Genomic DNA, 57,671 nt, shown 5'->3' on the forward strand with positions numbered 1-57,671 from the left:
ATTTATTAATTTGTTATCGTTTTTTACGTCGTTTACGCACCGTTTTGCGGATTTCTTTTTCCCTATGAGATATGGACGGTTGCATTGACTCATAAGTTGGTCTATTCACAGACATAAATGGAGGATTCCCATATTGATTCGGTTCTGGCTGACCAGGCAATACCCAAAAGAGGAAGCCTATGAGCCATACGAAAAGTTCAAGCAAGTAATTGAATGGCGATACAGCAGAATAGGTATTGATGAAAATGATGATTACCGACCATAGAATCCCTGCCCAAGCATTAAAGCCGATATCATGAATACGACGGCCAAATAAGATGCAGGATAATGGGAATAAGGATGCTAATAAAATCCATATAACAACCCTTGTAAACCAATAGGCAGGTAAAGAAACAACAAAGTCCAAGAATAGATCATCAATGTAGTGAACGATGTGGAATAAAATCATTAAAACAATGAAGCATATGATAAATTGTAGTCGATTTAACCGTCCCGTTAGATTAAAAATCGATAATCCCATACGTCGACCTTGGAATGCAATGAGCAAACCGACAGTACATATGAGTAGTGTTCGTAATACAACATAGAGTAAATCCATAAGTTCCCCTTTATTTATATCTTATAGTTGAGTTAATTCTGGCAAGACTAGCTCAAAGGCTACACCTTGCTTCATTGATTTTACAGTATCCACTGTGGCTTGAATCGCCTTGGTAGTAAAATTCATTGCTAACTCTGCCGCATCATAAGGTGAATATCCCCTCATTACTGCACCGGATAATACAGCAGTAAAGATATCCCCAGTTCCTGTAGCTTTCACAGGGATAAGAGGAATATCATAAGTTTTTAAATAATCAGTTGGCCCATCATAGACCGCGATAACCGCATGCGTTTCAGATGGTACGCTGGTCATGATAACCATGTCAGGCCCCATTTGGTACAATCTTTTGCAACGATCGCGCAATTCATCATCGCTAATAGGATCTGTAGAAAATGGAATATCTAATAAGAAACAAGCCTCCGTGTAATTAGGCTTTACAATATGAGCCTTGGAAACAAGTTGGCGCATAGCTACTACCATATCTGGTGTATAAATAGAGTAGAGGCGACCATCATCGGCCATAGCAGGATCGACGATAATCATTTGGCCATTGTTACCGAAGCGATCGATGGCTTCTTCCACGAGATGAATTTGTTCTGGCGATGCTAAAAAACCACTTACAATAGCGTGAAAGTCGATTTCGTTTTTATCCCAGCAGTCCATAAAATCTCTCATATGTGCCGATAAATCTACAAACTCGTAGTGTGGATATTCTAAGTGATTACTCAATACAGCTGTTGCCAATGGAACCGCTTGGCAACGCATAGCGCTGATGATTGGAATCATAACGGTTAGGGCACAACGGCCGATGGAGCTCATGTCTTGAATTGTTAAGACTCTAGGTACTTCTGTCATAGACACCTCCAAAATATTATATATTTTATTGTACGTTATGTAGGGCTTTCTGTAAATGTAATGATGTAATTCATGAAATTAACTTCATAATGTAGTATAATAAAACAGATAGACTTTTTATGGAGGATAGTGACAATGACAAGGTATGTATTTCGACGTCTAGGTGGCGCAATCATAATCTTATGGGTCATCATTACCGTAACGTTTGCATTAATGCATGCAATACCGGGGGGACCTTTTACGACTGAAAAGAAATTACCACCTCAGGTGAAAGCAAGTATTGAAGCAAAGTATCATCTTGATGCTCCTGTATGGAAACAGTATGGTGATTATTTAGGTGGTGTTATTACCGGCGATTTGGGACCATCATATAAGTATGAAGGTCGTAGTGTGAACGATATTATCAGTGATGCATTCCCAATTTCTGCGCAGCTCGGTTTATTATCATTAATGGTGGCTGTAGTAGGTGGTATTGCAGCGGGTGCTATTAGTGCTATGCGCCCTAATGGTATCGTTGATTATGCGGTTACCGTATTATCTACCATTGGTATTTCTGTGCCTACATTTATTATAGGTGCCGTTCTTGTATATGTGGTGGGCTTTGAACTGGGATGGTTCCCAGTGGCCTTATGGCGTGGTCCATCTTATATGGTTCTACCCGTGTTGACGTTAGCAGCACAACCTATGGCATTCATTGCACGCTTAACGCGCAGTGGCTTGCTAGATGTGTACCAACAAGAATATATCCGTACAGCTCGCGCCAAAGGTTTGGGTTCTTGGACTATTTTGACTCGTCATGCATTAGGCAATGCTATTTTGCCAGTTATTACGTACTTGGGACCATTGGCTGCTAGCCTTTTGACAGGTAGCTTTATCGTAGAAACAATCTTTGCTATTCCGGGCCTTGGACAGTATTTTGTAACGTCCATTTACAACCGCGACTATACGGTTATCCTTGGCATTACGATTTTCTATAGTGCTCTTGTAGTATTTCTTAATATTTTGGTGGATATGATTTATCCGTTAATTGATCCACGTGTTACGACAGAGGAGGGGACAGATGAATAAGGAAGATTTTTTACCTATTGAACGAACTCCTCAAGAAGAAATTACAAGCTTTATAAAACGTCCTAGTAAATGGGCGAGATTTAAGGTGAATCGCTTAGCTGTAGTAGGTGCAACCATCATTTTGGTTATGATTGTGTTGGCTATTTTAGGCCCCCTTATTTCTCCGTATACTTATGCGGATCAATCCCTAATCGATGCGAACCAAAGTCCGAGCTTTAGTCATTGGTTTGGCACAGATACATTGGGCCGCGATATTTATACGCGCGTTATGTACGGCGCTCGCATTTCCTTAACTATCGGTTTTGTAGCGGCTTTCATCAATCTTGTTATTGGTGTTACCTATGGCGGTATTGCAGGTTACCTTGGTGGCAAGGTTGACCGCATCATGATGGGCATCGTGGATGTTTTGTACGGTATTCCACTTTTACTTTACGTAATTTTGTTGATGGTTGTACTTGGCCCTGGTTTAACGTCTATTTTCGTAGCATTGGGCATTGCGTACTGGCTCAATATGGCCCGTATCGTACGTAGCCAAATTTTGAAAGTTAAAAATGAAGAATACATCATTGCTGCTGAAGCGATGGGTATTCCCAAATATCGCATTTTATTGCGTCATATTTTGCCAAACTGCGTGGGACCAATCATCATTACATTGACATTGGCCATTCCAGAGGCTATTTTTACAGAAGCATTCCTTAGCTTCATCGGTTTAGGTGTTAATGCACCTATGGCGAGCTGGGGTGTACTCGCTTCTGAAGGGATTAGCAGCATGCGCTCTTATCCATTCCAATTGATTTTCCCTGCTGTTGCCATTAGTGTTACCATGCTTGGTTTCGCATTCCTTGGCGATGGCTTACGTAATGTGTTAGACCCTAAGGAAGGAGATAGATAATGAATAACGCAATTGTTGATGTGCGCAATGTGTCCATTACCATCGATACCTTCCAAGGCCCTTTGCGGGTTATTCGCAATCAAGATATCTCCTTACAACCAGGTGAGATTTTAGGTATTGTTGGTGAATCAGGCTGTGGTAAATCTGTACTAGTTAATTCCTTAATGGGATTGCTACCATATGGCAAAACAAAAATCAAAGCCGATACATTTATGATTGATGGCAATGATTGCCTTGAATTTACTGAAGATGACTGGAATGAACTCCGCGGTACTACTGTTGCCATGGTATTCCAAGACCCTATGACATCTTTGAATCCAATCATGACGATTGGGGAACAAATGTATGAGGTTATCCATCGTACCAATGCATATGGTGAGGATTATGACGAACGAGCTATCGCCATCGACTTATTAAAGAAGATGGGCCTTTCAACACCGGAAAGACGATTATCTCAATATCCTCATGAGTTGAGTGGTGGTATGCGCCAACGCGTTTGTATCGCCATGGCTGTCGCAGGTCGTCCAAAAATTTTGATTTGTGATGAACCGACAACGGCTCTAGATATTACAACAGAGGCTCAAATCTTGCGCCTTATGCAAACATTAGCTGTAGAAGCTGGTATTGGCATTATCTTTATTTCTCATAACCTCCGCGTTATTGCTCAAATTTGCGACCGCGTTATGGTTATGTACGCTGGTAAATGTGTTGAATCTGCTACGGTAGAAGGTATCTTTAATGAACCTCGTCATCCGTACACATTGGGCTTGTTACTCGCTTTACCACAAGGTAAATGGCATGGTGAGTTAAAAGCCGTTGAAGGTCAACCACCAGATCTGTTTGATCTACCACGAGGTTGTGCGTTTAATCCACGGTGTAAGTGGGCTATGCGTATCTGTGGTAATCGTATTCCTATGGTTACAAATGTTGGTGAAGGTCACCAATTTACATGTTGGTTAGCTAAGTTGGAGGGACTTTAATGAGTTACGTATGGGAAACTGACAATCTCGTTAAAGAGTTCACTCTGTCAGGGGGCTTATTTAAGCCAAAACACACGGTACACGCTGTACAAGGCGTGAGCCTATATCAATCGCCAGGGGAAACCCTCGGTATCGTAGGTGAGTCAGGTTGTGGTAAATCCACATTTGGCTACACGTTGATGGGCTTGCATCAAGCTACATCAGGTTCTATTTATATGAATGGTCGTCAGATTGATCCTTATGTGGATCGTAAAGCCGTTCATCCTGTGATGCAAATGGTATTCCAAAATCCTTATGCATCACTTAATCCACGTCTTACGGTTAATGCGATTATAGAAGAACCTTTGGAGCTGGATCCAAAGTATACACCTCGTGATCGCGTTATTCGTGTAAAAGAAGTGCTTGATCAAGTTGGTTTGAACATGTCTTTTGGTGAGCGTTATGCTCATGAATTATCTGGTGGTCAACGTCAACGTATCGGTATTGCACGGGCTCTTATTATGCAGCCGCAGTGCATCATCTGTGATGAACCGATTTCAGCACTAGATGTATCGATTCAAGTGCAAATTATGACATTGCTTGAACGATTACAAGAACAACATGGTATTTCGTACCTCTTTATTTCTCATGATTTAAACATGGTGCGCTACATCAGTCATCGCATGGTGGTTATGTACTTAGGTGCTGTTATGGAAGAAGGTCCAGCACTGGATTTATATGAATTTCCACAACATCCTTACACTCGTGCTTTGACGGCCTTAAATGGTCCTGTTATACCACATGCTCCAATTGGAGCACCTCTTAAAGGGGACCCACCAAATCCACTAGACCCACCGAAAGGTTGTTTGTTTAGTGGTCGATGTCCAGAGGCAGAAGGTCGTTGCTTTACTGAACGTCCGCCTCTTCGTGATTGGGCAGATCGCCGCATCGCATGCTGGCACATATAATGGGAGAATAGTATGGAAAAGTTACTTGTTGGCAAGTCCTTAGAACATCAACTCGATACAGTGATAAAAGAATTAGCACCAAAGGGGAATATATCCTATGTAGTACTTCAATTTGACGATGAAGAGGAGCCGACTATTATTGCTTCTAAAGGGGAAGATACGGTACACTCTAGTGCAAGTTTGATTAAGGTACTCGTTATGGAGTATGTATTCCATTTAGCTCGTACAGAGCAGTTGGATCTTAATGATACAGTTCCTCTATCTAGAACACCACGTGTTGAAGGCGGTGGTGCATTACAAGAACTGGTAGCAAAGCATAGCTTTACGTATCTTGAGTTATGTCGTCTTATGATGGTTCTTAGCGATAATATGGCGACAAATTTACTCATTACTGTTCTAGGCATGGAGAATATCAATGCTCGTGCAGAACAGCTTGGTGTAGATGAAATAGAACTCAATCGTATGATGATGGACTTTGACGCTCTAGCAGAAGGCCGTGATAACCATTTGACTGCATTGTCATTGGCTCGTCTGTATAAACACATTTTTGAATGTCGTGATAGAGATGCTTATGGCCGAGAAATGTGGAATATTTTAGGTCGCCAACAATTCCGTGATATCTTGCCATTTTATTGGGGCGAAGATACACGCTTTCACCATAAAACAGGATCCCTTGATCGCGTAGAGCACGATGGAGGCGTATTAGAAACATTTAGAGGTCATTTCTGCTTTATCCTCTTGATGAGCGATATCGATAATGACCGAGGTAAAGAGTTAGGCGCTCAAGTAGGGCGTATCATGAAAGAATTTGTAGAGGAAGCATTGCCATGATGGATAAACGAAATTTGTTAAAACTCATGGTCCTTGCTCTTGGGGTGAGTGTGCTCTTATTTGTATTTGGTTATCCTCGCGGGGAACAACCAATTGATGAGCATACCATTCGATATGTTATTGAGCAGGAACCATCCACATTGGATCCAGCAAAGTCTACTACCTCTCCGGAGGCTACAGTTCAACTTCAATTATTTGACGGTTTAGTTCGTTTAAATGATGAAAGTGAACCAGAGGCAGCACTAGCTAAAAGCTGGGATATTTCTGATGATGGTCGCGAGTATACCTTCCATTTACGACCTGATTTGAAATGGTCTAATGGAGAGCCTTTGACGGCTCATGACTTTGAATACGCGTGGAAACGCGTATTAGACCCTGAAGTCCATGCGGACAATGCATATATGTTATATGTATTAAAAAATGGCGAAGCCTTTAATAATGGTGACGCTTCAGCTGATGATGTTGGCGTTAAGGCCACTGATGATAATACATTAGTAGTTACCTTAGAGAATCCAACAGCGTATTTCTTAAAATTACTAGCTTCTCATAGCTATTATCCAGTGAGCCAAAAAGATGTAGAGGCTCATGAAAACTGGGCTGCCAATGCGGATACATTTGTATCTAATGGTCCATACCGCTTACTATCCTGGAAGCATAATGGAGAAATGGATTTCATTAAGAATCCTAACTATTGGGATGCAGATTCTGTGAAAACAGAGAAAATGAATTGGCCTATTAGTGAATCCCAAAGCACACGCCTTACATTGGTTGAAGGTGGCGAAGCAGATATGACGGTTGAGCCTCCTGTAGCGGACCAAAAACGATTAGAAGAGGCAGGTCTATTACATATTGGACCTATGCTTGGTAACTATTATTACGTATTCAATGTGAAAGCAGAACCTTTCACAGATCCTGAGGTGCGTAAAGCTTTCTCCATGGTTATCAACCGTGCTAATATTGTTAACAATATTGTTCGCGGTGGTAAAGAGGCTGCTTATGCCTTTGTTCCTTACGGTATGCTTGAAAGTAATGGGCGTGAAGATTTCCGTGAAGCGGGTAGCTATCTTGTTTATGAAGATGTAGAACAAGCTAAAGAAATCTTGAAAAACGCTGGCTATGATAAAAATCATCCATTGCCTCCAATTACGATTTTGTATAATACAAGTGAATTACATAAAGCGATTGCCGAAGCTGTACAAGATGCTTGGGTCAATGCATTTGGTGCAGATGTGCGCTTACAAAATCAAGAGACAAAGGTATTCTTAGCCGACCGAGAAGCTGGTAAATATCAAGTTGCTCGTGCTTCTTGGGTTGCGGATTACAGTGATCCACAAAACTTCTTAGAAGTATTTTCTGCTGAAGACAATGATAGTCAGTACCATAGTGATGCTTATAACGAGTTAATCGCTCGTATTCGTACGACACCAAATGGGGCTGAACGGGATGCGTTGATGCATAAAGCAGAACAGATGATTTTTGATGAAGCTCTAGTAATGCCATTGTATTTCACAACACAACCATATGTAACAAATGGAAGTATTCAAAATTATTTCTGGACTACATTAGGCCTTGTTGACTTTAAAAAAGCATACAAATAAGATACACTTAAGACGTACACTATGTGTACGTCTTTTGTTGTATTTTATGAGGACATATGAACTGGATTGAACCAAAGCGCTTAGCACCGGGCATGACCATAGGCATTATGGCTCCTGCTAGTGCAAGCGATGAAGATTTACATAGAATAGAAGAAATTTGTAACGCAAAGGGCTATAATGTTCTTTTGGGTGAAAGTGCACATCGCAAAGGCTTGTATGGTGGTACACCAGAGGAGCAAGCCGAAGAGTTCCAATATATGATGACCAACGCACCTTGTGAGGCGGTACTAGCTTTGCGCGGTGGTTACGGAACGATGCGTTATCTAGATTTATTAGATTATACAGCAATCCGTAAGCATCGAAAGGCTTTTATTGGGTATAGTGATTGTACAGCACTTCACATGGCGATCAATCGATATAGCCGACTCATTACCTATCACGGGCCGATGGGCGTAGATTTTAAGCCTGAACGCAAAGCAGATATTGATGCTTTATTTAATACTTTAGAAGGTAAATTACAAGTCATAGAACCCTTACCTGAACCGCCTCGTGGTGCTATTGGTACTGAGCTAGGAGAAGGTATTTTACGGGGCGGCAATATGACGATGTTATCTATGTTGTCGGGAACACCGTATTTTTTAGAGGATGCATCTTGGGAGGATACATTACTATTCATTGAAGATGTAGGAGAGGCACCTTATAAGCTAGATCGCATGTTGCAACAATTTCGTCTCAGTGGTTTATTGAGTCGTATTAAAGGTTTAGTGATTGGTACATTTACAGATTGTGAAGGCGACGATGATGAGCGTGATTACGATTTAGGCTATGAAGCGTTACGCTACATGGAGGAAAATAGAGACCCTGAATTGTTGGAGCCTTTTGTATGTTATGTCCCAACAGGTCATGGAATGCCGCATCAAACATTACCACTAGGAGCGATGATTAACTTTAGGTATATTTCAAATACCATAATTGTTCATCCCTATACGAAATAGACGCATTCTTCTTAGATAGAATAAATAATAAACAGTATAAATTAGAAATTAAAAAGGGAAGTTATGATATTACAAGAACGAGAGGCTCGTGCCTGTGCCATCATAGATAGTATGACAGAAGAATTGCGCGATATCTCCTTATATTTACACGATAACCCAGAATTGGGCTTAAACGAGCATAAAGCAGTTAAGATAATTCACCAATTCTTAGAAAATCATAATTTTACATCTCAAGTAGGATTAACAGATTATCCTGAGTTACAAACGGCACTACGTGGTGACCATAACCATGATGCGAGATATAAAATAGCATTCTTAGGAGAGTATGATGCGTTACCTGAACTCGGTCATGGTTGCGGACATAATCTCATTGCCATGATGAGTTTAGGTGCTGCTGTTGCCTTCAGCCAAAGTGCACCGGAAGCGTGGGGAACGACCTTCTTTGGTTGTCCTGCGGAGGAAACTATTGGTGGTAAAGTATACATGGCAGAGGCTGGTTTATTTAAGGGTTATGAGGCGGCGCTCATCATTCACCCAGGCGGTGAAAATGAGGTGGGGGGCACATCATTAGCGACGCATCCACTAGAGATTACCTTCCATGGACGGTCTTGTCATATAGCATCATTAACTGACTCTGGTATTAATGCCTTAGACTGTGCTGTAGATTTATATCAAAAAATAAAAGAGTTAAAGAAAACATTCCCTAAAGGGGCTATTGTAGGGACCATTTTTACCGAAGCTGGTACAGCACCAAATGTAGTAACTCCTAAGGCTACGCTTCGTATGACTGTTCGCGGTAGTACGGTGGACGATTTAGAAGGTATTATTTTGCCGGCTATCAAAGAGGCTGCTAAAGAGATCGGAGTATCTTATGGCGCCCGTGTTGAGATGCATCATTATGAGCCTCTCTTTAAGGATATGCGTCAAGATAAACAGCTATTAGATCTCTTTAACGATGTGATGACTGAATTTGGTGAAACGCCCCGTATATTGCCTGATGATGAGGCTGATGGTAGTACAGATGTAGGAAATGTATCTTATGAAGTACCAACAGCACAGCCCACATTACAGATTGGATTAGGCTTAGAAGCTCATACACCAGAGTTCACTTGTGCAGCAGGTTCTGACTATGGATTGGAGCAAGCGATTAAGGGCGCTAAGATTATGGCTGTGGTAGCCTTGCGTTATGCAGTAGGTAAGTGATGTTCAATTTTTGACATATAGAGGTCAAAAAGGTACAATAGATATAATATTTAAGTAAGTATGAAACAAGCCGTCTTCAACAAGACGGCTTTTATTCCGGTGGAGATAGATATGAGTGTTTTAACCGTTTCAAATGTAACCCATGGTTTTGGAGCGCGACAAATTTTAGATGATGCATCATTCCGCCTATTAAAAGGCGAACATGTAGGCCTCATTGGTGCCAATGGCGAAGGCAAGTCTACATTCCTAAATATCATTACAGGTAAAATTCCTCCTGATGAAGGTAAAATTGAATGGTCCAACCAAGTCACTGTTGGGTACTTGGATCAACATGCAGTCCTCGAAAAAGGGATGACCATCCGCGACGTATTGCAACGCGCCTTTGATGATTTGTTCGTCATGGAACAAAAGATTAATGACGCTTATAATCGTATGGGTGATGTATCCGAAGATGAGATGAATAAACTGCTCGAACAAGTTGGGGAATGGCAAGAAATTCTAGAGCAACGTGGGTTCTATGAAATTGATGCGGTTATCGAACGTACCGCTGCAGGGCTTGGTCTTATGGATATTGGGCTTGACCGAGATGTTACGGAGCTCAGTGGTGGTCAACGTACAAAGGTTTTGCTTACAAAACTATTACTGGAAAAACCAACTATTTTGCTATTGGACGAACCGACAAACTATCTTGATGTAGAGCATATTCAATGGTTGCAAAACTATTTACAAAACTACGAAAATGCTTTTATCCTGATTTCTCATGATATGGAGTTCTTAAATTCTGTAGTTAATGTTATTTATCATATCGAGCAAGCGGTCTTAACGCGTTATACTGGCGATTATCATCAGTTCCAAGCTGCTTACGAAGTGAAAAAGGCACAAGCGGCTAAGGCTTATGAGCGTCAACAACAAGAGATTGAGCGTATGGAGGACTTCATCCAACGTAATAAAGCTCGCGTTGCAACGCGTGGCATGGCCAATTCTCGAGCTAAGCGCTTGGAGAAAATGGAAATTTTGGAAAAACCAAAAGAGTATATTAAACCTTCCTTTAGTTTTAAAGAAGGTCGTACGCCAAGTCGTTTTATCGTAGAGGCTTTTGGTCTGGAGTTAGGTTATGATGAACCGTTGACTAGACCTGTAGACTTTCAAATTGAAAGAAATAAAAAAATCGCCATTCGCGGTGTTAATGGTTTAGGTAAAACGACATTGTTGAAAACAATTTTAGGTTTATTAAAACCGGTAAGCGGTGAGTTGGTAAAAGGTGAATTCCTACAAATAGGCTATTTCGCTCAAGAGGATACACCATCCAATTCTGAAACTGCACTAGACTATATTTGGAACGAATATCCGGCAATGACTAATGCAGAGGTGCGTGCAGCGCTTGCTCGTTGTGGCCTTACTAACGAGCATATTACATCACAAATGCGCGTGTTATCTGGTGGTGAAAATGCAAAGGTTCGCTTATGTAAATTGATGCAAAATAAGTACAATGTACTCGTATTAGACGAACCAACGAATCACTTGGACATTTATGCAAAAGAAGAATTGAGTCGTGCTTTGCGTGAGTTCAAAGGAACTATCGTTTTAGTAAGTCATGAACCTGAATTTTATAAAGATTGGGTTACGGATATTTGGAATATTGAGGATTGGACGACGAAAATCGTTTAGGAGGACCGATGAATCAACGTGCAAAGGACGGGATAAAGCAATTTTTAGCGGCTTTATCTGTTGATACAGAGGCGCCAGAGCTAGAGAAAACACCAAGTCGTGTAACAGAATTATATAGTGAATTATTCAGTGGCGTAGGATTAGATACAAAGTCAGCCTGGGGTGAAACATTTAGTACTGATTATAAAGGGCTTGTGGCAGTTACAGGAATTCCTTTTTATTCTATGTGTGAGCACCACTTGTTGCCATTCTTTGGAACCGTAGATATTGTGTACCAACCTAAGGATGGGTGTGTGGCAGGGCTTAGCAAGTTTCAAGATATTGTTAATATCCTTAGCCGGAGGCCGCAACTACAAGAGCGGTTAGCATCAGAATTAGCAGATGCAATTATGAATGATTTATCTGCTCATGGTGTATTCGTACGCATTACATCGACTCAGTTATGTATGCTTATCAAAGGAACCATGCAGCAAGATTCAAAGGTTATTACATTAGAAAGCCGTGGTGTGTTAGCAGAGACTGGTACATTACGTGATGAAGCGTTGGCAATGTTAGGTGGAGGACAGGCAAATGTTTAAACGTAGAAATTATACATGGAATGATGGCAAAAGTTTATCTTTGTGCGATCGTACCCTTATTATGGGTATACTAAATGGTACGCCTGACTCTTTCTCTGATGGTGGTAAATTTAACACCCCAGAAGCAGCAGCAGCCCATGTAACGCAAATGATTAATGATGGTGCTGATATTATCGATTTAGGCGTAGAATCTACGCGTCCAGGCTGTACACCATTGACAGCAGATGAAGAAATTGAACGTTTATCTCTATTGATAGAGCCTGTATTAAATGCATCTACAGTGCCTGTATCTATCGATACCTATCATGCTAAAACTGCTGATTATGCACTTTCAAAGGGCGCTCATATTTTAAATGATATTTGGGGCTTACATTATGATCCTGATATGGCAGCAATAGCCGCAAAATACAAGGTGCCTGTAATCATTATGCATAATAGCAATGATACAAACTACGGTGATATCATTGAAGATATGAAAGCATACTTCTTCTATGCCGTGGATAAAGCATTGAAAGTGGGGATTACACCTCAACAAATTTGGCTTGATCCAGGCATTGGATTTGGTAAAACAGAAGAACAAAATATTGAAGTTATGCAACGTTTAGGGGAATTAACGGCTTATGAATACCCTATTTTACTTGCCCCTAGCCGTAAGCGTTTTATCGGTTCTATGTTGGGCGGTTTGCCTCCAGAAGAGCGCGATGAAGGCACGGTAGCGGCTTGTATTACGGGTGTATTCCAAGGTGTTGATATGGTGCGTGTTCATAATGTGAAAATGCACAAACGCGCCTTGGCCGTAGCAGATGGCCTATTACGAGGTGAATAATGGATAAAATCGTTTTAAAAAACATGGCATTTTATGGATACCATGGCAATTTGACATCTGAACAAGAGCAAGGACAGCGCTTTTTTGTAGATGTTGAAATTACTACGGATCTTACAAAGGCCGGTCAAAGTGACCAGTTAGAGGATTCTATCAATTATGTAGAAGTATATGAGCTTGTAGAATCTGTTATGACTGGAGAAAAACATAATTTATTAGAGCGTTTAGGTGCACTTATTGCCGACTCTTTATACCAACATTATCAAGGTATCGTTGGCTTATCTGTAACGGTGCGCAAACCATCTGTACCTATTGCTGGTATCCTAGATTATGTTGAGGTTGTCACTACAAGAGGTCAAATTTGATGTATACCTATTACATCAGTGTAGGTTCAAATATAGGTGATAAAAGAGGCTATATTAATTCCGCTTTTCACCTATTGCAAGGGCATGAGACCGTTTCAGAGGTTATTAGTTCTTCTTTGATAGAAACGGAACCTTGGGGATATACAGATCAGGCGTCATTTATTAATGGCATGTGGTCTTGTAAAAGTGCTTTGAATCCTCATGAAATGTTAAGTGTACTTCAGTCCTTAGAACAAGAGGCTGGTCGTGAACGACTCATTCACTGGGGACCACGTACATTAGATTTAGATATTATTTTGGCTTTTGATGAGGCCGGTTCTATGATTTCCATTTGTGATGAAACTCTAACTATACCGCATCCTTATTTTTGGGATAGAACCTTTGTCTTAGAACCTTTACATGAGTTGTTACCAACTTTTACCTATAAGGGTATGTCAATTAGCGAGCGATTAGCTACATTAAGTTTGGCATAGAAATCTACAAAGATATTAAAAATAAAATTTACAGTTATACCTAGAATTGGGATTATATTAATAGGGACTTACTGTAATGGCAATATATTATTACGTTTTATGCTTGGGGATTCATAGGGAGTATAAATGAATATAAAACGTATCGGTTTGTGCATACTAGCATTAATTGTAGTGGGGCTGTCCTATTGGCTTGCAGTAGGTGGCAATTACGACAGTAAAACAGTACGCATAGACCCAGAAGAGCATACATTAGTAAATTCTAGTGATGCCATCATTTCAAAACGAATATTAGCGATGAAGTCCATCGACTCACAAGTGTACTTTCTAGGTTATGAAGGGTATGGTATTTATAATTTAGCTGATAATACACTTCGGTTGATGCCTATTACCTTTCGTGGTCAACATATAGAGCCACCGAAGACCGAGAATTACCAACGTGGTTTACGAGAGATTACTATGGTAAAAACTTTCTCTGATTTTAGTGGTCCAGAACAATCCATACTCAAGGATTTGTTGGAATCTACAGATAGAGGAGCTCATTATTATGGGGACTTTTACCATTCAGGTTATGAGTCATCCCTCATTGACATGAAGGACCAGTATTTTATAACGAATACGGTACGAGCTTTAAAGCGTATAAATCATACATTGTATGTATATGATGCGTCAGGGTTTATTATCATTGATTTAGATAGTCGCCGTATTCAAGGGTTCTTTAATAATCGTCTAGGTGGAGAAGGACCCAAAGGAGTACCCGATAGCTTGCGTGGCCATTATGGTTCAGATTTCACGATGATATATGCATTGTCCAAGTTAGATCCAAAGGATTTAGAGATTTTATGGTCAATGCGAAAACAATATTTAGAAAAGTCACCGCAAGTGATGGAGAATAAGGATTTATTCCCGCTTAATCTTGATGAGATGACTTTATAGGAGGTATATTATGCTTTGGTCAATTATTGTAGGCGGATTCATTGGTTTTGTAGCTGGTCGTATTACTAAAAAGGCGCAAAGCATGGGGATTATTCTTCGTGTTATTGCTGGTTTAGTAGGGGCTTCTGTAGGTCAAGCTTTGCTTGGTACTTGGGGCCCAAGTCTTGCAGGCATGGCATTAATTCCGTCCATCGTTGGTGCAGTTATAGTGATTGCTGTAGTAAGCTTCTTTACTGGACGAGACTAACTATATAATAGAAGGACTATTATAGGATTTCCTATAATAGTCTTTTTTTATCGCTATAAATCTATTTTCTTATATACCTATGAGAAAATAGGTATATAATAGTTTATGTATTTTACAAGCAATATGTTTTAATATAACTTAACATTGTCGATTCATATAATGGCAATCGCTGGTTTAAGTGGAATTGTATTAGAAGATGTATATCTTTTAGTGCGAATCGTAGGAGGCCCTTATGAAGTTACGTAAAGTAGGTATTATTGGCACTGGACATGTAGGTTCTCATGTAGCATTTTCTCTTGCTCTACAAGGTGAAGTAGATGAACTATATATGATGGATATTGACGAGAAAAAAGCTAAAGCACAAGCAATGGATATAAATGATGCTGTTAGCTATATTCCTCATAAAGTAACAGCTACTGCAGGTCCTATTGAAGATTGTGGGGATTGTGATATTCTCGTATTTAGCGCTGGTCCTTTACCAAATTTATATCAAGATCGTTTAGAAAGTCTTGGTGATACAGTAGAGGTTTTAAAGGATGTTATTCCTCGAATTAAAAAGTCTGGCTTTGATGGTTTTATTATCTCTATTTCTAATCCTGCTGATGTTGTTGCTACTTATTTATGTAAACATTTAAATTGGAATCCAAAACGTATTATTTCCAGTGGTACAGCTTTAGATTCAGCGCGATTACAAAAAGAATTGGCGCGCATTTTTAATATTAGTAACCGTACAATTACAGCCTATTGTTTAGGTGAACATGGCGGTAGTGCTATGGTGCCATGGTCTCATGTTTATGTACAAGGAAAGCCGTTAGTACAATTACAACAAGAATTGCATCATAGATTCCCTACACTTGATCATACTCAAGTGCTAGATGATGTAAAAATTGGTGGTTACCACGTATTGGCTGGTAAAGGCTCCACAGAGTTCGGCATTGCTAGTGCAACAACAGAATTAATTCGTGCTGTATTCCATGACGAAAAGAAAGTCTTGCCATGTTCTTGTTATCTAGATGGCCAATATGGTGAAGAAGGAATCTTTGCATCGACTCCAGCAGTTATTGGCAAAGATGGTATCGAAGATGTATTTGAATTGAAGCTTACTGAAGATGAATTAGCTTTATTTAAAAAGTCTTGTGCAGTAATTCGTGAATATGCTCATAAAGCAGAGACTTTATAAGGCCATAGTAGCTGTTGCTAATAAGTCTATCTCTGATAAGACCTTTTTAACTATATGATAGTTATAAGGTAAACTATAGATAATTTTATTTAGTCCCTAACGAGGTTCTGTGATATAATTAAAAAATGACAGTATACAGATGATGAATATTTTTGGGGGATATTATGACTCAAGACACTATGGAAGTACAACGTCCAAAAAGGCCGCGCAAACGGGTTAGACCTAATCGCAAAGCGCAGGATCAACGTATTATCCTCATGTGGATCAAGCGAATTGGTATAGGGATTATGGTACTGCTATTATTAGGGCAAGCCTATCGCTTGGTGGCTGTATATCAAGAAAAACAACATATTGAGCAACAATTGCAAGAGTTAAAACAGCGAAATGAAGAACTAGAACAGGAAAAGGCTAAGTTGCAAGATCCAAAGACCATTGAGGGGGTGGCTCGAGAGGAGCTCGGCCTTGTAAAACCTGGTGAAGTACCTTATGTAAAATAGGTTTGACTGTAGTAATTTAGATTCGCATTAGTTTGTAGTTTGAGGTTTCCGCATTAATTAGGAGGTTGCATGGCAATCGAAGTTGGTAACATTATTGATGGTACCGTATCTGGTATTACAAAATTCGGTGTATTTGTTGATTTAGGAGAGAAGCAAACCGGTCTAGTTCATATTTCTGAAGTAGCTCATGGGTATGTCGAAGATATTAATACCGTATTAAAGGTTGAAGATCCAGTAAAGGTTAAGGTTTTATCTATTGAAGGCAATAAAATCGGCCTTTCTATTCGTCAAACACAACCTAAAGAGACACCAAGTGAAGAGCGACGTCCTCGTCGTGTTCAATCTAAACAAAGCACAGAGGCTTTTGAAGCAAAGATGAAATCATTCTTGCGCGATAGCAATGAACGCTTACACGATTTAAAACGCAATACAGAAGGTAAACGCGGAGGCCGAGGCGGTCGTCGAGATTAATAGTGAGAGATGGCATTGAGCCATCTCTTTACTTATGTATAGGCCTTAACAGTATAATAGTGTTAGAGGCATACTAATTATGTAAGGAGCAATTATGAAGTTAGCTATTATTGATATTGGATCAAATTCAGTACGCTTATTATTGGCTACTTATGAAAATAATATATGGCACTATGAGCCGAAACAGTTGTGGACTACTCGTTTAGGCCAACGTAATTCAGATGGTACATTGCGCACTGAATCGATGGAAGCGTCCTATCAAGCTTTTACAGAAATAAAAAAACTAGCAGACCAATATGGGGTGGAATGCTGCTTTGGTTTTGCAACGAGCGCTGTTCGTGAAGCATCTAATGGCCTTGAATTTATGGAGTACATTAGCGAACATTGTCCGATGGAATGGCGTATTCTCACGGGCGATGAAGAGGCTATTTATGGCTTTAATGGTGCCTTAGGAGATCAGTTGAATGATGGTCGTCACTATACAACTATCGATATCGGTGGCGGTAGTACAGAGCTAGCATTAGGCAATAAGGACGGCGTTTACTGGAGCCGATCTTATCCTGTAGGGGCTGTACGCCTTCAATCTATGTCTGATGAAGGTCCTCAACGAGTATGGGAAGAAACTCGATTCCTTTGGGATCCCATGATGATTCAAGGTGAATTTGGTGAATTCATTGGTATCGGTGGTACGCTAACGACGCTAGCGGCCATTGATTTAGGCCTTGAAAACTATGATGGTACGAAGGTACAAGGTCATAAATTAAGTCGTGAAACAGTAGAGGGCATCATTCTAAACTTACGTTACATGAGTCGCGATGAGCGATTACACGTAAAAGGTTTACCTGCAGGACGTGCCGATATCATCGTAGCTGGTGCAGAAATTTTAACGTCCTTTATGGATGCTTATGAGGTTCCTCATGTATTTGTGAGCGACCAAGATGGTATGGAGGCGATGGCTCGTGAATGTGAAAGAACTTATTCGAACCATTAATCACACCTTAAAATCACATAATCTATTTCCTGAAAATAGTCGAATTCTAGTAGCTTGCTCTGGTGGCCCCGATTCAATGGCTCTATTGTATTTATTACAAGATATTGCTACGCATCGTCATACAACGTACAAAATAGGTGTAGCCATTGTAGATCACTGTATTCGCCCTGAAAGTAAAGATGAGGTCTTGTGGCTCCAACATCAAGTGGAAGAGTTAGGTCTGCCATTTTATTCCGCTACCTTTGATGTACCGCGCCTAAGTAAGGAACATAAAAAGTCTGAAGAAACTATGGGCCGCCAAGTACGTTATCAATGGTTAAATGAAATTGCCCAGTCTGAGGGGTATGATTATATTTCAGTAGCTCACCACAAAGACGATCAAGCTGAGTCGATTTTAGCGCATCTCATTAGAGGTACAGGATTAAACGGGCTAACAGGTATGGCTGTAGTCAGCAATGACTATGATATTCCTGTGATTAGACCTTTATTAGATGTTCCAAAAGAGGAATTATTAGCTTATTTAGCCGATAGAAAGCTCACGTATTGTATTGATTCTACAAATGATGATATTCGATATCAGCGAAATAGGATTCGTCATCGCATTATACCTGAATTGGAAGCTGTTAACCCTGCTGTGGTAGATGCTATAGTTCGACTAGGAAGTTCTGTAAATGAAGATGTAATGGTTATCTCTGATTTAACGTCCAGAACCTTTGATAAATTAGTGTCGATTGGTAAGGATGAGGTGAGAATCTCTCGCCGTGCCTTGAGACAGGAGCCACTGGCAATACAGCGGAGATTATGGCAGCGTTTAGTAAGTACCATTGACTCTGATCTAACGCTTACATCAGCTCATCAAGAGCAATTACTGGACATTGTTAACACCGGGGAAAAGAAAACTTTCACTATAAAAAGTATAAAAGTAATCGCTCAATGTGATACAATAAAGGTATATTGCAAACATTAATATGAATCGTGGAGGTCATATAGATGCATCAAGACGCAAAAGAGATTTTATATACAGCAGAACAATTACGGGCTCGTGTAGCCGAGTTAGGTAAAGCAATTAGCGAAGACTATAAAAATGAATCTGTAGTGCTTGTAGGGGTATTAAAGGGAGCCATCGTTTTCTTTACAGACTTAGCTCGCGCTATTGATGATAGTGTAGATGTAAGTTTTGATTTTATTTCTTGCTCTAGCTATGGTAGTGGTACAACTAGTACAGGTGTAGTACGAATTCTAAAAGATTTGGATCGCTCTGTAGAGGGGAAGCATGTGCTCGTTGTGGAAGATATCGTAGATACAGGCACAACATTGCATTACTTATTAGAAAATTTACATGCTCGTGGTGCTAAAAGCGTACGCCTTGCAGCATTGTTGAATAAACCAGATCGCCGTAAGATGGACGTAGACGTTGACTATGTGGGCTTTATTATTCCTGATTATTTTGTTATCGGTTATGGTTTAGACTACGCGGAAAAATATCGTCACTTACCATATATCGGTATTTTAAAGGAAGAAATGTATCAAAATTAAAAATATGATATAATATATGAGTGCATCTCTTAATGAGATGTACTCAATTCGTTTATACAAGTAAATTATTATTGAAAGGGGTAATCTTTTGGGTCGATTTACAAAAAATATCGTCCTTTACTTACTTATCATTGCCGCTTTCGTTATCGCCATTGACGCTTTCTCTGGTCAAAGTGCGAATAAATCTGAACTAAGTTACACAGGATTTATTCAACAAGTACAACAGAAAAAGGTTGAGTCCGTAACGATTACCAATGATCATGGTATTAAAGGTAAACTAAAAAATGGAACAGAGTTCAATTCTTATGCGCCAAGTGATGAAACATTAATTAAAACATTACAAGATAATGGCGTAGAAATTACAGCAGCTCCACCTGAGCAACCAGCTTGGTGGATGAGCCTGTTAGGTTCTGCTATTCCTATCATCATCTTGGTGGTGTTGTTCTTCTTTATTATGCAACAAACTCAAGGTGGCGGTGGCCGAGTGATGAACTTTGGTAAAAGCCGTGCTAAATTGATGGGTGAAGGTAACGTAAAGGTTAGCTTTAAAGATGTAGCAGGTGCTGAAGAAGCAAAACAAGAATTAGAAGAAGTAGTAGAATTCTTGAAGGATCCAGGTAAATTTACAACAATCGGTGCTAAAATTCCGAAAGGTGTATTGCTCGCAGGACCTCCAGGTACAGGTAAAACTTTGCTTGCTAAAGCCGTTGCTGGTGAAGCAGGGGTACCATTCTTTACGATTTCTGGTTCTGACTTCGTAGAAATGTTCGTAGGTGTTGGTGCTTCTCGTGTGCGTGATCTTTTCACACAAGCGAAAAAGAATGCGCCATGTATCATCTTTATCGATGAAATTGATGCGGTTGGTCGCCAACGTGGCGCAGGTCTTGGTGGTGGTCACGATGAACGTGAACAAACATTGAACCAATTGCTCGTTGAAATGGATGGTTTCGGTGCCAACGAAGGTATTATTACCATCGCCGCTACAAACCGACCAGATATTCTTGACCCGGCGCTTTTGCGTCCAGGTCGTTTTGACCGTCAAGTTATCGTAGGTCGTCCAGACTTACGTGGTCGTGAAGCAATCTTAAAAGTACATGCTCGTAACAAGCCATTAGCTGACGATGTAGACTTGAAAACAATTGCTAAGAAAACTCCAGGCTTTACTGGTGCTGACTTGAACAACTTGTTAAATGAAGCGGCTTTATTGGCGGCTCGCCTTAACAAAAAAGTTATCACTATGGCTGAAGTTGAAGAAGCTAGTGAAAAGGTTAGCATGGGTCCTGAACGTCGCAGTCATATTGTGAGCGAGAAAGACCGTAAGTTAACAGCGTACCATGAATCTGGTCATGCCATCGTGGCACATTTGTTGCCTCATGCAGATCCTGTTCATAAGGTAACAATCATTCCTCGTGGCGCAGCAGGTGGTTACACTATGATGCTTCCTACAGAGGAACAAAACTACAAAACAAAATCTCAATTATTAGCGGATATTCGCGTAGCCCTTGGTGGTCGAATTGCAGAGGCTTTGATATTAGATGAAATCAGTACAGGTGCTTCTGGTGACCTTCAAAGCGTAACGAATACAGCACGCGCCATGGTAACGCGTTGGGGCATGAGCGATGAGCTTGGTCCTATCGTATTTGGTGAACAACAAGAACAAGTATTCTTGGGTAAAAACCTTGGCCATGAACGCAACTATAGTGAAGAAATTGCTGCAAAAATCGATGCTGAAATTCATCGTATTGTTGAAGAAGCTTATAAAGATGTAACAAAACTTCTTAGCGATAACGAGAAATTCTTACATGATATGGCAAATGCTCTATTAGAGGAAGAAACCATCGATGCAAAAGCGGTAGATAATCTTTACAAATATGGTACAACGAAAGCCCCTGAAGTTGAGGAGTCTAAAGAAGCTCTAGAAGCGGCAGGTATTGTAGTACCAGAGGTGGTTGAAGCTAAAGAAAACACTGCTACAGTGGATGCTCCTAGTAAAACACCTTCTAATGAAATCAAATAATGAGATATCTAAATAAAAGAGCTGGCCTCGTTGAGGGCCAGCTCTTTTTATATATGCTCTTTTGATTATAATTACCTATTACTAGCTATAGTACTTAGTATTCTATCTATATTGTGAAGCTCGTAATGTAGTTGGTGAGGATTAGCTATTGGCCATCGTTAATATGACGTGTTGCCAAGTACTGTTGAATTCTACGCTCTTTTCGGGCTTTCAAATATTTTTGAGCCAGTACATTTGGAATTGCTACACCAACCGCAATACTTACAATAGTGAGGATGCCTGTTACACCGTTCTGGACCATATGAAGTAAGCCAGACTCTGATAGTGCGTTGATATGAAGTATATCAAAGAGGAATCTGTAATATAAAATGCCAGGCATTAAGGCTATAGCAGATGGGACGATGATAATTGTGCTAGATGTTCTCAGCCACGTAGAAACTTTTACATAGATCACGCTCATTACAGCAGCGCCTACAAAGGTAGCACCTGGAATGGAGAAGCCAAATTCAACAGCTAATAAATTGCGGATAAATACGCATAATACACCGCCAATACCAATGGATACTAGTAACCGTACAGGAGCGTTAAATAGTACTGCAAAGGATGCGGCTGCTGTAAAAGCCCCTATAATTTGCTCAATGGATAATACATGAGGCTTAATATCTACAAAGCTAAAGGCCGGCATAGGGCTAAAGTATAGAGCCATTGCCATGCCTAAGGTCATGCTACCAACGATAAGGATCGTTCTAATAGCTCTTGTAATTCCCGATAAAATATGGTTGTTGATGGTATCGATAACGGAGTTTATAAGCGGTACACCAGGTATCATAAATAAGGTACAACAAACAAGAACGTAAACTAACGAATCTTGTTCAATATGTGAATAGAAACCATAGGCAGAAACCATGGCGGCAAAGCCGCCAATTGCAATGCCTACATATTCATTGCAACCAAAGCGTACCGATAAGGTACGACCAAAATAACCGATTAGAGAACAAATAACAGTTACAATAAAAGCTATCATATCGCCACTATACAAAAAGGCAAGGCCTGCTGATCCGAGGGCACAAGCAATACCCTTTATCCAATCAGGATATACTGGAATAGTGGAATCTAATTTTGAAATTAACTGTTCATAAGTTGTAAGTGAATAATGTCGTTCAAAGGCTCGCCAAGTTAGTTTAGATACGGCATTGATCATGGCCATATTGGGTACATGGACAGGTGTTTTTCTAAATACGGTAATAGATCGTTCTTTATGCAGTAAATTGACCATAATCGTAGTATAGGAAATATGTATATTTAAATAATCATGAGGAATACCCATAAATGTGGCGGCTTTAAGCATTTCTTCAATAATTCGATTTGTATCGGCACCACATTCCATGAGTAGTTTGCCTATGTTTAATAGGACGTCGAGCTTTCTATGAATATGAATAAACGGGTTCTCAAGAACCTCATTTTTTTCTTCTAATGTAAATTGTTGCATATATCTCCCTAGATAATGATAGACCATACTATTGTTATCTTTTGCATAAGGTATAACTTAATACTACATGTATTATACCATTAATTCTTTTAAATAACCCTTGCATTTTACAGGGTACACTTGTACAATCGAATTGTAAACCTAGGTTGACAAAGAAAGGGGCTCTAAACTATGCGTGATGAAGTATTAGAATTCTTGAGACAAAACCAAGGTGGTTTCGTATCGGGACAGGATATGTCGGAAGCGTGTCATGTTTCGCGTACAGCTATTTGGAAGCATATCAAGGCATTACGTCAAAAAGGCTACAAAATAGAATCTTATACCAAGAGGGGGTATCGATTATTGGAGGAACCTGATTTGTTGAGTCCATTAGCAATGAAGCAAATCTTAAAAACAGATGTATTTGGAAAACGGTATGTCTATATGGACACTACCGAATCTACTAACCTAGAAGCTCGTCGCTTAGCACAACAAGGTGCAGAAGAAGGTACTGTTGTTGTAACAGAGGAACAGGCTGCTGGCCGAGGTCGTTTATCGCGGGGCTGGTATTCTCCATTTGGGAAAGGTCTATGGTTTAGTCTCATTTTGCGCCCTGACTTTGCACCTGTAGAAGCACCAAAATGTACATTGATGGCAGCCGTAGCCTTAACAAAAGCGTTCCATAAAATGGGACTCACCGATGCAGGCATTAAATGGCCCAATGATATTCTTGTGAATGGTCGTAAACTAGTTGGCATCTTGACCGAAATGTCTGGCTCTATGGAGGAAATTTCCTATATTGTTATGGGCATAGGTGTCAATGTAAAGACTAAACAAGAAGAGCTCCCGGAAGAATTGAAGTTGATCGCTACATCCTTAACTATGGAAGGCATTGATATTGAACGGACGGAAGCTTTTAAAATTATATTAGAATCTTTAGAACATCAATATTATGAAGTCCTCGATAGTGGTTTTGAGGAAACTCTCAATGAATGGCGTCAATTATCGGTAACACTTGGTGAGGAAATTGAAGTAAGAGCACCAGGAAATACCTATGAAGGGGTAGCTACAGATATTGATGAAGATGGTAACTTATTAGTAAGAATCCCTGATGGGACAGTTAAACGTATTGTGGCAGGGGACGTATCAATTCGTCCGCGCAAATAGGAGGCATTCATGTTATTAGTAATTGATGTGGGGAACACCAATATTGTTCTCGGTGTATACGACAAGACGGAGCTTGTAGGTCACTGGCGTATTTCCACGGATCGGGTTCGGACCACCGATGAATATGGCATGTTGATGATGAACCTATTCTTCCATGACCGTAAGGTTGATGTGAAGGATATTAAAGATATCATCATTTCCTCAGTTGTGCCACCATTGATGCCTACATTAGAGCGCGTATGTTTACGTTATTTCAATGTAAATCCTCTTATTGTTGGGCCTGGCACTAAGACTGGTATCGCCATTAAGTATGATAATCCTCGTGAAGTAGGTGCTGACCGTATCGTAAATGCTGTAGCAGCACATGAGCGTTATAAAGGTGATTTAATCATTATTGACTTTGGTACAGCTACTACCTATTGTGCGGTTAAAGGCAATGGCGATTATATGGGCGGTGTTATCTCACCAGGTGTTACCATTTCTGCAGAGGCTCTATTCCAACGGGCTGCTAAATTACCACGTATTGATGTAAGAGACCCAGGTCAAGTCATTTGCCGTAATACCGTATCTTCTATGCAGGCGGGTATGTTCTATGGTTATGTAGGCCAAGTGGAAGGCCTTGTATCTCGTATGAAAGCTGAAATGGGTGATCATGTAACTGTCGTAGCTACAGGCGGTTTAGCACAACTCATTAGCAGTGCTACGGACTGCATTGATCATGTAGAACCTATGCTTACATTAGAAGGTTTGCGCCTTATTTACGAAAGAAATAAATAATGCTACTATAATATAGTTACGAATATGTAACAAAGTAGTGTACATTCGGGTACAGCTTATGCTGTACCCTTTTTATTAGGGGATATATATGAATAATAAACAATGGCAAATTGGAGCTGTCAAAATTGACGGACAAGCCATATTAGCGCCAATGGCAGGGGTCAGCGATATTGCTTATCGCTTACTTGCTAAAGAGCATGGGGCCGCCTTGGTTTGCACCGAAATGGTCAGCGCCATGGGCATTAAATATAAAAATGAACGCACCCATGAATTGTTGCGTATTGAAGAGGTAGAACGGCCTGTTTCTATGCAAATCTTCGGTTCTAATCCAGAGGCTATTGCCATTGGTGCAAAGGTTGTAGCTGATGCAGGTGCCGATATTGTAGACATCAATATGGGCTGTCCTGTTAAAAAAGTTGTTTCCTCCGGTGATGGCTCTGCACTTATGAAGAATCCTGACTTAGCCGCGCGCGTAGCAGAGGCTGCGGTTAAGGCTGTGGATGTGCCTGTAACCGTGAAAATGCGCATCGGTTGGGATAGTGATTCCATCAATGTTGTGGACTTTGCTAAACGCATCGAATCTACAGGTGTGGCGGCTATTGCAGTACATGGCCGTACTAAGGAGCAAATGTACAGTGGACATGCTGATTGGTCTTATATTAAGGCTGTAAAAGAAGCCGTGGCTGTACCCGTTATGGGCAATGGGGATATAGTGGAACCAGAGGATGCAAAGTGCATGCTCGATGAAACAGGATGTGATGCGGTGATGGTAGGCCGTGGTGCACAGGGAAATCCATGGATCTTTAATCGTATTCATCACTATTTAGCGACTGGTGAAGTATTGGCGGCGCCGAGCGATATTGAACGTCTCGACATGTTGTTAAAGCATTTTGATCTCTTATGTCAATATAAGGGTGAAAGTATGGCCGTTAAGGAAATACGAACTCATGCAGGCTGGTATATGAAGGGCCTCCCTGAATCAGCATACTGGCGCAATCGTGTGAATACAATTCATACTGTAACAAGCTTTCACAATGAGCTAGAATCATACCGTAAAATATTGTCTGAAATGTAGTCAGATTGACAAATGTACAGTATTTTTATATAATGGTTGAGATAATTTAGAAATAAAAGATAAGGTGTCATCTTATTATGGCACTTTTTTCTTATTTAATTTATATGTAGAAAGAGTGGGGTACCCATGGCAGACGTAAAAGAAACATTACTTACCGCCGACGGTTTAAAGAAATTAGAAGAAGAATTAACGTATTATAAATCTGTACGTCGTATTGAAGTGTCTGAACGTATTAAGACTGCTATTGAATATGGCGATATTAGTGAAAACTCTGAATATGATGATGCAAAAAATGAACAAGCTTTCATCGAGGGTCATATTGTAGAGCTTGAAAATAAAATTAACACTGCGAAAATCATCGACGAATCCGTAAAAGGTGATGTTGTATCCGTAGGTAGTAAAGTAACGGTACTAGATACAATGTACAATGATGAATTAGAATATGTTATCGTTGGTTCCTCTGAAGCGGATCCATTCAACAATCGTATCTCTAACGAATCTCCTGTAGGTAAAGCTATTTTGGGCAAACGTAAAGGTGATGAAGTAGAAGTTTCCACACCAGATGGTCCTGTTACATTCAAAGTGTTAGCAATCCAATAATTTACATTTACTGACGAAGAGGCGATAACATGAGTGAAGAAATTAAAAATGTACAAGAAGAGCTGAATGAGCAAATGCAAATTCGCCGCGATAAATTGGCTGAATACGAAGCGGATGGCATCTATCCATTTGGTCAACGTTTTGTTGTAAAAGATAATGCAAAAGAAATTAAAGATGACTTCTTCTTGAAATATGATGGTCAACCTGTAGTTATTGCAGGGCGTTTGATGACAATCCGTTCCCATGGTAAAACAGCATTTGCCAATATTCGTGATAAATCTGGGGATATTCAAGTATATTTCCGTAAAGATGTATTGGGCGAAGATGCTTATAAATACGTAAAAATGCTTGATATCGGTGATATCATCGGTGTAGAAGGTCATGTATTTAAAACTCATACAGGTGAAGTTACAATTAAAGTTAACAAATTAACTTTGTTATCTAAATCTTTACGTCCATTGCCAGAAAAATGGCATGGTTTAAAGGATACAGAACTTCGTTACCGTCAACGTTATGTTGATTTGATTGTAAATCCTGAAGTGCGTGATACATTTGTAAAACGTTCCCAAATCGTTGCTAAAATTCGCGAATACATGATGCGTGATGGTTTCATGGAAGTAGAAACACCAATGATGCATGCTATTCCTGGTGGTGCTGCAGCTCGTCCATTCATCACTCACCACAATGCGCTTGATATCGATATTTACATGCGTATTGCACCAGAATTATACCTTAAACGCTTGATCGTTGGTGGTATGGACCGCGTATTCGAAATGAACCGTTGCTTCCGTAACGAAGGTATCGACAACCGTCATAATCCAGAATTCACTACTATCGAATCTTACCAAGCTTATGGCGATGTTGAGGATGCTATTCGCTTAACAGAAAATCTTGTGTCCTACTGTGCTCAAGAGGTTCTAGGTACACAAGAAATCACATACCAAGGTACAGAAATCAATTTGACTCCACCTTGGAATCGTATCACAATGGCTGAAGGTGTAAAAAAATACACTGGTGAAGACTTTGATGCAGTTACTACTGTAGAAGAAGCTCGTGCTATTGCAGATCGTTTAAATGTAGAATATACAGAAAATGATGGTATTGGTAAAATCTTAAATCTTTGCTTCGAAGATTATGTAGAAGAAAACTTGATTCAACCAACTATCGTATATGGTCATCCAAAAGAAATTTCTCCACTTGCGAAAGCAAGTCGTGAAAATCCATTGGCTACAGAACGTTTTGAAGCGTTCATTTATGGTCGTGAATTGGCAAATGGCTTCTCCGAGTTAAATGACCCAATCGACCAAAAACAACGTTTCTTGGATCAATTGAAAGAACGCGAAGCTGGCGATGATGAAGCTCACCGTATGGATGAAGACTTCGTTACAGCTCTTGAATACGGTTTACCTCCAACAGCAGGTTTAGGTGTTGGTATTGACCGTCTCGTTATGTTCTTAACAGACTCTGCATCCATCCGCGATGTATTGTTGTTCCCATTGATGAAACCAGAAGCTCCTAAGCATATTGAAGCTGAAGAAGAAGCAGCTGAATAATCTAAAACCAAAAGGCTCCCTATTCTTTGAGTAGGGAGCTTTTTTATTCGTCATATGATACGAATATTATGTTTTATGATTATTGTATTCTATGAATATTATATTTATTCTACATGTGGTGTTGAAGTATATGTTGACTATGATATTTAGTTACGAAAGGAGAAGACTGTGAAACATTTAAAGGTTGCTTTATCTGATTCCGTGCAATCCAAAATTAAATCCATAGCAGGACGCACATGTGTTGGCGTTTTTGAAACAGATTTTACAGATGTAGGTGCCGTTGTTATCGATGATGGTGAGCTAGATCTTGTGAATAATAATCAAATTAGCTCCTTTGGTATACCTGTTATTGTCTTAAGAGTTGATGCATCTAAAGATATATCTCTTTATAGAAATCGTATCACGTCCATTATAGAGCTCTTATCTATGAGTATCGACGACTGTACATCAGAGATAGAGAAAGTTGTAGCAAACTATGAAGCATCTATTTTACCACCATTTTTCAGGGCTTTATCTGATTATGTAGGGGATGAAAATTCACAGTTTGACTGTCCAGGTCATCAAGGGGGCCAATTCTTCTATAAACATCCTACGGGTCGTGCCTTTTACAATTTCTTTGGAGAGAATATATTTAGAGCTGATCTTTGCAATGCAGATGTAAAATTAGGGGATCTCTTAATTCATGAAGGCTATGCGTATGATGCTCAAGCACATGCAGCTAAGGTCTACAATGCGGATAAAACCTATTTTGTATTGAATGGTACATCTTCTGCGAATAAGGTAGTGCTTAATGCTCTTTTAACACCGGGGGATATTATTTTATATGATCGTAATAATCATAAATCTATCTGCCATGGTGGCCTCGTTATGTCTGGTGCTACGCCTATATATCTTGAGACAGCACGTAATCCCTTTGGCTCCATTGGCGGTATTTTAGATCATTGCTTTGATGAAAGTTATATACGTCAATTAGTGGCAGAAAAATCACCTGAAAAAGCAAATGCAAAACGGCCCATTCGATTAGCAGTTATTCAACTAGGAACCTATGATGGTACGATTTATAATGCGCGGCAAGTAGTAGATAAAATAGGCCATCTTTGCGACTATATTTTCTTTGACTCTGCTTGGGTTGGGTATGAACAGTTTATTCCTATGATGAAAGACTGTAGTCCATTGTTGTTAGAATTGGGCCCAAATGACCCTGGCATTTTAGTTACTCAATCAGTACATAAGCAACAAGCTGGCTTTTCACAAACATCCCAAATTCATAAAAAAGACAGTCATATAAAGGGACAAGAACGCTATGTGGATCATAAACGTTTTAATAACTCTTTTATGATGCATGCATCTACATCTCCATTTTATCCATTATTTGCATCGCTTGATGTTAATGCGAAAATTCATGAAGGCGAGTTAGGACAAACATTATGGCGTGAATGTGTTGAGGTAGCTATTGATGCGCGTAAAGCCGTATTGAAACAATGTAAATATTTACGCCCCTTAGTACCTCCAATTGTTCATGGTAAACTATGGGAAGAGGGAAATACCCATGAGATGGCTTGTGATGTAAAATATTTTGCTTTTGAGCCAGAAGCCAAGTGGCATTCTTTTAACGGCTATGGTGAAGGACAGTATTTTATTGATCCATGTAAATTTCAACTGATTACACCGGGAATCGATGTGGAAACTGGAGAATATGAAGAGTTTGGCATCCCTGCGAATATTCTCGCTAATTATTTACGAGAAAATCGAATTATTCCTGAAAAATGTGATTTAAATACAATCTTATTCCTCATGACACCAGCAGAATCTAAGCGTAAGATGGATGCGCTAGTAGCGGAACTCGTTCGGTTTGAAGAACTCATAGATCGGGATGTACCGATGGAAGAGGTGTTGCCATCGATTTACTATAGTCATATAGACAAATATAAAGGCTACCACATTCGTCAGTTATGCCAAGAAATGCATGACTTTTATAAGTCTAGAAATATAAGTCTTTTGCAACAGCGATTATTCTTGGGTGAATACTTCCCTGACTATGTAATGAATCCACAAGAAGCTAACTTTGAGTTCCAACGTAACAAAGGCGAACTAGTCCCTTTATGTGAGGCAGAAGGGCGTATTGCCCTCGAAGGGGCTCTTCCGTATCCGCCAGGTGTAATTTGTGTGCAACCAGGGGAGCGTTGGTCTAAGACTGCGTGTGACTATTTCTTAGCCTTAGAAGAGGGCATTAATCAACTGCCTGGTTTTGCACCAGAAATACAAGGTGTATACATTACTGAACAATCAAATGGATATAAACAAGCCTATGGCTATGTATTGAAAAAAGAATATTAAAGAAAATCTAGCGTGTTATTTGGGCATAGTCTTTCAACGCTCTGATCACGCAAGGAGGTTATATGAATTCGACACTTATTTTAAAAGGAAATATATTATATACACCGCGGCCTTCAGAATTTATATCTATTCCACATGGATATATCATTGCCGTTGATGGCGTGGTCGTATATTGTGGGGAAAGTATTCCACCAGCTTATGCAGCGTGTGAGGTCACTGATTATGGTGATAATCTCATCATTCCAGGCTTTGTAGACACACATGCTCACGCTCCGCAGTATTGTAATCGTGGTCTTGGCATGGACAAAGAATTGCTGCCTTGGTTAGAAACCTATACATTTCCTGAAGAGGCGAAGTTTAGTGATCCAGATTATGCACGGTTAGTATATGGCGCCTTTGTACAGGATTTATGGCGCAATGGGACTACTAGAAGTATACTATTTGGTACCATCCATAAAGAAAGCACATTAGTATTGATGGAGCTTTTACAAAAAGCAGGACTATCAGCCTATGTAGGTAAGGTAAATATGGATCGTAACAGTCCAGAATTCTTGATTGAGGAAACACAACAGTCCTTGATTGATACAAAAGAATGGGTGGATGCATCCTCGCAGTTTGGTCCATTGGTTAAACCCATTATTACACCTAGATTTGTACCATCTTGTACAAGTGAATTAATGAGTGGACTAGGGAAATTAGCAGAAGAATATAATGTACCAATTCAATCTCACTTGTCCGAAAATCACGGTGAAATTAATTGGGTTGCATCATTACATCCAGAGTCACCAAATTATACAGATGTGTACTATGAACACCGCTTAATGGGACAGGTACCTACAGTGATGGCTCACTGCATTCATTTAAGCGATGTAGAAATAGATCGTATGGCAGAAACTCAAACTATGGTATCTCACTGTCCATATTCTAATGTAAACCTATCAAGTGGTATTGCACCGATTCGTAAGCTAATGAAACGGAATATACCGATTGGTTTGGGCTCCGATATCTCTGGTGGTCATATTGTATCGATGGCGAAGGTTCTTACGGAAGCTATTGGATTGTCAAAAATGAAATGGGTAGAAGTTGATCAAACATATGCGCCACTTACATTAAGTGAAGCTTTCTATATGGCTACAAAGGGCGGCGGCAAGTTCTTTGGTAAGGTTGGTAGCTTTGAAAAAGGTTGTGACTTAGATGCCCTTATCATTGACGATACATCAATATTTGACCCTAATGAACGCACCTTAGAGGAACGGCTTGAACGTTGGTTATATGTTGGTGATGATCGACATATTGTTGAACGCTATGTAGCGGGACAGGTATTACCGAATCCTCAAGGTTTTCAAGGTTAATAGTTAATCTGTATTAAAGCGGGCAATAAAAAAGAATTTACATAGTATCCATAGCAGGTAGTTTGTATAGCATGCAAGCTACCTGTTTTATTTTGACCTCATATTGCGCATCAATACCCTTGGTGTATAATAAAAAGACATACAAATTAAGAAAGTGGGGGACTTAATGGATATATTAGGGGCAAGACGCTCTATAGAACAGAAGTTACTTATGCAATCCGTTGGCCTGATGGCTCTAGTAGCGGTAAGCGGTACTATAATGGGGATTGTCACAGGTTCTAGTGCGGTATTATTAGATGGTGTATTTTCCTTTGTCGATGTTGTTATTAAAATCATGATGCTCATGACGGCCAAGTTAATAGCCCGTGAAACGAGTAAGCGCTTCCAATTTGGCTATTGGCAGTTTGAACCTTTAGTACTTGCCGTAGAAGGCTTTTTTATATTGCTAATCGTAATTTATGCCTTATCTAGTGGCATTACAGACCTTATATCGGGGGGACGTCATGTAGATTTTGGACCAGCTATTTACTATGCCATCTTCTTTACAGTGGCGGACACTATATATTACTTATATGTGCGTCGTATTAATAAGAGTCTGCAGTCTAACTTAATTAAATTTGATAATGTAAGTTGGTATGTTGATGCTTTGCTAGAAGCAGCTATCTTGATCAGTTTCGTCGTGGCCATCATGTTAGAAGGAACTGAATATGCTGATTGGGCAGCGTATATTGACCCGATTGTGCTCATTGTATTAGCCGTACAGATGATACCGTCAGCGTTCCGTATTATCATCCCATCTGTGAAACAAGTGTTAGGCTGGGCACCGACTTCATTGCATAATGAAGTACAGGAGATTATGGACCGCTTTATGGAAAAGTACAATTTCAAAGATTATGTTTCTAGTGTGCAAGTATATGGCAACACTCGAATTATTGAAATTGATATTTTAGTTCCTAAGAACTTCCCATATCAGACAATTGCTGAAATCGATGCAATTCGCAATGAAATTGACCAAGAAATCGGAGGGAACCCAACGGAGAAATGGGTAACCATTTCTTTCACAGGAACCCGAAAATGGATGGCGAAAGATTATTTACTAGAAGACGATGATGATGAATAGTATAAAAATTAATTAGAAATCTAGTAGGTAGCTTATAATTTAATGATAAATACACCAATATATGGTATACTTAAACGTATTGAATATATTGTTCGTAGCATAGTTGGAAGATGAGGTTCATAGTATGTTAGACTTAAAATTTGTCCGTGAAAATATTGATTTAGTGCAACAAAACTTAGATAATCGTCACACGAAAGGCGATTTGGAAACCTTTGTATCCGCTTATGATGAACGCCGTCAGTTGATTGGTAAAGTTGAGGAGTTAAAAGCTCTTCGTAACTCTGTAACTGAAGAAATTAGCCAATTAAAACGCAATAAAGAAAATGCGGATGATAAAATCGCAGAAATGAAAAAAGTAGGCGATGATATTGCTGAGCTTGATAATCGTATTCGCGATGTAGAAGCAAAATTACGTGATGCGGCATTGATGTTGCCAAACATGTGTGATGCATCTGTTCCTGTTGGTGCTGATGAAGATGAAAATGTAGAACAACGCAAATGGGGCGAGCCACGTCAATTCGACTTTGATATACAAGCTCATTGGGATTTAGGTGAAAATCTCGACATTCTTGATTTCAATCGCGCTGGTAAAATGAGCGGTGCTCGTTTCACTGTATATAAAGGTTTGGGTGCTCGTTTAGAACGTGCTCTCATTAACTTCATGGTTGATCTTCATGTAGATAAACAAGGCTACACTGAAATGATGACTCCATACATGGTAACGCGTGAAACTTTGACAGGTACTGGTCAATTACCTAAATTTGCTGAAGATATGTACCATGTAGAAGATACTGAATATTTCTTGATTCCTACCGCAGAGGTTACATTGACTAACTACCATAGTGGCGAAATCTTGAGCGAAGAGGAATTGCCAAAATATTATACTGCATTTACTGCATGCTTCCGTGCTGAAGCAGGTTCCGCAGGTCGTGATACTCGTGGTCTTATCCGTCAACATCAATTCAACAAAGTTGAAATGGTTAAATTAGCTAAACCTGAAGATTCTTACAAAGAATTAGAAACATTGACTGATAATGCAGAAGAAGTATTGCGCTTATTGGCGTTGCCATTCCGTGTAATTACACTTTGTACAGGTGATATTGGCTTTGGTTCTGCTAAAACATATGATGTAGAGGTATGGATGCCAGCTCAAGGCAAGTATAGAGAGATTTCTTCTTGTTCTAATATGACTGATTTCCAAGCTCGTCGTGCAAATATTAAATTCCGTCGTGGTCCTAAAGGTAAACCAGAATTCGTTCATACATTAAATGGATCTGGTCTTGCTGTAGGTCGTACAGTAGCAGCTATCTTGGAAAACTATCAACAAGCTGATGGCTCTGTTGTGATTCCTAAAGTACTTGTACCTTACATGGGCGGCGTAGAAGTAATTAAGGCTGGAAAATAAGAGGGGGCATTCTATGAAGTTCTTTATTGATACAGCAGAATTTGATGAGATTAAAGAGGCGTATGCTTTTGGTTTTATCGATGGTGTTACTACTAATCCATCCCTTATCGTGAAAGCTAAACGCGATTTAAAACAAGTTATTTCTGAAATCGCTAATTTGGTAGAGGGCCCTGTGAGTGCAGAGGTTATTGCTTCTGATGCAGAAGGTATGATCGGGGAAGCTCATGAGCTTGTAAAATTAGGCTCTAATGTAGTTATTAAAGTGCCTATGACTCCAGAAGGTCTTAAAGCTGTTGCAGTTTTAAGCAAAGAAGGCATTAAAACTAATGTAACCTTAATCTTCTCTGCCAACCAAGCCTTATTAGCAGCTCGTGCAGGTGCTACCTATGTGAGCCCATTTGTGGGTCGCATTGATGATATCAGCATGGATGGCCTTACATTAATTCAAGATATTGCAGACATATTTGCTATTCATGGTATTGAAACTGAAATTATTGCAGCTAGTGTGAGAACACCATTGCATATCATACAATGTGCTAAAGCCGGTGCTCATATTGCAACAGTGCCATTCAAAGTACTTATGCAAGCTATGAAACATCCGTTGACGGATGCAGGGCTTGAAAAATTTATGGCAGATTGGAAACAAGCTAATCAATAAGTTAAGTATTCGGCTCAATGTAAGAGTCATATTACAATACACACAGGACTTATAAGGAGGCCTATTATGGATCGTACATTATCTTTGGAATTTGCTCGTGTCGTTGAAGCGGCTGCTTTACGCAGTGGTCGGTTACTTGGCCGCGGTCAAAAGGATGCAGCGGATGGTCTTGCTGTAGATGCAATGCGTCAAGCATTTGACTCTGTTCGTATTTCTGGTACAGTAGTTATCGGCGAAGGCGAAATTGATGAAGCGCCTATGCTTTACATTGGTGAACATGTAGGTGCTGGTGGTCCAGAAGTAGATATCGCAGTTGACCCAATTGAAGGCACAAACTTGATTGCAAAAGGCCAAAATGGTGCGATTGCAGTTATGGCTATTGCTGAAAAAGGTGGCTTGTTACATGCACCAGATATGTACATGGAAAAACTTTGCGTTGGTCCTCGTGGTGCAGGTGCTATCGATATTACTAAATCTTTAACTGAAAATATCAAAAATGTAGCGGCAAAAATGAATCGCAATGTCGATGAAATTACACTTGTTATGCTTGATCGTGAACGTCATCATGGTTTGATGAAAGAAGCCCGTGATCTTGGTGCACGTATTATGTTAATTTCTGATGGTGATGTTAACCCAGCTATGGAATGTTGTATTGAAGGTTCTGGGGTACACATGGTTGTTGGTACTGGTGGTGCACCAGAAGGCGTATTGGCTGCAGCTGCTTTGAAATGCGTAGGTGGCGATATGCAAGCCCGCTTGAAACCAGAAACAGAAGAAGAAATTCGTCGTTGTCATGAAATGGGTATTACCGATGTAAATCAAGTACTTACATTGGATGATTTAGTTCGTACAGATGATGTTATCTTTGCGGCTACGGCTATTACTCGCGGTAACTTATTGAATGCTATTCAATACTTCCCAGGTGGTGCGCGTACACATACTATCGTAATGCGTTCTAAAACAGGTACTGTTCGTTTCTTAGATACAGTGCATATGGATGAGAAACTAAAATCCTTAAAAGCAAAATAATAATTAGGCCCCTCAAAATGAGGGGCTTTTTTTCTCAGTATTTTCTCACAGTCTCTTGATGAGATATATCGAAAAATAGTATAATAACATTTAGTATATGACGTTATAAATACAACGTCTTGTAGTTCATACAAGATGATCGATATAAAGTGTAGGAGGAATTCTGTTGGAAAAGCTAATCATTCAAGGTGGCAACCGGTTGGAAGGCCGTGTACGTGTTAGTAGTGCTAAAAATGCGGTACTCCCTATTATTGCCGGTACTTTGCTAGCATCAACACCTAGTAAATTACTTGAAATTCCAAATTTGGAAGATGTAGGTACAATTTGCCAAGTTATCGAGTCTTTGGGGGTTAAAATTACTCGTAATAAAGCAGATGATGAAATTATCTTCGATGCGTCTACATTGACTGCTACGGAAGCTCCTTATGAGCTTGTACGCAAAATGCGTGCATCTTTCCTCGTAATGGGGCCACTTTTAGCGCGCAAAGGGGAGGCTAAAATCTCCATGCCAGGTGGTTGTGCGATTGGTGCACGTCCTATCGATCTTCACCTAAAAGCGTTCGAAGCACTAGGTGCTAAAATTGAAATTACTGAAGATTATGTATATGCTCATGCTCCAGAAGGTCTTAAAGGCACTCAAATTTACTTGGATTTCCCAAGTGTAGGGGCTACAGAAAACGTAATTATGGCAGCTTCCATGGCTGAAGGTAAAACTGTTATCGAAAATGCTGCGGAAGAACCTGAAATCGTTGATTTAGCAACATTCTTGAATGCAATGGGTGCTAATATTCGCGGTGCTGGTACAAATGTAATCCGCATTGAAGGTGTGCCTCAATTACATGGTGCAATTCATACGGTTATTCCAGACCGTATCGAAGCTGGTACATATTTGATTGCCGCTGCTATGGCTGGTGGCGACGTATTTGTAGAAAATGCATTGCCAGAACATTTGAAACCAGTAGTAGCTAAGTTAAAAGAAGCTGGCGTTACTGTAGAGGAAGAAATTGATGGTATTCGCGTTATCAGTACTGGCAAAGGCATTAAAGCTGTTGATATTAAAACACTACCATACCCAGGTTTCCCAACAGATATGCAAGCTCAATTTATGGCGCTTACTACAATCGCTGAAGGTACAAGTACTGTAACAGAAACTGTATTTGAAAATCGCTTCATGCACGTTGCGGAACTTCGCAAAATGGGTGCCCATATCGATATCGACAATCGTCAAGCGATTGTCGAAGGTATGCCACGCTTGCATGGTGCTGTAGTTAATGCTACAGACTTGCGTGCAGGTGCGGCTCTTGTTTGTGCTGCGTTGACTGCAGAAGGTAGAACTGAAGTTGGTCGTCTACATCATATCGATCGTGGTTATGATGATTTCGTAGGTAAATTGCAAAGGTTAGGTGCTGATATTGTTCGGGTTGACGAATAAAAGTACAGAGCCAAAACAGAATAAAAAGAAACGAAGCCGGCGCTCAAAAGGGCCGGCTTTATACAACGAGCAACAAAACTTAGGTGCTGCAAAGGTTGAAAATGCTAAAACTAGTTCTAATCGTAAACCATTACGAAGGACGAAACGCAAGTCTACGAAGCTTTCAGAGGGCGTAGCTAAGCAAGCTAGCCATTTGGCTTCCAATATGCGCGAAGCAATGGTTAAAGTCACCAAAATGCGCCGTGTTGAGCGTCGTAATCGTGAAACTGTTGCCATAGCGAAAACTACACCTGCTATGACCTTGAAGCGCCTAGTTCGTCCTGAGCAGGTGGGCGATTTAATGGGACGATTGAATCGTTCATTGAATTTTGACTTAGGTATAGATTTGGGAACTGCCAATATTCTTATCTTTGCTAAAGGGAAAGGGCTAGTCTTAGATGAGCCTGCCTATATTGCGCGTGATGATAAAACCGGAGATATTCTCGCGTTAGGTGAAGCTGCACGTTCTATGGTTGGGCGTACACCTAAAGGTATATCTGTTATTCGTCCTGTTCAAGCGGGTGTTATCGCAGATTACGATATGACCGAATTTATGTTAAAATACTTTATTCGTTCCGTTGTGCCTGCTTCTAGATTGATGAAAACGCGTATTATTGTATGTGTGCCATCTGGAATTACGCCTGTTGAAAAACGTGCTATTTTAGAGGCTTTACTTAGAACAGGCGCTAAAAAGACTGTTCTTATAGAGGAACCATTAGCAGCTGCTATGGGTACAGGTCTCAATGATGCTGACCAAGTTGGAGCTATGGTTGTCGATGTAGGTGGCGGTACTACTGATATTGCCGTTCTTTGTGATACTGGCGTTGTTGTGAGTGAATCCCTTCGCATTGGAGGAGATTCCTTCAATGAATCTATTATTCGCTATATACGTCGTAAAAAGCGACTTGTTATTGGACCTTTAACAGCAGAAAAGATAAAGATTTCTGTTGGTACCGTAGATCGACGTGCTAAAGAACGAACTATAGAGGTTAGAGGGCGTGATGCCAGCTCTGGACTACCTAAGATGGTTGCTGTTAATTCCTTAGAAATTCAACGTGCCTTAGAGGCGCAAGTGATGAATATTTTAGAAGGCATTAAATCGATTTTAGAAAAAACACCTCCAGAACTTGTAGCAGCCATTAATGATCATGGTATCATTTTGACAGGTGGCGGTGCTCTCATCGATGGTTTAGATCGTGTTATTACACGTTCTGTTGGTATTGCATCTTATTTAGTTGAGTCTCCGCGATATGCTGTTATTAAAGGGGTTGCAAAAGCTCTTGATGAAATGTCACAATTGCGCGATACATTGGATGAATTACAATAAAATATTTCATTGAAATAATGTAAAATTTGAGGAAGTTACTATTTATAGATAGGCCATTAAAAATGGAACGACGGTAGATAGTAACTTCTTTTTTAGTGCATCCTTTTTGTAATTTTCATCTATATGATGTATACTATAGTAAAAGTATATTGTATAAAATTGATGTATGAATATAGATCTATTAATATAGGTTATCGCTATAGAGGAATTGTAAATGAAACGATATTTATATATGACTTTTGCTGTGTTAGGCTTTCTAGGCAGCACAATACCTTATGCGGAAGCTGGAAATTTAACCGGCGTACGTGTATCTAATCACGAAGGTACAAGTCGAATCGTATTAGATGTGTCTGAAATGCCTGTATCTTGGACTAAATCTTATAATGAGTCTACACATGCTCTTACCCTTAACCTGGGTGGTACGACAAATGGATTGACTGGACCTGTAGCTCAAAATAACACGAAAACAGGTGTTTTAAAAGGCATTGGCTTACAACCTGTTAATGGTGCTTTACAAGTAACCTTGACGGCTAATAAGGATGTACAACATCATGAGTTTACATTGGAAAAGCCATCGCGTATTGTAGTGGATTTATTTTCTGGCTATGCTCAACAAACAACAAAAGATGTAAATAAATCCGTTACGTATAGCAAGATTAATAACACTGTAGCAGAAGGTAAGATTCAAGCCTTTGCGTTATCTGTTGATAATGATTCACCTATGGTAGTAGCCCATGTTCCAGAAGGAAAAACCTTATCATCTGTGATTCAATCACATACTGCCATCATTGGAGCAAAGGTAAAGGGCGGAAGTTTTGATCGTCCTTATTCAGTAGCTAGTGATGGAACGATTGATTTAGAGCGTATTTCTAATCGTGGCACCTTGCGATATACACCAAATCGTGGATATTTTATTGAAGAAAAAAGACCTTTACTACAGGCTAAAACACAGAAGGATACATTCCTGATTACCTCTGTTAATACAAGTCGTAAAGAAAATGCTTTGACTCTATATACATCAGCGTATGGGGCATCTACAAAGACTAATGACTTTGGATACGAAGTGACTGTAGCTAATGGCAAGGTGGTTAGTGGTCAAAAAGGGAATTCTAAAATTGGAGAAAACCAATACGTATTATCTGGTCATGGAGAATCTAGGGATGCGTTACGTAAATTAAAGGTGGGCACACCGATTACGATTCAAAATAGACCGGAGTTGGCACAAGTGAATACCACTGGTGGAGCAGCTTTACAAGCAGGTACTATGGTTTTGAAAAATGGTAACTATGTTGGTGCTGATGGGACCAATAATAAAGCTCGTAGTTTTATAGGAACTACTAAAGATCATAATTTGGTGGTGCTCACTGTTGATAAAGCTGGGCTTCAATCTGTAGGGGTTACACAACAAGAAGGGGCTCAACTATTATTTAAACTAGGCGTCGTGGATGGTGCTGAATTATCGAATCAAGGTAGTGTTGATTTAGTAGTCAATGATACATACGTTCATAAAGCGACTTCAAATCCTACGACCTATGAGGATATTGTAATTATAAAATGAATTCGTTGCATACAATTTTGTTTGAAATATTAGTAATAATTTAGTATACTATAAATACATAACTAATTTTGTAAAAGGAGGGATCGTTATGAAAAGAGTAGTGTTGGCCTTAGCTGCTTTAGGCATTTTAAGTGTTAGCTCTGTAATGGCGGCCCCTGTATCATACCAAAGTGTATTAACAGGTAAAGTTGCTTCTACAGTTTCTGTTGGCTCTGCTGTAACAGAAGGTCAAACATTGGTAACTGTAGAGACATTGGCTGGCCCTATGGCTGCTGCTAAATCTACTGTAACTGGTACTGTAACGGCGGTTAATGTTACAGTGGGCTCAGACGTTTCTCGTGATCAAATCGTTGTCACAGTAGAAAGTAAATAAAGGAGAGAAGGAATGAAGTTTTCTCATTCTTGGCGTCTGTATAGAAAAGCGATACTGGCGCTTTTCTTCTGTACTTCACTTACAGCTGCACAGGCTGTTGATTTCATGCCTGTCAATGATGTAACTACAGGTATGGAAGGCATTGCAAAAACTGTAATTGTAGGAGATACCATTTCAACCTTTGATGTAAAGGTACTGGGTGTCATGAAGGATAAGGGGCCATCTGGTCATCTTATTTTGGCAAAGTTCTCTGGTCCTGTTATGGAAAAAACTGGAGGCATTGCTCATGGCATGAGTGGTAGTCCTGTATATATAAATGGCAAGCTCGTTGGTGCTGTTGCCTATGGTTGGGGGTTTGCAGACGGTACGATCGGGATGATTACCCCTATTGAAGATATGGTGAAATTATGGAATATTCCATATGAGAAGAACCTATCTAGACCATGGGATGATAAACAATTGATTCCTCTTGGCACACCACTTATGGCATATGGCTTTGATGCAGCGTCCATGGATTACTTTAAATCCAAGCTGCCACAATATAAATATGAAACATATGATACAGCTAGTGCTAGTGGGGATGAAACTGCAAAGCCTTTGGAGGCTGGTGGCTCTGTAGCCGCATTATTAGTTGATGGTGACTTAAAACTTGGTGCTATTGGTACTGTTACCTATGTAGATGGTGAAAAGATTGTTGCCTTTGGTCATCCATTCTTGAAACATGGCTCTTCAAACTACTTTATGCACAATGCAAGTATCTTTACGGTAGTTAAAAGTTATGATGCTGCTTTCAAATTAGGCTCTATGGGCAAGGAAGTAGGCTCAGTAACTGAAGATAGAGGTGCTGGTATTGCTGGCGTATCTGGAGTGATCTCTCCAGGTATTCCTATGCGCTTCCATTTAAAAGACCTTGATATGGGACGCGATAAAACTAGCTCTGTTAAGGTCATTGAAGATAGTGAAATGACACCGACCTTAGCGGCTACATCTCTATATAATATGTTGAATAAAACATTAGATCGTAGTGGCGCTGGTACAGCTACAATTTCTTATACTATTACTCCAAGAGGTAAAGAACATAAACCGTTAACACGAACTAATATGTTCTATAGTTCTGACTCTATCTCAGAGAAGGCTGTTGATGAGTTCTACAATGTTATCGATGTTCTTATGAATAACCGCTTCATTAATTATGAAATCTCTGATATCTCTGTAGAAACTGAAGTAACACAAGATAAGAAAACTGCAAAGCTTATTGATGCGTCTGCATCTTCTACCATTGTTTCTCCTGGGGATACAATCGTTGTAGATGTAACGTTGGAGCCATTCCGCGGGGAGAAAGTTGTTAAACAAATCTTCTTTAAAGTTCCTGAAGATCAAGCTGTTGGTCAGTATACCTTAGAGGTGCGTGGGGGCGGTGAAATCCCATTACCTTATGTATTAGAAAAACAAAAATACAATTTAACTGATGAAATCTTACGTCGATTAAAAGTTCATAAAGATTTTGATGAGCTTTATGATGAAATTCAAAAGACTGATACGAATAATCAAATCGTTGTAGAGTTTTTAGAAGATGGCATTAGCCTTGTTGATGAAGATGGTTCTAAATCTGTTAAAAAAGCGAAACTTAAAGATGTGGAATCAAAACCTATGCCAGGGGATGTAAAGAAAAAAATTGGTCAAGAAGATTTGGGTTCCAATAAGGATGATGATAATCAAATCGAAAAGACTGCTATTGATACAGAGTACATCGTTCAAGGTGATGGTCAATTTACAATTCATGTTATGAAGCCAGCTGATCGTGATAAAGCACTAGCTAAACGCGTAAAAGAAGTTAAAAATCAAATCAAGATGGAACATAAATTAGAGTTGGAAGACCAATCAAAAAAGGATAAATCCAGTAAAAAAGATGTGAAAAAGTCTGATAAACAAGACACAAAAACACCTGATAAAAAGGATGAATCTAAAGTAAATGATACTAATGCAGCTGAATAAGCTGAAAATGTAAGGGGAAAGGGCTAGACTGTTGAATTGGCTTGAATCGATAGGTCGTGTTGTAATACACGGCCTATCACAGATGGGTAGTGCTACATTATTAGTGTGGCAAACAATAAAACAACTGAAAATGATTAATCTGTGGCATGTATTCCAGCAGATGGCTCACCTAGGTGTAGATTCATTGCCGATTATTAGCTTAACGCTACTATTTGCAGGAGCGGTTATGACCTTACAGATTACAGATGTATTAATTACATATGGAGCTCAAAGCACTGTGGGTGGTCTTATGGCTGTTGCTATGGGTCGTGAGTTAGGGCCTATTTTAGTAGGGGTTGTACTGGCCGGCCGTGTTGGCGCCGCTATCACGGCTGAAATTGGTACAATGAAGGTAACTGAACAAATTGATGCGCTACGTGTTATGGCTGTCGATCCTGTTGGTTATCTCGTGGTACCTCGTGTAGTAGCATGTATGATTATGGTGCCTATTTTGGCATTTTATGGTGTAGTCATTGGTATTGCAGGTGGTTACTTTGTAGCTACTGCTATCAAAGGTCTGGCGCCAAGTACTTATTTAGATTCTATTCAAATGTTTTCTACCATTTCAGACTTTACACTAGGTCTTTTGAAATCTAGCGTATTTGGTGCTGTCATCGCATTGGTAGGTGCTTACAAGGGGATGGAAACTAAAATGGGCGCTGAAGCAGTTGGCTTCTCCACAACTAGTTCTGTAGTAACTAGTATCATTTTAGTATTTGTATTAAATTACTTTTTATCTACCTTGTTATATTAGTAGATACATTAGAGGGATTTATGATAGAACTACGCAATGTTGTAGTTGCCTATGAGTCACGTGTGATTTTAGACTCTATTAATCTCACCATCGATGATGGGGAGACGTTAGTCATATTAGGTGGTAGTGGTAGTGGTAAAAGTACACTACTTCGCTTATTGATTGGCTTGCAGCGTCCTACATCGGGACAGATTATAGTAGATGGCACAGATATTACAACATTATCTGAAGATGAATTTAATACAGTACGAAGAAAAATGGGGATGGTATTCCAATACTCTGCATTATTTGACTCTATGTCGGTAGGTGAAAATGTAGCCTTTGGCTTACGTCAGCATACGGACTTAGGAGATGATGAAATAAAACGCATTGTAGCAGAGCGACTCGATTGGGTCGGTTTAAAAGGGTATGAATCCTATATGCCTAACGAATTATCTGGAGGCATGAAGAAGCGTGTTAGCTTAGCTCGTGCCATAGCGTTAGATCCGAGTTTAATTCTCTATGATGAACCTTCATCCGGGTTAGATCCTATTACATCAGGTACGATTAGTATGTTGATTAAGGGAATGCAGCAACGGCTCGGTTGTACTTCTATCGTTGTAACGCATGATATGCAATCTGCATTTTATGTAGCAGACCGCATAGCTTTACTTGATAAGGGGAAATTTGTGGAAATTTCTGATACAATAGACTTTAAGAATTCTACAAATAAAAAGGTACAACAGTTTATTCATGGTGAAGCAGAACCAATTAACGTATCTGTGATGGGAGAGGTATAATGAAGTGGACGACGGAGGCCAAGGTAGGGGCTTTCACGATAATAGGTATAGCATTATTTATTGCGGGCATACTGTTTGTAGGCCGCATTGATATATGGGCTAAACCGCAAATGACGATTACCGGTGATTTTGCTCAAGTTAATGGCCTAAAAAATGGCAATCAAGTTAAATACTCAGGTGTGGCCATCGGTAATGTCTCTGATATAGAGATTACACCACATGGTGTAGTAGTAAAAATGAAGCTTGATGAAAAAACACAAATTCCAAGTGACTCTACGTTCACATTGGGATCAGATGGTTTTTTAGGTGATAAGTTTATTCAAATTTCACCAGGCCAATCTAAGGTATTTTTACAAGATGGTGACACTGTTAAGGGCGAAGGTGCAGACGCTATGGATAAAGCGATGCAAAGCGCTCAAAAACTAATGGATGGCACCGAAAAAATGTTGCAATCCATTAATAATATTATTGGTGATCCAGCAACGCAAAATGCACTTAAGCATTCCTTGCAATCTACGGCTGTAATGGCTGATAATGCTGTAGCGATTACACAAAATATGGCTGATGTAACGGCACAGCTAAATCAAGCTGCTCAACAATTTAATGCAGATGGTAATGCAGGCAATGATATGCGCGCTATTTTGACTAATTTAAAACAAACTACGGATCGTGTAGATAATATGGCTCGTTCTATGGAATCTACAGTAACAGATCCTAAAGCACAAGAAAATATTAAGGAAACATTACATAATACGGCACAAATTTCTGCTCGTATCAATAAATTGATGGGTGGTAAAGCGTACCAAACTGATGTAAATGGTAATGTTGCAGACGGGAATAATGTTGAAAAAAAGTCATCAACTAAAGTTGAGCCATCTGTAGATTTACTATATAACACAACAGATGATGAATTCCGTATCAATGGTCGTGTTCGTGCTTTTAATGATAAAGGTATGGCAGAAATTGGACTATCCAATATTGGGGATGATACAAAATTCGATTTAAATGCAGGAAAATTTGTTAGTCCGAAATGGTTAGTACGTGGTGGTATTTTTGAAAGTGAATTGGGTGTGGGCGTAGATTATAATTTACGTGGTCCTGTATCCTTGTCTGCTGCTATGTATGATCTTAATCATCGTAAATATCGTATTCGTAGTGATATACGTTTACATAAAGATACTTATGGGGTTATTCAAATGACCAGACCGTTTGGTTCCACGAATGGCGGTACCTACTTTGGTATCAAACAAGTATTTTAAAGACTAATACATTCACTTTAGGTGAGTATGGAGGTACATATTATGAATAAAAAGGTTTTATCCTTAGGTGTAATGCTCTCCTTGGCTACTACAGGTGCAATGGCTGCTGATGTAGTTACAACTTCCGTTAATAATGGAGACCAATTAAGCAAATATCAAAAAGAAGCTATTCAATTAACACAAAAGCAACTAGCTGAAAAATCTGTTCAAGATAGCAAAACATATGAGAGCAAATTGGACCTCGATGAGTCTCGTACTATAGATTTGGCATTGGCGAATAACCGTACTGCAAAACAAACTAAATGGGGTTATGAAGCTGCTAAATCTGCAGTTAGCCAAGTAGCAGCAGGTAAAAACCCTAGTGTTAGCTATGGGTGGTCTGCTCAAAAAACCGGTGGTGATACTGGACGCGGTAAATCTGGTAGTCATAACTTCTCCATTAGTGCTCCTGTATTTAATCCTCAACTTGATGCAAGTATTGACTCTGCACGTTATACACGTGAAGGTACTGGCGCTAGCTATGAAGAAGCATTGCAACAAGCAAAATACGATGCAATCAGTGGGTACTATACTTTGATCATGAACCGTAATCTTGTTGATGTGGCTCAACAAGCTGTTAAAGATTACCAAGGTCATGTAACAAATGTGCAAGCTCAATATAATGTTGGCTTGGTAGCTAGTTCTGATGTGTTGGCTGCTAAAACAAATCTTGCTGACTCTGAAACGAGCCTTGTTAAAGCTCAAAATGCTGCAAATTTAGCAGAAGCAAGTTTAAATCAAGTCATTGCATATCCTGTACAAACAGCTATTAATACGGCAGAACATGATTTACAATATAAACCTTATAATATTACATTGGAACAAGCTAAAGCATATGCTTTACTTCATCGTTCTGCTCTTGTAAAATCTGCCCTTGATGTAAAATCTGCAGAAGAAGCTGTAAAATCTGCTAAATCTGGTTATTTACCAACTGTGGCAGTAAAAGCAGGTCGTGGCTATGCTGATCCAGATGGTTACTTTGGAACAAGTACAAAATCTTGGAGTGTAGGTGCTACTGCATCCTGGAGTTTATGGGACGGCGGTGCTACACAAAATGCTATTAAAAAAGCAAATGCACAACTTGAACAAGCTAAAGAAGCTAATTTAGCTACTGTTGATGCTGTATTATTAGCCGTACAAAAAGCATACTTGAACTTGCGTTCTGCAGAGCAAACAATCCAAAGCACTCAAACTGCAGTCGCTCAAGGTCAAGAAAGCTTCCGCATTGCTACACTTCGTTATCGTGCAGGTGTTGGTACAAACCTTGATGTACTCGATGCGGAAACTAAATTAACAGATGCTCGTAATAATTATGTACAAGCACTTTATAATTACAATATTAGTATTGCTGCGCTTGAACAATTGACAGGTGTTCCTTTGAATACTCCAGTTGGACAAGGTGCACAAATTATTGCAAACAGTGGTGCAGCTGAACAGTTAGCACAACTAGGTGGCAATCAATAATTGGATACTAAAAAAGACGACTTCGGTCGTCTTTTTTTTATAGATTTATAGAGCGTAGATTCATTGTATATTTTCATTTTTATGTTATGGTAATGTTTAAATAATTTTATCTGTAGTTATTGTAGAAAATGATTAGTAAAAAAATATATTAGTTTTATAAAATTTACCCTTAAAATACTATAGTTATTACTGTGTGTGTGGTAAGATTAGTATATATATTTATTTTATTCATAATGTGTATGGGAGATCATTATGACCCGTAAAAAGTGGTGTCTCATAGGGGCTGCAATTTTAGGATTATCTGCAGTTGGTGCTAGTATAAACCCTATAGCTAAGACCTATGTAGAACCTATGGTTAAAGAACAAGTAAATAATACCATAAACGGATCTGTGGACTATGATTCTCTTCGTATCAATTGGAATGGTGATGTAGTTTTATCAGATGTGGTGATTAAAGATCGGGATGGTCACTTAGTAGGGACGGCACAAGATGTAGCTGTTGGGGTTAAACTATCTGCATTACCAAGTATAATTGGGGGTAACACATCAGGGGCGACAGCTATATCCAATGTTACCGTGGATGCACCTGATCTTCACATATGGCAATTGAACGATGGATCTTGGAGTATAGAAAAGTTAGTTAAACCATCTGATCCGAATAAATCGGGTAGTTTTGATGGTGATATTACCATTAAAAATGGCCATGTAGCGCTACGTGCTAAAGATGGCGTTAAACGCAATGTTGAAAACCTTGATGGCACCGTTGCTCTTAATATGAGTGGTATGTCCAAAGGGGCTTTTACAGCTGATATAGATGGTTCCTCTGTTCTTGTAAATGGCAATATAGACATGGATGATGTGTCTAATTTTGATGTGTTTGTACAAGCTGATGAAATTGATACGACTGGCATTATGAGCTTTGTTCCGTTACGTAAGGATTTAGTTGTATCGAAGGGGAAGTTAAAAGATTTACATCTCAATATTAAAAGTGAAGATGGCCAATATGTTATGAGTGGCAATGTAGGGTTCAAAGGATTAAGCGGTACTTATAAACGCGGAAATACGACCTATACTATTACTGATGGGGAAGGTCGTATTATGTTAAATCACGACCAAATTGTCATTAGCCATAGTTCTTGGCGTATTAATGATCAAGCAGCAAGACTTAATGGGCTCATTACGTTAGGAAAAGAGGAAGAATATTTAAACCTTAATGTTGTGGCGGATAAAGTAGCACTAGAAGCTATTACTGATGTGGGGATTACAGGTGTTGTTGGCGGTCGCGCACATATTGGCGGTACCACTGTAGCGCCTCGCGTAGATGCGACAATCGGTGGTGATGGTATTTCTTACAAAGGGTACCATGTGGACCGAGTGCAAGGAAATGTAGTATACGATAATGGATTGGTTCGTATTGATGATGCCCAATTATCTATTGGCTCTGGTAATGCTAAAGTTAAAGGTCAATATGTTGTAGACACAGGTGACTTTGATGTGGTTGCAAATGTTCATTCCTTATCGCTGGATACTTTCACAAAAGATCTAACCATGCCTGTTACAGGGATAGTTGATGGAGAAATCCACGCTTTAGGGAAGAATAATCAACTTACAGATTTGGTTGGTGCTGTTCAAGGTCATGACATTGGTGTGCGTGGTGTCATCCTTGACTCTGTAAAAGCAGATTTAACTCATAGTGATAATCTTACCAACATAATTATGGTTGGTAATATGGGTACTGGCTCCTTTAGTGGATATGGTTCGATTCAAAACGGTCAAGTGGATGCCACAGTTTCTGGTAATGCCTTGCCGTTGACATCACTTAGTCCAATCATAGGTGAAGATGTAGCTGGCACACTTAGCACGTCTATTAATGTAAAAGGGGCTTTAGATAACCCTAATGTAATTGGTACTGTATGGGGACAAGAGGTTCTTTATAAGGGTGCCCATTTTAATGATATTCATAGCGATATTACTTTAGACAATCATGTTCTAACAATTACCAATGGTCATATTGGTGACGGTAGTGGCGGTTATGATATTACAGGTTGGTATAATATCAATACTGATGCATTAGATTTAAATGCTAAAGCTCGTGCAGTGCGTATTGAAAATTTAATTCGTCCTGTAACTGACATTCCTATTACAGGATGGTTTGAAACCGATAACCATATAACAGGGACTGCGGCTAATCCTATTGTAGAAGGACGAGCTCACTTATGGGATGGATCTGCCTATGGCAAGCTTATTACTAATGCTTTTGCCAAATACAACTATAAAAATGAAACATTAGAGTTATATCGTTTTGATATCGAAGGTTATGGTGCAACTATTACAGGTGGTGGCACAGTATCGAAAGATGCTATTAATATTGATTTTAAAGGTAAGAAAATCGATATGGGTAGACTGCTCATCAATACTGACTATAAGGTAGATGGCTTGTTAGCAGGCCGTGGTACTATAACGGGCTCTATGGATAACCCTCAGTTTAATGGTTACATTTTATCTGATGCTTTATCTATAAATGGGCAATTATTGACTGATATTCATGGCCACGTGTATGCAGATAAATCCGTCGTAAATGTACAAGACTTTTCTTTTGCTGAATCAAATGGTGGTCGTTATGTTGCTAAAGGCGGCATGAAGCTCGACGATAGTCAACAGCTATTTGGTGTTTTAGATGTTACTAATGGTAGTGTCAAGAATCTATTAGCACTGTTAGATCGTGAAAATGAGCATCTTGATGGTAAATTAAACGGTTCTGTTGAGATTGGTGGCACAAAGGATAATCCAAGTGTTACTGTTGACGGTAAAATTAATGAAGTTAGTATTGATAACAAGGTTGTCGGTGATGCAACGATTGATGCTAGCTTAGCTAATCGAAAGTTTAAAATTACGACCTTAAAACTACCTGTTGATGAAGGTCTCATTGCCATGGGCGGTACATTGGATCTAGATGGCGAAGCTGACTTACAAGTCGCTTTAAAAGATGTTGACATAGTACCATTCTTACCACTTGTGGGTAAGGATATTCAAGCTACAGGTTGGGTAACTGGTGTTGTGAATGTTACGGGAAAAACTAAAAACCCTAAGGTTGAACTCTCTGGTGCAGTAGAATCTGGCTCTTTCAATGGAATTGGCATTGATGAAGGGTTTGTGTTGGCTACTATGCAAGATCATGTTATTCAGATTCAGCGTATTCAAGGTGCAAAAGGGGGCTATAAGCTTAGCATTTATGGCAAGATTCCATTGGCTGCACTTTATACCTCTGGTTACATAGAAGCTAGTAATGCTAAATCTATGGACGTAACTATCGATTTTAACGAAGCTGATATGGCTGTTATTCCTCTTGTTACTACTAGTGTTAAGGAGGCAACAGGTCCGTTAAAAGGGGTAATCAGACTTACTGGTACTATAGATCAACCAGAAGCATATGGTACGGTTTCTGTACGTAATGGCACTATGAAGCTGGCTAATGTAGATAATGAAATTACAGGGATTGATGGGGATTTAATCTTCTCAGGACAGCAAGGTGATTTCCAATCCCGCATTAATATGGGGAAAGGTTCAGCCGGTTTAGCTGCTAAGGTAAATTGGTCTGGTCATGAGCTTACAAATTATAAGGCTGCTGTTCAACTTGATGGACTCGATGTTCGTAGTGAATATATTAGGGGCCCATTGAATGGGGAGCTTTATATTGCTGAACGCGATGGGTTACCTACATTGACAGGTAATTTGGACTTGGAAAATATCCAATTCAAGATTCCGCTTTCCTTACAATCTAGTGAAAGTAGTACCAATATGGGGGTAGATGTTACCATCCATGCTGGCAAGGGTGTACGCCTATATGATCGTACTTTGTATAATATGTTCATTGGTGGTGATGTTCACTTTGGCGGAACGTTACAAAATCCAACAGCTAGTGGCCAGTTTGATGTTAAATCTGGTACATTTAAATACTTAAGTCATGTATTTAATATTACGAAGGGGAATGCACACTTTGTAAGTGGCTCTTATTTACCAAACTTACAATTAGAGGCTGAAACGAATGTAAGTAACTACAATATTATGCTTGGTGTAAAAGGGACTGTAGACCATATGGATCTTACTTTGTCGTCTAATCCTAGCTTGTCTAGAAAGCAAATTATTTCCATGCTAACCTTTGGTCGTGGTGCAGATTCTAATAGTAGTACATTGACAAATGAAGATGTAAATGCTGTTGCTACAGCAGGCTTACAAATGTTTGCCTTTGGCTATGTGCAAGATGCATTGCAAAATACATTAGGTTTAGATCGGATTAATATTACGACAGGTTCCATTGATCCTGATGAACCAACTAATAGGGCAACGGCAGGTAATTACAATATTGAAATTGGCAAGTATATTGTGCCAAAGGTAATGCTTACTTATTCTCAAGGTATCAATAATAAACAAAATAAATATGGTGTAGAGTATTCTGTAAAACGAAACCTCAAGTTTACTGCATGGCATACATCGCAAGGAAACAATTATATAGGGGGTCGTTGGACAAGAAGCTTTTAAGTTTATGACTAGAGTGTGCAAATCCCATGGGTATGCACATTCTAGTCATATTAATTTCATAAAATTTGTTTAATATAGTACTCATTCCCAGTATTTTATGCTATAATAATAAAGATTTATTAGTCTTTATAAAACAAGATGTAAACTTTTTATGGGGATGAGTTCTAGGAGGAATTTATGTTTAAACCAAAAGCCTATAAAAGTATGCTTGCAGCATCTGTGTTGACTGCTGTCATGGGGACAGGCAGTGTATTTGCTGCAGAGGTACAAGTTGGCTATACTCCAGATTTAAATAACACAACAACAACTAGTGCAGCAACTACTAATGATGCTACTACTACACAAGCTGTTTACAATGCTGATGCAGCGACACCTGCAACAACACAAGATGAAACTGATGCAGCTATCTTAGCAGCTCGTGGTGATACAACTGTATCTAGCGATGGTACTGTAGTTAAAGGTTCTGACGGAACTGTTACAGTCAATAATGCTGCTTTGAAAACAGATGACAAACAAGTAAAAATGGTGTCTAAAACTACTGGTGGTACTGACCTTGATAAGGCTGCTGAAAATGGCCAAACTCAAGCTGTTACAACTGTAGAAGCTCAATATGTTACATCTGCTAATGCTGAGACTATTAATCCATATGTAGGTAAATTGATTACTGGTTTATCTATTTCTGGTGTAACAGCTGAACAACAAGCACAATTATTGCCTATCTTGACAGAAAAAATCGGCGATGCTGTATCTGTTGATGGTGTATTCAAAGACGTAACTAACCTTGGTAATACTGGTTACTTCTCTGAAGTAAACCCTGTATTTACTACAGTACCTGAAGGCGTTAAATTGGACTTTGCTGTTACAGTAAATCCGATTACTACTGGCGTGGCTTTCGAAGGTAATACAGTTTATACTTCTGAAGTATTGACTAAATTCATGGACATTCAACCAGGTCAAGTTCTTAACTCTGTATATGTAGGCCAAAAGGTTCAAGGTATCAATGCAGCATATGCTCGTGATGGCTACATGTTGGCACACGTTGATGGTATTCGCGTAGATGATCAAGGCGTGCTTCATGTACATATCGTGGAAGGCATTGTAGAGGATATTATTCCTGCTGGTAACAAGAAAACACGCGATAAAGTTATTACTCGTGAATTCGTTCAAAAGAAAGGTAAACCTTTCAATAAATTCTTGGTACGCCGTTCTGTAGAACGCGTATACAACCTAGGCTTCTTTGATGATGTAAATGTTCGCATGTTGCCTGGCGATCAAGATCCTAATAATGTAATCATTGAAATCGATGTTTTGGAACATAAAACAGGTACTATTACATTAGGTGCAGGTTACTCCAAATCTGATGGTTTGATGGGTATCATTGAATTTGGTGAAGATAACTTCCGCGGTACTGGTGATAAATTCAAAGTTCACTGGGAAATCGGTGGTAAGAAAAAATACAAAAACTACCAAATTTCTTACTTGAAACCTTGGATCGATAGCAAAGGTACATCCCTTGGCTTCTCCTTCTTCAACCGTGAAGATGAATACACAGATTATAATGAAAATGGTAATGAAGTAGCTGAATATAACAAGAAATCCCGTGGTTTCAACATTTCCTTCGGTCGTCAAACTGGGGAATATACACGTGACTACTTGACATTGGAATCTCGTAAAGACACTTATAAGTGGGATAGCGATGATAGCTCTGGTTATCGTTATGATACTGATGCTATTTCCAATACAACTGGTAGTGGCAATGATTGGAATAATACTAATCCAAGTACTGGTGGTAGTTGGAATTTTGCGTCTAATAATTATGTGAAAAATAACTTTGGCCGTATTAATTCCATTACATGGCAAAAAGTATACGATTCCCGTGACAATATCTATGATCCAACACGTGGTCGTCGTATTTCCTATACAGCACAATGGGCTGGTCATGGCTTAGGCGGTGACTTCGACTTCTACAAATTCACAGCTGAAGCACGTATGTATAAAAAACTAGGTGCTAAGAATGTATTGGCATTCCGCGCGCGTGGTGGTTTTATCCAAGGTGATGCTCCTTATAGCCAATTGTTCACATTGGGTGGTGCAGACTCCTTACGTGGTTACGAAGATGATCAATTCCGCGGTAAGTATATGTACAATGCTACATTGGAATTCCGTTTCCCAATCGTCAAAAAGGTTAGTGGCGTATTGTTCACTGATATCGGTGATGCATGGGATGCACCAAATGTTTCTTGGTACAACAGCAAGAAAACATTCAACTATGGCGTTGGTGCTGGTGTTCGTATTACTACACCTATTGGTCCAGTTAAACTTGATTATGGCGTGGGTAAACACAAAAATAAATTCCACTTCAGCTTCGGTACACAATTCTAATATAGTAAATGTATATGGTGGAGGCCTCTTTTCTAAAGAGGCTTTCACCAATATCTCTATATGGCATCCTTTGATGTAGTAATTTAAAGAAATGAGGGCACTCTATTATGATGCGAATGATGAACAACAAGGCGAATGTGAAAATTTTCTCCATCGTCATTGCTGCTATTTTTATTATCGGTATTGGTGCATTGGCATATACTCAAATGGCTACGCCAACTGGTAGTAGTGGTAACAGCACAATTGGTGTTATCGATACATCTCGTATGATGTCTCAAGATAATCCAATTTATATCTCTGCAGCTCAAGAATATATGAGCTATCAAAGCCAATTACAACAAGAAACACAAGCAAAAATTGATGCAGCACAAGATGATGCGACTAAACAAAAATTAGCTGAAGAAGCACGTCAAAACTTAGCAAAAAAAGATCAAGAAATTGCTAAATCCGTTCAAGATAAAGCGATGGAAGCAGCAAAAGCTGTGGGTGATGCAAAAGGCCTTAGCGTTGTAATGACTAAAGACACTGTATTATATGGTGGTGTAGATATTACAGATCAAGTATTGAAAAAATTAGCTAATGATGCGAAAAAATAAACTGTAGTTCTATGTAAGGGAGAACGACAATGAACGGGAAAAAACGATATATCGGATTTGCCATATTTCTCGTTGTTGCATTATGTGCTATGGTTTGGGCCTATGGATTTGTGACGAATCGTCAGCAGAGTCCTGATGGGGTATCAATAGGTGTTGTACGTATTGATGATGTATTAGAGTTTAATCCTTCTTATGAGGATTATAAACAAGCTAAAAATGAATTGGACCTTTTACAACGTCAGTATGAACTTGAACAACAAGCTCTAAATGCCAAGTCAGAGACACAAGAGGAACAATTGAAATCTCTTGCATTAGATTCAACCTTGTCAGATGCTCTTACGGTGGAATTGCAAACTCGTATTGCAACAAAAGAAAATGAATTGAATCAGCAATTGAATGCAAAACGAAACGAACTTACTCAAAAATATTTGGCTGAGTTAAAAGTTAGCTCTAATGAATATGATTTAGAAATCGTTAATCTACAGTTAGATCTTTATGCTTATGATGCTCGTGTATACATTAATGATGCACAAAAAGAAGCAGCTATGGCAGAGAAGGCTAAGAAAGAGGAACGATTGAAGGAGTTATTAGCTAAGAGAAAACCATCTAATCTAGATGTGGACTCTATTAAAGCTAAAGTACAAGCAGAACTTGCTCCTATGCAACAAAAAGGGCAAGAAGAGCTTAACCAATATGCAGCATCTTTACAAAAGGAGTTGGCTGCAAAACGGGATACTATGGTACAACAACAAGCACAATCTATTATTGCTAATAATAACTTACCTGTTGCTCAGGACTGGAATGATTCTTGGGCTAAAAAGCTTTCAGATAAGGAAGCTGAAGTGAGTGCACTTCATGAGGCCATTTTAGAAGATGTTCGTATGCGTGTAGCAATTATTGCAGAGGAACAACATTTAGATTTAGTCATCATCGATGATGGTGGTAATATTAAGGGGCTTGATATTACTGATGCTGTAAAAGCGTCCTATCGAGTTCAATAAGGAGTTATATTATGAATAAACGTATTAAATCTTTAGTATTAGGTGCATCCTTAGTGGCTTCTATGGCTGTTTTAGGTGGTTGTGGTTCTAATAATATTGGTTATGTTGATAGCGTGAAAGTAGCAAACAGCACTGAAAAAGGTATTGAAATCACTAAAGAAATCAATGCTAAAAAAGCTGAGTTGGATGCTAAAATTGCAGCCGCTGATGAAGCATCTAAACAAAATGTATTTAATCAAGCTAATCAAGAGTTAAACGCCTTTGCCAATGCAAAAGCACAAGAATATCGTCAATATCAAGAACAAAAAGTTGGTGAACTTGTAAAAGAGAAAAAACTTGATGTTGTTATCGAAAAAGGTGCTGTTGTTGGTGGTGGCTCTGATGTGACTGATGATTTGATTGCGAAGATGGGCAAAGCTTCTGATGACCAAATTAAAGAAGCTGAAAATGCAGCTAAAGCACAAGAACAACAAGATGCACAACAAAATGCTCAACAAGCAGGTCAAACCACAGCAGTTAATACAGAAAGTGCACAATAATTAAGAATTATCACAGGGGGAGGAGTTTACCTTGGAAAAAACTTTACAGGAACTCGCAACATTAGTAGATGGTCGTGTTATAGGCGATGCATCTATTGTTATTACTGAGACACGTAGCTTTGAACAAGCCGTAAAACAATCCATAACTTTTGCAGTAGGTGAATATGTTGAACATATTGCATTATGCCAAGCGGGTGCTGTGATCGTTGAATCTGAAGTGACAGATGCACCGATGGCTCAAATTGTAGTTGATAATGCAAAAGCAGCATTTGCACAAGTGTTAGAACTCTTCCATCCACCTGTTGTTGTTCCTAGAGAAGTGCATAGTACTGCTATTATTGGCGAAAATGTAACAATTGGAAAAAATGTTGCTATTGGTGCCTATTGTGTTATTAATGATAATGCAGTTATTGAAGATAATGTAACAATTCGCCCATATGTTTATATTGGACATAATGTACGTATTGGCGAAGATTCTGATATTTATGCAGGCGCTATTGTTCATGAAAACTGTATTTTAGGTAAACGCGTTGTATTGCGTGCTAAAGCAGTAATTGGTGGCGAAGGCTTCGGTTTTGCTACAGAGAATGGCGTACATACACATATTCCACAAGTTGGTAATGTTATTCTTGAAGATGATGTTGAGATTGGCTCTTGTACAACAATTGATAATGCTACAATGGGATCTACATTAGTTCGTCGTGGTACAAAAATCGATAACCTTGTACACCTTGGTCACAATGTGGAAATTGGTGAAGATTGCTTCTTGATTGCTCAAGTTGGTATTGCAGGTAGTACTAAATGTGGTAATCATGTAATCTTTGCAGGCCAAACTGGTTGTACTGGACATATCACAATTGGAGATAATGTACAATTTGCTGGAAAGACTGGTATTACAGGTAATGTACCATCTAATTCTATTATGGCGGGCTATCCTATGAGACCACATAAAGAATGGTTAAAATTGGCAGCCTATGAAAACCGTTTGCCGGATATGGTTAAAACAGTAAAACAACTACAAAAAGAAATTGACGCTTTGAAAGCACAGCTGAAGGAGAGCTAATAATCCATGTATAGGTTTATGAAAATCTTTAGTGCCTTTATTTGCTTATTACCTAAAGGTTTGCAATATGCTATTGGTACATTGCTTGGTGAAATTGCGTGGCTAGCAGTGCCGCCTAAACGCAAGCGCCTAGCGATAGGCCAAATTCTATTCTGTAATATTACCGATGACCCCAAGGAAGCTCGACGTATTGCGAAAGCTAGTAC

At 39.3% G+C, this 57,671-nt stretch carries 52 protein-coding genes (1 of these 52 running past the window's edge); 49 read left to right on the forward strand and 3 right to left on the reverse strand.

Going from position 1 to position 57,671, the window contains the following annotated elements; all coding sequences use genetic code 11:
* Positions 1–13: 13 nt before the first annotated feature.
* Both O3607_RS07110 and O3607_RS07115 read right to left on the reverse strand, forming a co-directional pair.
* Positions 14–598: a DUF805 domain-containing protein gene (locus O3607_RS07110; protein ID WP_316067274.1), complete on the reverse strand. Its 585-nt coding sequence runs from the start codon at positions 596–598 to the stop codon at positions 14–16.
* A gap of 21 nt (positions 599–619) precedes the next feature.
* Positions 620–1,453, reverse strand: coding sequence for a pyridoxamine kinase (locus O3607_RS07115; protein WP_178885379.1), 834 nt, complete (start codon positions 1,451–1,453; stop codon positions 620–622).
* Positions 1,454–1,588: 135 nt separating this feature from the next.
* On the opposite strand from O3607_RS07115, the gene O3607_RS07120 reads away from it, so the two are divergent.
* The 22 genes from O3607_RS07120 to ftsH all read left to right on the forward strand — a co-directional run bounded on the left by O3607_RS07120 (position 1,589) and on the right by ftsH (position 21,746).
* Positions 1,589–2,521: an ABC transporter permease gene (locus tag O3607_RS07120; RefSeq protein WP_371443625.1), complete on the forward strand. Its 933-nt coding sequence runs from the start codon at positions 1,589–1,591 to the stop codon at positions 2,519–2,521.
* Positions 2,514–3,413: an ABC transporter permease gene (locus O3607_RS07125; protein ID WP_005387203.1), complete on the forward strand. Its 900-nt coding sequence runs from the start codon at positions 2,514–2,516 to the stop codon at positions 3,411–3,413. The genes O3607_RS07120 and O3607_RS07125 overlap by 8 nt, the downstream gene beginning before the upstream one ends.
* Complete coding sequence (locus O3607_RS07130; RefSeq protein ID WP_005387205.1) at positions 3,413–4,393, forward strand: ABC transporter ATP-binding protein; 981 nt, start codon at positions 3,413–3,415, stop codon at positions 4,391–4,393. The genes O3607_RS07125 and O3607_RS07130 overlap by 1 nt, the downstream gene beginning before the upstream one ends.
* Positions 4,393–5,340 (forward strand): ABC transporter ATP-binding protein, encoded by a 948-nt coding sequence (locus O3607_RS07135; RefSeq protein ID WP_371443626.1) that lies wholly within the window; start codon positions 4,393–4,395, stop codon positions 5,338–5,340. Before O3607_RS07130 ends, O3607_RS07135 begins: the two co-directional genes overlap by 1 nt.
* A gap of 12 nt (positions 5,341–5,352) precedes the next feature.
* Positions 5,353–6,171: a serine hydrolase gene (locus O3607_RS07140; protein ID WP_295216377.1), complete on the forward strand. Its 819-nt coding sequence runs from the start codon at positions 5,353–5,355 to the stop codon at positions 6,169–6,171.
* The gene (locus tag O3607_RS07145) at positions 6,168–7,769 is read left to right on the forward strand and encodes a peptide ABC transporter substrate-binding protein (protein WP_371443627.1); all 1,602 of its coding nucleotides are present in this window, start codon (positions 6,168–6,170) and stop codon (positions 7,767–7,769) included. The genes O3607_RS07140 and O3607_RS07145 overlap by 4 nt, the downstream gene beginning before the upstream one ends.
* A gap of 56 nt (positions 7,770–7,825) precedes the next feature.
* On the forward strand, positions 7,826–8,764 hold the full coding sequence (locus O3607_RS07150; protein ID WP_287539394.1) for an LD-carboxypeptidase: 939 nt from the start codon (positions 7,826–7,828) through the stop codon (positions 8,762–8,764).
* 63 nt (positions 8,765–8,827) lie between these two features.
* Positions 8,828–9,967, forward strand: a complete 1,140-nt coding sequence (locus O3607_RS07155) for an amidohydrolase (protein WP_371443628.1) — start codon at positions 8,828–8,830, stop codon at positions 9,965–9,967.
* Between the two features lie 111 nt (positions 9,968–10,078).
* Positions 10,079–11,635, forward strand: a complete 1,557-nt coding sequence (locus O3607_RS07160; protein ID WP_371443629.1) for an ABC-F family ATP-binding cassette domain-containing protein — start codon at positions 10,079–10,081, stop codon at positions 11,633–11,635.
* Between the two features lie 8 nt (positions 11,636–11,643).
* Positions 11,644–12,213: a GTP cyclohydrolase I gene (folE, locus tag O3607_RS07165; RefSeq protein ID WP_005387220.1), complete on the forward strand. Its 570-nt coding sequence runs from the start codon at positions 11,644–11,646 to the stop codon at positions 12,211–12,213.
* Positions 12,206–13,039 carry a dihydropteroate synthase gene (gene folP / locus O3607_RS07170; RefSeq protein WP_227283349.1) on the forward strand — a complete coding sequence of 278 codons (834 nt, stop codon included), beginning with the start codon at positions 12,206–12,208 and terminating at the stop codon, positions 13,037–13,039. Before folE ends, folP begins: the two co-directional genes overlap by 8 nt.
* The gene (folB, locus tag O3607_RS07175) at positions 13,039–13,401 is read left to right on the forward strand and encodes a dihydroneopterin aldolase (RefSeq protein WP_005387223.1); all 363 of its coding nucleotides are present in this window, start codon (positions 13,039–13,041) and stop codon (positions 13,399–13,401) included. The genes folP and folB overlap by 1 nt, the downstream gene beginning before the upstream one ends.
* Positions 13,401–13,874 carry a 2-amino-4-hydroxy-6-hydroxymethyldihydropteridine diphosphokinase gene (gene folK, locus O3607_RS07180; protein WP_178885365.1) on the forward strand — a complete coding sequence of 158 codons (474 nt, stop codon included), beginning with the start codon at positions 13,401–13,403 and terminating at the stop codon, positions 13,872–13,874. The genes folB and folK overlap by 1 nt, the downstream gene beginning before the upstream one ends.
* Before the next feature lie 126 nt (positions 13,875–14,000).
* Entirely contained in the window at positions 14,001–14,807 is an 807-nt protein-coding gene (locus O3607_RS07185; protein ID WP_024066856.1) for a hypothetical protein, read from the forward strand.
* Positions 14,808–14,817: 10 nt separating this feature from the next.
* Positions 14,818–15,054, forward strand: a complete 237-nt coding sequence (locus O3607_RS07190; RefSeq protein WP_005387228.1) for a GlsB/YeaQ/YmgE family stress response membrane protein — start codon at positions 14,818–14,820, stop codon at positions 15,052–15,054.
* 232 nt (positions 15,055–15,286) lie between these two features.
* Positions 15,287–16,234 (forward strand): L-lactate dehydrogenase, encoded by a 948-nt coding sequence (locus O3607_RS07195; RefSeq protein WP_287539398.1) that lies wholly within the window; start codon positions 15,287–15,289, stop codon positions 16,232–16,234.
* 164 nt (positions 16,235–16,398) lie between these two features.
* On the forward strand, positions 16,399–16,731 hold the full coding sequence (locus O3607_RS07200; RefSeq protein ID WP_043006286.1) for a septum formation initiator family protein: 333 nt from the start codon (positions 16,399–16,401) through the stop codon (positions 16,729–16,731).
* A 69-nt stretch (positions 16,732–16,800) separates the two neighbouring features.
* Positions 16,801–17,202, forward strand: a complete 402-nt coding sequence (locus O3607_RS07205) for a S1 RNA-binding domain-containing protein (protein WP_105090280.1) — start codon at positions 16,801–16,803, stop codon at positions 17,200–17,202.
* Between the two features lie 94 nt (positions 17,203–17,296).
* Entirely contained in the window at positions 17,297–18,193 is an 897-nt protein-coding gene (locus O3607_RS07210; RefSeq protein ID WP_371443630.1) for a phosphatase, read from the forward strand.
* Positions 18,162–19,160: a tRNA lysidine(34) synthetase TilS gene (gene tilS, locus O3607_RS07215; protein WP_371443631.1), complete on the forward strand. Its 999-nt coding sequence runs from the start codon at positions 18,162–18,164 to the stop codon at positions 19,158–19,160. The genes O3607_RS07210 and tilS overlap by 32 nt, the downstream gene beginning before the upstream one ends.
* Before the next feature lie 23 nt (positions 19,161–19,183).
* On the forward strand, positions 19,184–19,729 hold the full coding sequence (hpt, locus tag O3607_RS07220) for a hypoxanthine phosphoribosyltransferase (protein WP_371443632.1): 546 nt from the start codon (positions 19,184–19,186) through the stop codon (positions 19,727–19,729).
* Positions 19,730–19,817: 88 nt separating this feature from the next.
* Positions 19,818–21,746 (forward strand): ATP-dependent zinc metalloprotease FtsH, encoded by a 1,929-nt coding sequence (gene ftsH / locus O3607_RS07225; RefSeq protein WP_371443633.1) that lies wholly within the window; start codon positions 19,818–19,820, stop codon positions 21,744–21,746.
* Positions 21,747–21,891: 145 nt separating this feature from the next.
* Here ftsH and O3607_RS07230 read toward each other — a convergent pair whose 3' ends face one another.
* Positions 21,892–23,235 (reverse strand): threonine/serine exporter ThrE family protein, encoded by a 1,344-nt coding sequence (locus O3607_RS07230; RefSeq protein ID WP_295220166.1) that lies wholly within the window; start codon positions 23,233–23,235, stop codon positions 21,892–21,894.
* 171 nt (positions 23,236–23,406) lie between these two features.
* Here O3607_RS07230 and O3607_RS07235 point away from each other — a divergent pair, with 171 nt between their 5' ends.
* The 27 genes from O3607_RS07235 to O3607_RS07365 all read left to right on the forward strand — a co-directional run.
* On the forward strand, positions 23,407–24,381 hold the full coding sequence (locus O3607_RS07235) for a biotin--[acetyl-CoA-carboxylase] ligase (protein ID WP_105090286.1): 975 nt from the start codon (positions 23,407–23,409) through the stop codon (positions 24,379–24,381).
* A gap of 9 nt (positions 24,382–24,390) precedes the next feature.
* A complete protein-coding gene (locus O3607_RS07240; protein ID WP_119206313.1) occupies positions 24,391–25,158 on the forward strand; it encodes a type III pantothenate kinase in 768 nt (255 codons plus the stop codon).
* An 88-nt stretch (positions 25,159–25,246) separates the two neighbouring features.
* A complete protein-coding gene (gene dusB / locus O3607_RS07245; RefSeq protein ID WP_105094753.1) occupies positions 25,247–26,233 on the forward strand; it encodes a tRNA dihydrouridine synthase DusB in 987 nt (328 codons plus the stop codon).
* A 126-nt stretch (positions 26,234–26,359) separates the two neighbouring features.
* A complete protein-coding gene (gene greA, locus O3607_RS07250; RefSeq protein ID WP_105090289.1) occupies positions 26,360–26,833 on the forward strand; it encodes a transcription elongation factor GreA in 474 nt (157 codons plus the stop codon).
* A 29-nt stretch (positions 26,834–26,862) separates the two neighbouring features.
* Positions 26,863–28,386: a lysine--tRNA ligase gene (lysS, locus tag O3607_RS07255; protein ID WP_105086163.1), complete on the forward strand. Its 1,524-nt coding sequence runs from the start codon at positions 26,863–26,865 to the stop codon at positions 28,384–28,386.
* Between the two features lie 168 nt (positions 28,387–28,554).
* Positions 28,555–30,723, forward strand: coding sequence for an ornithine decarboxylase (gene speC / locus O3607_RS07260; RefSeq protein ID WP_119206310.1), 2,169 nt, complete (start codon positions 28,555–28,557; stop codon positions 30,721–30,723).
* 62 nt (positions 30,724–30,785) lie between these two features.
* Positions 30,786–32,075 carry a guanine deaminase gene (gene guaD, locus O3607_RS07265; protein WP_371443634.1) on the forward strand — a complete coding sequence of 430 codons (1,290 nt, stop codon included), beginning with the start codon at positions 30,786–30,788 and terminating at the stop codon, positions 32,073–32,075.
* A 166-nt stretch (positions 32,076–32,241) separates the two neighbouring features.
* Entirely contained in the window at positions 32,242–33,195 is a 954-nt protein-coding gene (locus O3607_RS07270; protein WP_213467111.1) for a cation diffusion facilitator family transporter, read from the forward strand.
* Between the two features lie 124 nt (positions 33,196–33,319).
* Positions 33,320–34,600: a serine--tRNA ligase gene (gene serS / locus O3607_RS07275; protein ID WP_371443635.1), complete on the forward strand. Its 1,281-nt coding sequence runs from the start codon at positions 33,320–33,322 to the stop codon at positions 34,598–34,600.
* 13 nt (positions 34,601–34,613) lie between these two features.
* The gene (gene fsa, locus O3607_RS07280) at positions 34,614–35,258 is read left to right on the forward strand and encodes a fructose-6-phosphate aldolase (RefSeq protein WP_005387248.1); all 645 of its coding nucleotides are present in this window, start codon (positions 34,614–34,616) and stop codon (positions 35,256–35,258) included.
* 66 nt (positions 35,259–35,324) lie between these two features.
* Positions 35,325–36,287, forward strand: coding sequence for a class II fructose-bisphosphatase (glpX, locus tag O3607_RS07285; protein WP_005387249.1), 963 nt, complete (start codon positions 35,325–35,327; stop codon positions 36,285–36,287).
* 166 nt (positions 36,288–36,453) lie between these two features.
* Positions 36,454–37,719, forward strand: coding sequence for a UDP-N-acetylglucosamine 1-carboxyvinyltransferase (gene murA, locus O3607_RS07290; RefSeq protein ID WP_105086170.1), 1,266 nt, complete (start codon positions 36,454–36,456; stop codon positions 37,717–37,719).
* Positions 37,700–39,085 (forward strand): rod shape-determining protein, encoded by a 1,386-nt coding sequence (locus O3607_RS07295; RefSeq protein WP_060924957.1) that lies wholly within the window; start codon positions 37,700–37,702, stop codon positions 39,083–39,085. Before murA ends, O3607_RS07295 begins: the two co-directional genes overlap by 20 nt.
* 214 nt (positions 39,086–39,299) lie before the next feature.
* The gene (locus tag O3607_RS07300) at positions 39,300–40,643 is read left to right on the forward strand and encodes a phosphodiester glycosidase family protein (protein ID WP_371443636.1); all 1,344 of its coding nucleotides are present in this window, start codon (positions 39,300–39,302) and stop codon (positions 40,641–40,643) included.
* Positions 40,644–40,731: 88 nt separating this feature from the next.
* Positions 40,732–41,016, forward strand: a complete 285-nt coding sequence (locus O3607_RS07305) for a biotin/lipoyl-containing protein (RefSeq protein ID WP_005387253.1) — start codon at positions 40,732–40,734, stop codon at positions 41,014–41,016.
* 12 nt (positions 41,017–41,028) lie between these two features.
* Positions 41,029–43,011 carry a SpoIVB peptidase S55 domain-containing protein gene (locus O3607_RS07310; RefSeq protein WP_371443637.1) on the forward strand — a complete coding sequence of 661 codons (1,983 nt, stop codon included), beginning with the start codon at positions 41,029–41,031 and terminating at the stop codon, positions 43,009–43,011.
* A gap of 31 nt (positions 43,012–43,042) precedes the next feature.
* On the forward strand, positions 43,043–43,804 hold the full coding sequence (locus O3607_RS07315; RefSeq protein WP_119206302.1) for an ABC transporter permease: 762 nt from the start codon (positions 43,043–43,045) through the stop codon (positions 43,802–43,804).
* A gap of 20 nt (positions 43,805–43,824) precedes the next feature.
* The gene (locus tag O3607_RS07320) at positions 43,825–44,583 is read left to right on the forward strand and encodes an ABC transporter ATP-binding protein (protein ID WP_024066737.1); all 759 of its coding nucleotides are present in this window, start codon (positions 43,825–43,827) and stop codon (positions 44,581–44,583) included.
* Positions 44,583–45,842, forward strand: a complete 1,260-nt coding sequence (locus O3607_RS07325; RefSeq protein WP_349224619.1) for an MlaD family protein — start codon at positions 44,583–44,585, stop codon at positions 45,840–45,842. Before O3607_RS07320 ends, O3607_RS07325 begins: the two co-directional genes overlap by 1 nt.
* A gap of 42 nt (positions 45,843–45,884) precedes the next feature.
* The gene (locus O3607_RS07330; protein WP_119206301.1) at positions 45,885–47,345 is read left to right on the forward strand and encodes a TolC family protein; all 1,461 of its coding nucleotides are present in this window, start codon (positions 45,885–45,887) and stop codon (positions 47,343–47,345) included.
* Between the two features lie 252 nt (positions 47,346–47,597).
* On the forward strand, positions 47,598–51,884 hold the full coding sequence (locus O3607_RS07335) for a translocation/assembly module TamB domain-containing protein (protein ID WP_371443638.1): 4,287 nt from the start codon (positions 47,598–47,600) through the stop codon (positions 51,882–51,884).
* 177 nt (positions 51,885–52,061) lie between these two features.
* On the forward strand, positions 52,062–54,266 hold the full coding sequence (locus O3607_RS07340) for a BamA/TamA family outer membrane protein (RefSeq protein WP_316059046.1): 2,205 nt from the start codon (positions 52,062–52,064) through the stop codon (positions 54,264–54,266).
* 107 nt (positions 54,267–54,373) lie between these two features.
* Complete coding sequence (locus O3607_RS07345) at positions 54,374–54,862, forward strand: OmpH family outer membrane protein (protein ID WP_060924949.1); 489 nt, start codon at positions 54,374–54,376, stop codon at positions 54,860–54,862.
* Positions 54,863–54,891: 29 nt separating this feature from the next.
* Entirely contained in the window at positions 54,892–55,863 is a 972-nt protein-coding gene (locus O3607_RS07350) for a hypothetical protein (RefSeq protein WP_371443639.1), read from the forward strand.
* Positions 55,864–55,874: 11 nt separating this feature from the next.
* Positions 55,875–56,402, forward strand: coding sequence for a hypothetical protein (locus O3607_RS07355; protein WP_371443640.1), 528 nt, complete (start codon positions 55,875–55,877; stop codon positions 56,400–56,402).
* A gap of 31 nt (positions 56,403–56,433) precedes the next feature.
* On the forward strand, positions 56,434–57,465 hold the full coding sequence (gene lpxD, locus O3607_RS07360) for a UDP-3-O-(3-hydroxymyristoyl)glucosamine N-acyltransferase (RefSeq protein ID WP_285365455.1): 1,032 nt from the start codon (positions 56,434–56,436) through the stop codon (positions 57,463–57,465).
* Positions 57,466–57,471: 6 nt separating this feature from the next.
* Positions 57,472–57,671, forward strand: partial view of a lysophospholipid acyltransferase family protein gene (locus O3607_RS07365; protein WP_316707158.1) — the beginning only. 703 nt of this gene lie beyond the right edge of the window; the window shows 200 of its 903 coding nt (coding positions 1–200); it begins with the start codon at positions 57,472–57,474; the stop codon falls past the right edge of the window.

It is taken from the genome of Veillonella sp. 20925_1_51, assembly GCF_041431445.1.
GTDB classification, from domain to species: domain Bacteria; phylum Bacillota; class Negativicutes; order Veillonellales; family Veillonellaceae; genus Veillonella; species Veillonella nakazawae.

Bases quoted from the DNA above. Each gene is read 5' to 3' on its own strand.
- folE (WP_005387220.1), top strand. From the start codon at position 11,644: ATGAATCAACGTGCAAAGGACGGGATAAAGCAATTTTTAGCGGCTTTA.
- O3607_RS07155 (WP_371443628.1), top strand. From the start codon at position 8,828: ATGATATTACAAGAACGAGAGGCTCGTGCCTGTGCCATCATAGATAGT.
- O3607_RS07195 (WP_287539398.1), top strand. From the start codon at position 15,287: ATGAAGTTACGTAAAGTAGGTATTATTGGCACTGGACATGTAGGTTCT.
- O3607_RS07235 (WP_105090286.1), top strand. From the start codon at position 23,407: ATGCGTGATGAAGTATTAGAATTCTTGAGACAAAACCAAGGTGGTTTC.
- serS (WP_371443635.1), top strand. From the start codon at position 33,320: ATGTTAGACTTAAAATTTGTCCGTGAAAATATTGATTTAGTGCAACAA.
- O3607_RS07160 (WP_371443629.1), top strand. From the start codon at position 10,079: ATGAGTGTTTTAACCGTTTCAAATGTAACCCATGGTTTTGGAGCGCGA.
- glpX (WP_005387249.1), top strand. From the start codon at position 35,325: ATGGATCGTACATTATCTTTGGAATTTGCTCGTGTCGTTGAAGCGGCT.
- O3607_RS07240 (WP_119206313.1), top strand. From the start codon at position 24,391: ATGTTATTAGTAATTGATGTGGGGAACACCAATATTGTTCTCGGTGTA.
- O3607_RS07270 (WP_213467111.1), top strand. From the start codon at position 32,242: ATGGATATATTAGGGGCAAGACGCTCTATAGAACAGAAGTTACTTATG.
- O3607_RS07140 (WP_295216377.1), top strand. From the start codon at position 5,353: ATGGAAAAGTTACTTGTTGGCAAGTCCTTAGAACATCAACTCGATACA.
- O3607_RS07305 (WP_005387253.1), top strand. From the start codon at position 40,732: ATGAAAAGAGTAGTGTTGGCCTTAGCTGCTTTAGGCATTTTAAGTGTT.
- O3607_RS07135 (WP_371443626.1), top strand. From the start codon at position 4,393: ATGAGTTACGTATGGGAAACTGACAATCTCGTTAAAGAGTTCACTCTG.
- O3607_RS07310 (WP_371443637.1), top strand. From the start codon at position 41,029: ATGAAGTTTTCTCATTCTTGGCGTCTGTATAGAAAAGCGATACTGGCG.
- O3607_RS07200 (WP_043006286.1), top strand. From the start codon at position 16,399: ATGACTCAAGACACTATGGAAGTACAACGTCCAAAAAGGCCGCGCAAA.
- O3607_RS07210 (WP_371443630.1), top strand. From the start codon at position 17,297: ATGAAGTTAGCTATTATTGATATTGGATCAAATTCAGTACGCTTATTA.
- guaD (WP_371443634.1), top strand. From the start codon at position 30,786: ATGAATTCGACACTTATTTTAAAAGGAAATATATTATATACACCGCGG.
- O3607_RS07320 (WP_024066737.1), top strand. From the start codon at position 43,825: ATGATAGAACTACGCAATGTTGTAGTTGCCTATGAGTCACGTGTGATT.
- O3607_RS07355 (WP_371443640.1), top strand. From the start codon at position 55,875: ATGAATAAACGTATTAAATCTTTAGTATTAGGTGCATCCTTAGTGGCT.
- O3607_RS07125 (WP_005387203.1), top strand. From the start codon at position 2,514: ATGAATAAGGAAGATTTTTTACCTATTGAACGAACTCCTCAAGAAGAA.
- O3607_RS07335 (WP_371443638.1), top strand. From the start codon at position 47,598: ATGACCCGTAAAAAGTGGTGTCTCATAGGGGCTGCAATTTTAGGATTA.
- O3607_RS07150 (WP_287539394.1), top strand. From the start codon at position 7,826: ATGAACTGGATTGAACCAAAGCGCTTAGCACCGGGCATGACCATAGGC.
- O3607_RS07130 (WP_005387205.1), top strand. From the start codon at position 3,413: ATGAATAACGCAATTGTTGATGTGCGCAATGTGTCCATTACCATCGAT.
- O3607_RS07345 (WP_060924949.1), top strand. From the start codon at position 54,374: ATGATGCGAATGATGAACAACAAGGCGAATGTGAAAATTTTCTCCATC.
- folK (WP_178885365.1), top strand. From the start codon at position 13,401: ATGTATACCTATTACATCAGTGTAGGTTCAAATATAGGTGATAAAAGA.
- O3607_RS07330 (WP_119206301.1), top strand. From the start codon at position 45,885: ATGAATAAAAAGGTTTTATCCTTAGGTGTAATGCTCTCCTTGGCTACT.
- O3607_RS07205 (WP_105090280.1), top strand. From the start codon at position 16,801: ATGGCAATCGAAGTTGGTAACATTATTGATGGTACCGTATCTGGTATT.
- O3607_RS07230 (WP_295220166.1), bottom strand. From the start codon at position 23,235: ATGCAACAATTTACATTAGAAGAAAAAAATGAGGTTCTTGAGAACCCG.
- O3607_RS07120 (WP_371443625.1), top strand. From the start codon at position 1,589: ATGACAAGGTATGTATTTCGACGTCTAGGTGGCGCAATCATAATCTTA.
- O3607_RS07190 (WP_005387228.1), top strand. From the start codon at position 14,818: ATGCTTTGGTCAATTATTGTAGGCGGATTCATTGGTTTTGTAGCTGGT.
- O3607_RS07340 (WP_316059046.1), top strand. From the start codon at position 52,062: ATGTTTAAACCAAAAGCCTATAAAAGTATGCTTGCAGCATCTGTGTTG.
- hpt (WP_371443632.1), top strand. From the start codon at position 19,184: ATGCATCAAGACGCAAAAGAGATTTTATATACAGCAGAACAATTACGG.
- greA (WP_105090289.1), top strand. From the start codon at position 26,360: ATGGCAGACGTAAAAGAAACATTACTTACCGCCGACGGTTTAAAGAAA.
- O3607_RS07350 (WP_371443639.1), top strand. From the start codon at position 54,892: ATGAACGGGAAAAAACGATATATCGGATTTGCCATATTTCTCGTTGTT.
- O3607_RS07300 (WP_371443636.1), top strand. From the start codon at position 39,300: ATGAAACGATATTTATATATGACTTTTGCTGTGTTAGGCTTTCTAGGC.
- O3607_RS07115 (WP_178885379.1), bottom strand. From the start codon at position 1,453: ATGACAGAAGTACCTAGAGTCTTAACAATTCAAGACATGAGCTCCATC.
- folP (WP_227283349.1), top strand. From the start codon at position 12,206: ATGTTTAAACGTAGAAATTATACATGGAATGATGGCAAAAGTTTATCT.
- O3607_RS07110 (WP_316067274.1), bottom strand. From the start codon at position 598: ATGGATTTACTCTATGTTGTATTACGAACACTACTCATATGTACTGTC.
- fsa (WP_005387248.1), top strand. From the start codon at position 34,614: ATGAAGTTCTTTATTGATACAGCAGAATTTGATGAGATTAAAGAGGCG.
- O3607_RS07145 (WP_371443627.1), top strand. From the start codon at position 6,168: ATGATGGATAAACGAAATTTGTTAAAACTCATGGTCCTTGCTCTTGGG.
- lysS (WP_105086163.1), top strand. From the start codon at position 26,863: ATGAGTGAAGAAATTAAAAATGTACAAGAAGAGCTGAATGAGCAAATG.
- dusB (WP_105094753.1), top strand. From the start codon at position 25,247: ATGAATAATAAACAATGGCAAATTGGAGCTGTCAAAATTGACGGACAA.
- O3607_RS07185 (WP_024066856.1), top strand. From the start codon at position 14,001: ATGAATATAAAACGTATCGGTTTGTGCATACTAGCATTAATTGTAGTG.
- O3607_RS07325 (WP_349224619.1), top strand. From the start codon at position 44,583: ATGAAGTGGACGACGGAGGCCAAGGTAGGGGCTTTCACGATAATAGGT.
- folB (WP_005387223.1), top strand. From the start codon at position 13,039: ATGGATAAAATCGTTTTAAAAAACATGGCATTTTATGGATACCATGGC.